Origin of the sequence: Anoxybacillus mongoliensis, from assembly GCF_014201515.1 — a bacterium.
In the GTDB taxonomy this organism is placed as follows: Bacteria; Bacillota; Bacilli; order Bacillales; family Anoxybacillaceae; genus Anoxybacillus; species Anoxybacillus mongoliensis.
The window spans coordinates 57,672-115,342 of the sequence record NZ_JACHEQ010000005.1; the positions used below are offsets into that span (position 1 = coordinate 57,672).

The 57,671-nt window shown below is 41.8% G+C and carries 50 protein-coding genes (2 of these 50 cut by a window edge); 39 read left to right on the plus strand and 11 right to left on the minus strand.

Annotated elements, in window-relative coordinates:
• A protein-coding gene (locus HNR43_RS06215; RefSeq protein ID WP_183242230.1) for a methyl-accepting chemotaxis protein crosses the window boundary here: on the plus strand, positions 1-1,171 show its 3' portion. 191 nt of this gene lie to the left of the window's left edge; only the last 1,171 of its 1,362 coding nucleotides appear in the window; its start codon lies beyond the left edge, outside the window; it ends in the stop codon at positions 1,169-1,171.
• Positions 1,172-1,203: 32 nt separating this feature from the next.
• Here the strand turns inward: HNR43_RS06215 and gltC are convergent, their stop codons facing one another.
• Positions 1,204-2,103 carry a glutamate biosynthesis transcriptional regulator GltC gene (gene gltC / locus HNR43_RS06220; protein WP_183242232.1) on the minus strand — a complete coding sequence of 300 codons (900 nt, stop codon included), beginning with the start codon at positions 2,101-2,103 and terminating at the stop codon, positions 1,204-1,206.
• Positions 2,104-2,222: 119 nt separating this feature from the next.
• Between gltC and gltB the strand changes: the two genes are divergently transcribed.
• From gltB to HNR43_RS06245, 5 genes are all read left to right on the plus strand, one after another.
• Complete coding sequence (gene gltB, locus HNR43_RS06225; RefSeq protein WP_221248208.1) at positions 2,223-6,767, plus strand: glutamate synthase large subunit; 4,545 nt, start codon at positions 2,223-2,225, stop codon at positions 6,765-6,767.
• A 36-nt stretch (positions 6,768-6,803) separates the two neighbouring features.
• Complete coding sequence (locus tag HNR43_RS06230) at positions 6,804-8,264, plus strand: glutamate synthase subunit beta (protein WP_183242234.1); 1,461 nt, start codon at positions 6,804-6,806, stop codon at positions 8,262-8,264.
• 66 nt (positions 8,265-8,330) lie between these two features.
• The gene (locus HNR43_RS06235; protein ID WP_183242236.1) at positions 8,331-8,690 is read left to right on the plus strand and encodes an alpha-helical endospore appendage domain-containing protein; all 360 of its coding nucleotides are present in this window, start codon (positions 8,331-8,333) and stop codon (positions 8,688-8,690) included.
• A 111-nt stretch (positions 8,691-8,801) separates the two neighbouring features.
• Complete coding sequence (ilvD, locus tag HNR43_RS06240; protein WP_183242238.1) at positions 8,802-10,484, plus strand: dihydroxy-acid dehydratase; 1,683 nt, start codon at positions 8,802-8,804, stop codon at positions 10,482-10,484.
• Between the two features lie 84 nt (positions 10,485-10,568).
• Positions 10,569-10,895: a DUF3870 domain-containing protein gene (locus HNR43_RS06245; RefSeq protein WP_032101467.1), complete on the plus strand. Its 327-nt coding sequence runs from the start codon at positions 10,569-10,571 to the stop codon at positions 10,893-10,895.
• 20 nt (positions 10,896-10,915) lie between these two features.
• Here HNR43_RS06245 and HNR43_RS06250 read toward each other — a convergent pair whose 3' ends face one another.
• The gene (locus HNR43_RS06250; protein ID WP_183242240.1) at positions 10,916-12,109 is read right to left on the minus strand and encodes an acyl-CoA dehydrogenase family protein; all 1,194 of its coding nucleotides are present in this window, start codon (positions 12,107-12,109) and stop codon (positions 10,916-10,918) included.
• Positions 12,096-13,253 carry a CaiB/BaiF CoA transferase family protein gene (locus HNR43_RS06255; RefSeq protein WP_183242242.1) on the minus strand — a complete coding sequence of 386 codons (1,158 nt, stop codon included), beginning with the start codon at positions 13,251-13,253 and terminating at the stop codon, positions 12,096-12,098. Before HNR43_RS06255 ends, HNR43_RS06250 begins: the two co-directional genes overlap by 14 nt.
• 409 nt (positions 13,254-13,662) lie before the next feature.
• Here HNR43_RS06255 and gabT point away from each other — a divergent pair, with 409 nt between their 5' ends.
• The 20 genes from gabT to HNR43_RS06355 all read left to right on the plus strand — a co-directional run bounded on the left by gabT (position 13,663) and on the right by HNR43_RS06355 (position 33,528).
• A complete protein-coding gene (gabT, locus tag HNR43_RS06260; RefSeq protein WP_183242244.1) occupies positions 13,663-14,964 on the plus strand; it encodes a 4-aminobutyrate--2-oxoglutarate transaminase in 1,302 nt (433 codons plus the stop codon).
• Positions 14,964-16,406: an aldehyde dehydrogenase family protein gene (locus HNR43_RS06265; protein ID WP_183242246.1), complete on the plus strand. Its 1,443-nt coding sequence runs from the start codon at positions 14,964-14,966 to the stop codon at positions 16,404-16,406. Before gabT ends, HNR43_RS06265 begins: the two co-directional genes overlap by 1 nt.
• A 14-nt stretch (positions 16,407-16,420) precedes the next feature.
• The gene (locus HNR43_RS06270; protein ID WP_183242248.1) at positions 16,421-17,800 is read left to right on the plus strand and encodes an APC family permease; all 1,380 of its coding nucleotides are present in this window, start codon (positions 16,421-16,423) and stop codon (positions 17,798-17,800) included.
• 89 nt (positions 17,801-17,889) lie between these two features.
• A complete protein-coding gene (locus tag HNR43_RS06275; RefSeq protein ID WP_183242250.1) occupies positions 17,890-19,515 on the plus strand; it encodes a thiamine pyrophosphate-dependent enzyme in 1,626 nt (541 codons plus the stop codon).
• Positions 19,512-20,987 (plus strand): aldehyde dehydrogenase family protein, encoded by a 1,476-nt coding sequence (locus HNR43_RS06280; RefSeq protein WP_183242252.1) that lies wholly within the window; start codon positions 19,512-19,514, stop codon positions 20,985-20,987. The genes HNR43_RS06275 and HNR43_RS06280 overlap by 4 nt, the downstream gene beginning before the upstream one ends.
• A 12-nt stretch (positions 20,988-20,999) precedes the next feature.
• Positions 21,000-22,148, plus strand: a complete 1,149-nt coding sequence (locus HNR43_RS06285) for a saccharopine dehydrogenase family protein (protein WP_183242254.1) — start codon at positions 21,000-21,002, stop codon at positions 22,146-22,148.
• Between the two features lie 98 nt (positions 22,149-22,246).
• Positions 22,247-23,059 (plus strand): electron transfer flavoprotein subunit beta/FixA family protein, encoded by an 813-nt coding sequence (locus HNR43_RS06290; RefSeq protein WP_183242256.1) that lies wholly within the window; start codon positions 22,247-22,249, stop codon positions 23,057-23,059.
• 12 nt (positions 23,060-23,071) lie between these two features.
• Positions 23,072-24,121 (plus strand): electron transfer flavoprotein subunit alpha/FixB family protein, encoded by a 1,050-nt coding sequence (locus tag HNR43_RS06295; RefSeq protein ID WP_006319750.1) that lies wholly within the window; start codon positions 23,072-23,074, stop codon positions 24,119-24,121.
• Complete coding sequence (locus HNR43_RS06300) at positions 24,114-25,409, plus strand: FAD-dependent oxidoreductase (RefSeq protein ID WP_183242258.1); 1,296 nt, start codon at positions 24,114-24,116, stop codon at positions 25,407-25,409. The genes HNR43_RS06295 and HNR43_RS06300 overlap by 8 nt, the downstream gene beginning before the upstream one ends.
• Positions 25,391-25,693 (plus strand): ferredoxin family protein, encoded by a 303-nt coding sequence (locus HNR43_RS06305; protein WP_183242260.1) that lies wholly within the window; start codon positions 25,391-25,393, stop codon positions 25,691-25,693. Before HNR43_RS06300 ends, HNR43_RS06305 begins: the two co-directional genes overlap by 19 nt.
• Positions 25,694-25,698: 5 nt before the next feature.
• Positions 25,699-25,899, plus strand: coding sequence for a hypothetical protein (locus HNR43_RS06310; RefSeq protein WP_183242262.1), 201 nt, complete (start codon positions 25,699-25,701; stop codon positions 25,897-25,899).
• A gap of 164 nt (positions 25,900-26,063) precedes the next feature.
• Entirely contained in the window at positions 26,064-27,095 is a 1,032-nt protein-coding gene (locus HNR43_RS06315) for a S8 family peptidase (RefSeq protein WP_246346264.1), read from the plus strand.
• A gap of 15 nt (positions 27,096-27,110) precedes the next feature.
• The gene (locus HNR43_RS06320; RefSeq protein WP_183242264.1) at positions 27,111-27,983 is read left to right on the plus strand and encodes an SAR2788 family putative toxin; all 873 of its coding nucleotides are present in this window, start codon (positions 27,111-27,113) and stop codon (positions 27,981-27,983) included.
• A 15-nt stretch (positions 27,984-27,998) separates the two neighbouring features.
• Positions 27,999-28,541, plus strand: a complete 543-nt coding sequence (locus HNR43_RS06325; protein ID WP_183242266.1) for a hypothetical protein — start codon at positions 27,999-28,001, stop codon at positions 28,539-28,541.
• Positions 28,542-28,813: 272 nt separating this feature from the next.
• Positions 28,814-29,362, plus strand: a complete 549-nt coding sequence (locus HNR43_RS06330; protein WP_183242268.1) for a hypothetical protein — start codon at positions 28,814-28,816, stop codon at positions 29,360-29,362.
• A 268-nt stretch (positions 29,363-29,630) separates the two neighbouring features.
• Positions 29,631-29,936: a hypothetical protein gene (locus HNR43_RS06335; protein WP_246346265.1), complete on the plus strand. Its 306-nt coding sequence runs from the start codon at positions 29,631-29,633 to the stop codon at positions 29,934-29,936.
• Between the two features lie 488 nt (positions 29,937-30,424).
• Positions 30,425-31,690: a hypothetical protein gene (locus HNR43_RS06340; protein ID WP_183242270.1), complete on the plus strand. Its 1,266-nt coding sequence runs from the start codon at positions 30,425-30,427 to the stop codon at positions 31,688-31,690.
• Positions 31,691-31,914: 224 nt separating this feature from the next.
• Complete coding sequence (locus HNR43_RS06345; protein WP_183242272.1) at positions 31,915-32,262, plus strand: hypothetical protein; 348 nt, start codon at positions 31,915-31,917, stop codon at positions 32,260-32,262.
• A gap of 134 nt (positions 32,263-32,396) precedes the next feature.
• Positions 32,397-32,594, plus strand: coding sequence for a hypothetical protein (locus HNR43_RS06350; protein ID WP_183242274.1), 198 nt, complete (start codon positions 32,397-32,399; stop codon positions 32,592-32,594).
• Positions 32,595-32,694: 100 nt separating this feature from the next.
• The gene (locus tag HNR43_RS06355; protein WP_183242276.1) at positions 32,695-33,528 is read left to right on the plus strand and encodes a 5'-3' exonuclease; all 834 of its coding nucleotides are present in this window, start codon (positions 32,695-32,697) and stop codon (positions 33,526-33,528) included.
• Positions 33,529-33,594: 66 nt separating this feature from the next.
• On the opposite strand, the gene HNR43_RS06360 is transcribed toward HNR43_RS06355, so the two are convergent.
• The 3 genes from HNR43_RS06360 to HNR43_RS06370 all read right to left on the minus strand — a co-directional run bounded on the left by HNR43_RS06360 (position 33,595) and on the right by HNR43_RS06370 (position 36,886).
• Positions 33,595-34,836: a glutamate-5-semialdehyde dehydrogenase gene (locus tag HNR43_RS06360; protein WP_183242278.1), complete on the minus strand. Its 1,242-nt coding sequence runs from the start codon at positions 34,834-34,836 to the stop codon at positions 33,595-33,597.
• 21 nt (positions 34,837-34,857) lie between these two features.
• The gene (gene proB, locus HNR43_RS06365) at positions 34,858-35,976 is read right to left on the minus strand and encodes a glutamate 5-kinase (RefSeq protein ID WP_183242280.1); all 1,119 of its coding nucleotides are present in this window, start codon (positions 35,974-35,976) and stop codon (positions 34,858-34,860) included.
• A 310-nt stretch (positions 35,977-36,286) separates the two neighbouring features.
• The gene (locus HNR43_RS06370) at positions 36,287-36,886 is read right to left on the minus strand and encodes an apolipoprotein A1/A4/E family protein (protein WP_183242282.1); all 600 of its coding nucleotides are present in this window, start codon (positions 36,884-36,886) and stop codon (positions 36,287-36,289) included.
• Between the two features lie 156 nt (positions 36,887-37,042).
• Between HNR43_RS06370 and HNR43_RS06375 the strand changes: the two genes are divergently transcribed.
• Positions 37,043-37,945: an ABC transporter ATP-binding protein gene (locus HNR43_RS06375; RefSeq protein ID WP_183242284.1), complete on the plus strand. Its 903-nt coding sequence runs from the start codon at positions 37,043-37,045 to the stop codon at positions 37,943-37,945.
• Positions 37,935-39,164 carry an ABC transporter permease gene (locus HNR43_RS06380; RefSeq protein WP_183242285.1) on the plus strand — a complete coding sequence of 410 codons (1,230 nt, stop codon included), beginning with the start codon at positions 37,935-37,937 and terminating at the stop codon, positions 39,162-39,164. Before HNR43_RS06375 ends, HNR43_RS06380 begins: the two co-directional genes overlap by 11 nt.
• Positions 39,165-39,189: 25 nt before the next feature.
• Here the strand turns inward: HNR43_RS06380 and HNR43_RS06385 are convergent, their stop codons facing one another.
• Complete coding sequence (locus HNR43_RS06385) at positions 39,190-39,660, minus strand: PCYCGC motif-containing (lipo)protein (RefSeq protein ID WP_183242287.1); 471 nt, start codon at positions 39,658-39,660, stop codon at positions 39,190-39,192.
• Positions 39,661-39,778: 118 nt separating this feature from the next.
• Here HNR43_RS06385 and HNR43_RS06390 point away from each other — a divergent pair, with 118 nt between their 5' ends.
• The 5 genes from HNR43_RS06390 to HNR43_RS06410 all read left to right on the plus strand — a co-directional run bounded on the left by HNR43_RS06390 (position 39,779) and on the right by HNR43_RS06410 (position 47,471).
• Positions 39,779-41,701, plus strand: a complete 1,923-nt coding sequence (locus tag HNR43_RS06390; RefSeq protein WP_183242289.1) for a FapA family protein — start codon at positions 39,779-39,781, stop codon at positions 41,699-41,701.
• A gap of 116 nt (positions 41,702-41,817) precedes the next feature.
• The gene (locus HNR43_RS06395; protein WP_183242291.1) at positions 41,818-43,794 is read left to right on the plus strand and encodes an acetoacetate--CoA ligase; all 1,977 of its coding nucleotides are present in this window, start codon (positions 41,818-41,820) and stop codon (positions 43,792-43,794) included.
• A 116-nt stretch (positions 43,795-43,910) separates the two neighbouring features.
• Positions 43,911-44,297 carry a MerR family transcriptional regulator gene (locus HNR43_RS06400; protein WP_183242293.1) on the plus strand — a complete coding sequence of 129 codons (387 nt, stop codon included), beginning with the start codon at positions 43,911-43,913 and terminating at the stop codon, positions 44,295-44,297.
• Complete coding sequence (locus HNR43_RS06405) at positions 44,294-45,823, plus strand: class I adenylate-forming enzyme family protein (protein WP_183242295.1); 1,530 nt, start codon at positions 44,294-44,296, stop codon at positions 45,821-45,823. The genes HNR43_RS06400 and HNR43_RS06405 overlap by 4 nt, the downstream gene beginning before the upstream one ends.
• Positions 45,801-47,471, plus strand: a complete 1,671-nt coding sequence (locus HNR43_RS06410; protein WP_183242297.1) for an acyl-CoA dehydrogenase family protein — start codon at positions 45,801-45,803, stop codon at positions 47,469-47,471. The genes HNR43_RS06405 and HNR43_RS06410 overlap by 23 nt, the downstream gene beginning before the upstream one ends.
• A 31-nt stretch (positions 47,472-47,502) precedes the next feature.
• Here HNR43_RS06410 and trhA read toward each other — a convergent pair whose 3' ends face one another.
• Entirely contained in the window at positions 47,503-48,138 is a 636-nt protein-coding gene (trhA, locus tag HNR43_RS06415; protein ID WP_246346266.1) for a PAQR family membrane homeostasis protein TrhA, read from the minus strand.
• 122 nt (positions 48,139-48,260) lie between these two features.
• Here trhA and HNR43_RS06420 point away from each other — a divergent pair, with 122 nt between their 5' ends.
• Positions 48,261-49,187, plus strand: a complete 927-nt coding sequence (locus HNR43_RS06420) for an alpha/beta hydrolase (protein WP_183242301.1) — start codon at positions 48,261-48,263, stop codon at positions 49,185-49,187.
• A 79-nt stretch (positions 49,188-49,266) separates the two neighbouring features.
• Positions 49,267-50,430 (plus strand): tryptophan synthase subunit beta, encoded by a 1,164-nt coding sequence (gene trpB / locus HNR43_RS06425; RefSeq protein ID WP_183242303.1) that lies wholly within the window; start codon positions 49,267-49,269, stop codon positions 50,428-50,430.
• 155 nt (positions 50,431-50,585) lie between these two features.
• Here trpB and HNR43_RS06430 read toward each other — a convergent pair whose 3' ends face one another.
• Complete coding sequence (locus tag HNR43_RS06430) at positions 50,586-51,182, minus strand: nucleotidyl cyclase domain-containing protein (RefSeq protein WP_183242305.1); 597 nt, start codon at positions 51,180-51,182, stop codon at positions 50,586-50,588.
• A gap of 96 nt (positions 51,183-51,278) precedes the next feature.
• Complete coding sequence (locus HNR43_RS06435) at positions 51,279-52,649, minus strand: YjiH family protein (protein WP_183242307.1); 1,371 nt, start codon at positions 52,647-52,649, stop codon at positions 51,279-51,281.
• A gap of 352 nt (positions 52,650-53,001) precedes the next feature.
• Here HNR43_RS06435 and HNR43_RS06440 point away from each other — a divergent pair, with 352 nt between their 5' ends.
• Positions 53,002-53,970, plus strand: coding sequence for a YbgA family protein (locus HNR43_RS06440; RefSeq protein ID WP_183242309.1), 969 nt, complete (start codon positions 53,002-53,004; stop codon positions 53,968-53,970).
• Between the two features lie 16 nt (positions 53,971-53,986).
• On the opposite strand, the gene HNR43_RS06445 is transcribed toward HNR43_RS06440, so the two are convergent.
• Entirely contained in the window at positions 53,987-55,297 is a 1,311-nt protein-coding gene (locus tag HNR43_RS06445) for an APC family permease (protein ID WP_183242311.1), read from the minus strand.
• 301 nt (positions 55,298-55,598) lie between these two features.
• On the opposite strand from HNR43_RS06445, the gene HNR43_RS06450 reads away from it, so the two are divergent.
• The 3 genes in view from HNR43_RS06450 to HNR43_RS06460 are tightly spaced (at most 7 nt apart) and all read left to right on the plus strand, a layout consistent with a single transcriptional unit that may run on beyond the window.
• On the plus strand, positions 55,599-56,504 hold the full coding sequence (locus HNR43_RS06450; protein ID WP_183242313.1) for a metal ABC transporter solute-binding protein, Zn/Mn family: 906 nt from the start codon (positions 55,599-55,601) through the stop codon (positions 56,502-56,504).
• Positions 56,505-56,506: 2 nt separating this feature from the next.
• Complete coding sequence (locus tag HNR43_RS06455) at positions 56,507-57,247, plus strand: metal ABC transporter ATP-binding protein (protein WP_183242315.1); 741 nt, start codon at positions 56,507-56,509, stop codon at positions 57,245-57,247.
• A gap of 7 nt (positions 57,248-57,254) precedes the next feature.
• On the plus strand, positions 57,255-57,671 hold the 5' portion of the coding sequence (locus HNR43_RS06460) for a metal ABC transporter permease (RefSeq protein WP_183242317.1). The gene runs 483 nt beyond the window's last position; 417 of the gene's 900 nt are visible here — the first part of the coding sequence; it begins with the start codon at positions 57,255-57,257; the stop codon falls past the right edge of the window.

Consider the following 57,671-nt stretch of genomic DNA (forward strand, 5'->3'; position numbering starts at 1 on the left):
GGAAAGAACGGTAGGTTATGCGTTGCAAGTGGAAGAAAAGACGAAAGTGATTGAGGAGTCAGCATTGAAGGTTTCCGATGTTTCTCGTCGCATTCATGAGTACAGTGAAGCTTCCTATAATGAGCTTCTTGACGCTTGGAATTCATTACAAAAACTTCAGTATGACATGAACGATTTGCGAACGAGTCATCACGCCTTGATTCAGCAAATGGAGTTGTTAGTCAAACAGTCGCAAGAAATTCATCACATTTTGTCAACGATTGCCTCGATTTCGCAAAAAACGAGTATTTTAGCTCTAAATGCAAATATTGAATCGGCACGTGCAGGTGAGCATGGTAGAGGATTTTCAGTTGTTGCGAACGAAGTGGGAAAATTAGCAAACCAAACATCAATGGCTGTAGAACAAACAAGAAATATTTTGTCTTCCATTCAATCGGGAATCCATTGTACGATGAGGATGGTAGAAGTGGAGAATGGGCAAATCGAGAGCGGATCGAGTGAAATGAACCGTGTATTATCTCTTATGGTTGGGTTTAAAGAACGGTTGCATGATATGACCGCGTTGGCACACGAATCGTCACAATCTGTTGAGGGGCAGACAGCAAGTGTACAAGAAATTTCAGCGTTACTTGAATATATTTCAGGGGTGGTATCGGAAAATAAAAACCATGCGCATGAAGTAGCGAAACATATGGATATACAGTATGAAAACATCGGGCGAATGCTAAAAGTCAATGAAGCGATTGAAAAAATATCAAATGAGTTACAAACAATGGTGAAACAAAATGAACATGAAAGAACGTTCTCAACGGACTTGCGTGTCATTGAACAGATGAAAGAAAAGCTTACATCGTTTGTTCGCTCTTACCCGTTTAATCGTTTGGACGTGAGTGAGCATGAAGTATATTTAGATGAATTTTTACACGTAAACGAAAATGTCGAAGCTGTTTGGTCCAATCGAATCGACGGGACGTTTATTTACTCGAACCCTCCGGCTGGTCTCGTAAATGCGAAAGCAAGACCGTGGTTCGTTGAGGCAACTAAAGGCAATGTGTACGTTTCTTCCGTATACACGTCAGCATTGACAAAACGTCCATGTTTAACGATTTCAGCACCGATTGTGCAAGAAGGTGACGTCGTTGGAGTTGTCGGGATCGATTTATCTGTGTAAGAGGCAGTAAGCCGGCTAGTATATCAGCTGGCTTACTGGTATTGATCTAACATGGTGAAAAATTGTTTTACAAATTGATAAAATACGTTGACAGACGGTGCAAGTTCATATTTAGGTAAAATAATGCCGACATTGCGGCGGACGAGTGGAAGTTCAACCGGTACTTTGACTGTATAACGGGGTGTTGTTTCGTAAAATGTGCTTTCTGGCAACAAAGTAACGCCAATCCCTGCCGAGACAAGTCCTTTAATTGCATCTAAATCTTCTCCTTCTGACGAAATGATTGGAGAAAAGCCGGCTTGTTTGCAAGCATCTTCAACAATTTTACGCAAAATAAATCCTTCTGGAAACATGACAAAAGGCTCATGTCGTAATTCGCTTAAAGCAATGCTTCGTTTTTGATTAAGTGGATGATCTGTCGGAATGAGTGCGGCGAACGACTCGGTAAATAAAATATCGCCTTGAATGCCTTTTTCTTCTGTTGGTACAGGGCCTAAAAAAGCTAAATCAATTTCTCGTTTTTTTACTGCCTCGATTAAAAACTTATAAGAACCTTGGCGTAAATGGAAAGAAATGTGCGGGTGTTGTTGCTTAAATGTTGAAATGACCATCGGCATCGTGTAACTTGCAAGACTTGTTGGAAAGCCGATTTTAATTGTTCCTCGTTCGGGATCTAAATATTCTTCAATTTGTTGTTTCGCATAGTCAATCGCTTTTAACGCTGATTCAATATGTTGTAAAAAGTGGCGTCCGATCGGTGTTAATTTCACATTCCTTCCTTCTCGTTCAAATAACTTGACCCCAAGTTCATCCTCTAAGTTTGCAATTTGACGACTGACAGCAGATTGCGCAACATGCAATGCTTCAGCGGCTTCTGACACATGTTCCCGTTTGGCAACTTCCGTGAAATAGATCAATTGCCTTAACTCCATTTCTTCCACCTCTTGTTATCGTTCTCAAAATGAGATGAATATTATCTAAATTATATATTGTTTGTATGATTATTGAAATCTACAATTATACATACATGATGACGGAATGGGGGATTCATATGAGAGGTTTACCAAAAGCACAAGGATTGTACTGTCCGCAGTTTGAACATGATGCATGTGGGATCGGTTTGTATGCTCACTTAAAAGGTGAAGCTTCTCATCATATTGTAAAGCAAGGTCTTCATATGCTACGCCAATTGGAACATCGCGGCGGTCAAGGAAGCGACCCGCAAACAGGTGACGGAGCTGGAATCATGGTGCAAATTCCTGATGATTATTTTCGATCCGTTTGTTCATTTTCACTCCCCGCAAAAGGACGTTACGGAGTAGGGATGGTTTTCTTTTTTGAACATGATGAGCAAAAGAGGGGAATGTTGGAACAGCAAATTCATGATATTGTCCATGAAGAAGGGCAGACGTTACTTGGATGGCGAGATGTACCTGTTGATGTCGAAAAACTTGGAACATTAGCAAAACAAAGTCGTCCATTTATTCGACAGCTTTTTGTGGCAGCGGGCGATGATGTAACCGATGAGCAACATTTTGAACGTAAATTATACGTCATTCGTAAACGAGCGGAAAAGCTAGTGAAAAACAATGAATATTATTTTGCTAGTTTATCAAGCCGCACAATTGTTTACAAAGGACTAGTCACCCCTGAGCAACTAGATGCCTTTTATATCGATTTACAAGATGAGCGATTTCGTTCGGCGTTTGCGCTCGTTCACTCGCGCTTTAGCACGAACACGTTCCCGAGTTGGGAGCGGGCACATCCGAACCGCTATTTAATTCATAACGGAGAGATTAACACGTTGCGCGGCAATATTCATTGGATGATGGCGCGCGAAAAACAATTTTCATCACCTGTTTTTGGTGAAGATTTACAAAAAGTACTTCCGATTTTAGATACGAACGGAAGCGATTCTTCCATGCTCGATAATGCGTTTGAGTTTTTTGTGTTAGCTGGAAAATCGCTCGCTGAAACAGCGATGATGCTCATTCCGGAGCCGTGGTATTGGGATGAAGAAATGGATGATCATAAAAAAGCATTTTATGAATATTATAGCTGTCTTATGGAGCCGTGGGACGGTCCGACGGCCATTGTGTTCACAAACGGAAAACAAATTGGTGGCATTTTAGATCGAAACGGTCTTCGTCCAGCTCGTTACTATGTGACAAAAGATGACTATATTATTTTTTCATCGGAAGTTGGAGTAATTGATGTAGCTCCGGAAAACATTTTATACAAAGAACGATTAAGCCCTGGAAAAATGCTTTTTATTGATTTTGAACAAGGGCGAATCATTTCTGATGAAGAAATAAAAAGTCAAATCGCCAATGAACGACCATATCGTCAATGGGTAAATGAACAGATGATTTCTGTTGACGAATGTGCAGAAGATGAGCAGGAACAACCGTTTGACAACCTTTTGACATGGCAAAAAGCGTTTGGATATACGTATGAAGATGTCGAAAAAACAATTATTCCAATTGCGAAGGAAGGAAAAGATCCGACTGGGGCGATGGGGAACGATACGCCGTTAGCGGTTTTATCCGATCGACCGCAAAGTTTATTTAACTATTTTAAGCAACTGTTTGCACAAGTGACAAATCCGCCGATCGATGCGATTCGTGAATATATCGTTACATCCACAGTTACGTTGCTTGGAAAAGAAGGAGATTTGTTAAACCTAGATGCATCTTCGGCTCGTCGCATTCGATTAGAGTCACCAATAATCACGAACAAACAATTAAAAGCAGTTCGAATGAGTCCGTATCGTGAATTTGTTAGTGTGACGTTGTCAACAGTTTTTACACATAGTTTAGAAGAAGCGCTGGATGAATTATGTGAAGCGGCGGATGAAGCGATTGCTTCTGGTGTGACGTTGCTTATTTTATCAGACCGTTGCATAAACGAACAACGTGTAGCCATTCCATCACTCCTTGCGGTCAGTGCTTTACATCAACATCTCGTTCGAACAGGAACACGTACGAAAGTGAGTTTAATCGTGGAAACTGGAGAAGCGCGTGAAGTGCATCATTTTGCGGCGTTAATCGGCTATGGGGCAGATGCCATCAATCCATATTTGGTATTTGCGACTATTCGAGAAGCGATTGAAAAAGGAGTGCTTCATTCCACATACGAAAAAGCAGTCGAAACGTACAAAAAAGCAGCGACAGACGGTGTTGTCAAAGTGATGTCTAAAATGGGCATTTCCACGGTGCAAAGTTATCGCGGAGCGCAAATTTTTGAAGCGATCGGTATCGGGAATGATGTCATCGATCAATACTTTACCGGCACAGCATCACAAATTGGTGGAATTGGTTTGAATGAAATTGCCCAAGAAGCAAAGATGCGTCATATGCAAGCGTTCCACACATCTTATGATCAAACATTAGATTCTGGAAGTGAATTGCAATGGCGTAAAAACGGTGAACATCATGCGTTTAATCCGAAAACGATTCATACGTTACAATGGGCATGTCGAAAAAATGACTATGAGTTATTTAAACAATACTCAAACATGGCGAATGAAGAACAACTAACGTTTTTGCGCAATTTGTTTGAGTTTGACGAAACGCGTACGCCTATTCCGATTGAAGAAGTTGAACCGGTAGAAGCGATCGTCCGTCGCTTTAAAACAGGAGCGATGTCATACGGTTCTTTGAGCGAAGAAGCTCATGAGGCGCTTGCGATTGCGATGAATCGCATCGGTGGAAAGAGCAATAGCGGAGAAGGTGGCGAAGATCCGCGACGCTATGTACAAGATGAAAATGGTGACTTCCGTCGCAGTGCGATTAAGCAAGTCGCATCCGGTCGTTTCGGTGTGAAAAGTCATTATTTAGTTCATGCGGATGAACTGCAAATTAAAATGGCGCAAGGAGCGAAACCGGGAGAAGGGGGACAACTTCCTGCGAATAAAGTATATCCGTGGATCGGAAAAGTGCGCGGCTCCACGCCGGGTGTAGAACTTATTTCACCGCCGCCGCACCATGACATATACTCTATCGAAGATTTAGCGCAACTCATTTACGACTTGAAAAATGCGAATCGTCATGCGCGCATTAGCGTGAAGCTTGTTGCAAAATCTGGTGTTGGTACGATTGCTGCGGGAGTAGCTAAAGGCGGTGCAGACGTCATCGTCATTAGCGGATATGACGGCGGTACAGGTGCTTCACCGAAAACGAGCATTAAACATGCGGGGGTTCCTTGGGAACTCGGTTTAGCTGAGACGCACCAGACGCTCATGTTAAACGGACTGCGCGATCGCGTCGTATTAGAAACAGATGGAAAATTAATGACTGGTCGCGATGTTGTCATGGCTGCGTTATTTGGCGCTGAAGAGTTTGGTTTTGCAACAGCTCCACTTGTCGTTTTAGGATGTGTCATGATGCGCGTTTGTCATTTAGATACGTGCCCAGTCGGTGTAGCGACGCAAAATCCAGAACTGCGGGCAAAATTTACAGGAAAGCCAGAACATATTGTAAACTTCATGTATTTTGTCGCTCAAGAAGTGCGTGAGATGATGGCGCAACTCGGGTTCCGTACGATCGACGAAATGGTTGGACGGGTAGACGTGTTAAAAGTAAGCGAGCGGGCAAAGCGACATTGGAAAGCGAAACATCTTGATTTATCGAGACTGTTGTATCAAGTGGAAGGATCGCGCACGTTTTCTAAATCGTACGACCACCGTGTTGAGCAAACGTTAGATTATGAAACTATTTTGCCAGCTGTACAGAAAGCAATAGAGGAGAAAGAGCCTGTGCAATTGCACGTACGCATTAACAACGTGCAGCGAACTGTCGGTGCGATCGTCGGGAGCGAAATATCGAAACGATACGGGGAAGAAGGTCTCCCAGAAGATACGATTCAACTAAGTTTTCACGGTTCAGCAGGACAAAGTTTTGCGGCGTTCGTGCCAAAAGGAATGACGATGACATTAGTCGGTGATGCGAACGATTATGTCGGTAAAGGTTTATCAGGGGGAAAAGTAATCATTCGACCGCCGCATGAAGCGACGTTTGCATGCAACGATCAAGTCATTATTGGAAACGTTGCGTTTTACGGTGCAACAAGCGGTGAAGCGTACATTCGTGGTCGGGCTGGCGAACGTTTTTGCGTTCGAAATAGCGGCGTTCACGCAGTTGTTGAAGGTGTTGGGGATCACGGCTGTGAGTATATGACGGGTGGACGTGTCGTCATCCTCGGTTCTGTTGGGAAAAATTTCGCCGCTGGAATGTCCGGCGGTATAGCATACGTACTTGCTGATGACGATGTGTGGAAAAAACGCGCGAACTGTGAACTCGTTTTATTTGAGTCATTAGTCGACGAAAACGAAATACGAGATGTGCAACATATGATTATGAAACATTACGAATATACAGAAAGCCCAAAAGCAGCGTATGTGCTTGCAAATTGGGAACGAGTTGTGAAAGACATCATCAAAGTCATTCCGAAAAATTATAAGCTTATGATTGAGACAATTGAAGCGATGAAGCAACGCGGGTTGTCGGATGACGGAGCGGTATTTGAGGCGTTTGAAACGGTCGCAAGAAAAAAAGGTGTCGTCGTTGAAAAAGGAATTGAAGTGGTCGCAAAGTAAGCGATCGCTTCTGTAAAAAAAGAAAGGGGGAGAACGATGGGGAAAGCAACAGGATTTATGGAATATGTTCGTGAAGAAGAAAAAAAGCGTGATCCGCTTTCTCGGTTACATGATTGGGAAGAATATGCGTTTCCATTTTCAAACGATACGTTAGCGCGTCAAGGCGCCCGCTGTATGGATTGCGGTACGCCATTTTGCCATATGGGAATGGAACTAAATGGCTTAACGTCAGGATGCCCGATTCACAATCTCATTCCAGAATGGAACGATCTTGTATACCGTGGACGTTGGAAAGAAGCGTTTGAACGGTTAGTAAAAACGAATAACTTTCCGGAGTTTACAGGGCGCGTTTGTCCAGCACCATGTGAAGGGTCATGTACAGTAGCTATTTCTGATTCAGCGGTAGCCATTAAAGGAATTGAGCGAGCAATCATCGACAAAGCATTCGCAGAAGGCTGGGTTCAACCGCGCGTACCGACAAAGCGCACAGGAAAAAAGGTAGCGGTGATCGGATCAGGACCTGCCGGCTTAGCATGTGCAGACGAATTAAATCAAGCAGGCCATTTTGTGACTGTGTATGAGCGTGCGGATCGCATAGGTGGTTTGTTAACATATGGCATTCCAAATATGAAACTTGGAAAAGATGTCGTTGAACGACGTGTGCGTTTACTTGAAGAAGAAGGAATTGCGTTTCTTACAAACACAGAAGTTGGCAAGCATATTACCGTCGATGAACTACGGAAACGATACGACGCTGTTGTGCTTTGTATCGGAGCGCAAAAACAACGCGATCTTGTTATCGAAGGACGAGAATTAGCGGGCGTTCATTTGGCGATGGACTATTTAACAGTCACAACAAAATGGTTGTTGACCGGTGAAAAGGATGAGACGTTTATTGATGCAAAACATAAACATGTCATCGTTATTGGTGGCGGTGATACAGGAGCAGACTGCGTGGCAACTGCACTTCGTCAACAATGTAAAAGCGTTGTGCAATTCGGTAAACACCCTTCGTTGCCTAAAGAGCGTACGGATGATAATCCGTGGCCTCAATATCCTCTTGTTTTTACGGTTGATTATGCGTATGAAGAAGCGGAAGCGAAGTTTGGTTCCGATCCACGACAATATTGTATTCAAACGAAAAAAATTGTCGGCGATGAAAATGGAAAAGTAAAAGAATTGCATACGATTCATATGGAAAAAAAAGTAGATGAACATGGGCGTATTGTATTTAAAGAAATTCCGGGTACAGAGAAAGTATGGTCGTGTGACATCGTGTTGATTGCCATCGGTTTTGAGGGACCAGAGCCATCACTTTTACAACAATTTGGAGTAGAAACAGTAAACAAAAAGGCGAAGGCGCCAAGATACAAGACGAATATCGAAGGAGTATTTGTAGCAGGCGATGCAAGGCGTGGACAAAGCCTTGTCGTTTGGGCGATTCACGAAGGACGAGAAGCGGCGAGAGCGGTGAACGATTTCCTAAGGAAGCATTAAGAGAATGAATCATCTCCTTTTTTTGTGCATATATTGAGGTATCATGAAAAAAAGGAGATGATCTACTTGTCTTTTCCAAACATCCCAAACATTAAACCGGACATTGACTTAGATGAAGAAGATGTGCTATCGCTATTACTTGCATCGATCGCATTAGAAGAGCTGAGTTTAGCTCATATTATGAATGCAGAAGCAGAAAAGTTGCAAGCAGTATTAGGCACGTTGACGACAAGCGCAAGCGGAACGAAAGCACAATCGCTTCACGATTTGCTGAAAGTGAACCGTTCAGTAGAGCGAACGCTAAGGACGGTACTGAAAAACCAAATGTTATTACAATTTAAACTAGAAGATGTTAGTGATTTAATTCAGCTTCTTCATGAACAAAAGAGAAAAAAACATAAAGATAAAGCAGACTGCGACCAATAAATGAACATGCCCCCCTTTATCTACAATGTTTGTGGATAAAGGGATTTTTATTTTTTTGGAATTGTCATTTTATTTAAAAAAGTGTTACAATGTTTAACAAGTTCAGAAAAGATGGAGGGATTTGTTTTGCGGAGCGATATGATTAAAAAAGGATTTGACCGTGCGCCACATCGTAGTTTATTGCGCGCGGCAGGAGTAAAAGAAGAAGATTTTCATAAACCGTTTATTGCGGTCGTGAATTCGTATATTGATATTATTCCAGGTCATGTTCATTTACAAGAGTTTGGGAAAATCGTGAAAGAAGCGATTCGTGAAGCAGGTGGGGTGCCGTTTGAAATGAATACAATCGGAGTCGATGATGGCATCGCGATGGGGCATATCGGTATGCGCTATTCGTTGCCAAGCCGTGAAATTATTGCTGATTCCGTTGAAACAGTTATCTCTGCTCATTGGTTTGATGGCATGGTTTGCATTCCAAACTGTGATAAAATTACACCTGGTATGATGATGGCAGCGATGCGTTTAAACATTCCAACCATTTTTGTAAGCGGGGGGCCGATGAAGGCCGGAGTCACAAGCGATGGGAAGAAGATTTCGCTCTCTTCTGTATTTGAAGGAGTGGGAGCGTATCAAGCAGGAAAAATTGATGAAAAAGGGTTACAAGAACTTGAACAGTACGGCTGTCCGACTTGTGGTTCTTGTTCAGGAATGTTTACAGCGAATTCGATGAACTGTTTAGCTGAAGCGCTTGGCTTGGCACTCCCAGGCAACGGCACGATTTTAGCGATTGATCCGGCACGAAAAGAATTTGTACGACGTTCAGCTCAGCAGTTAATGTATTTAATCGAGCATGATATTAAACCACGTGATATCGTCACCGAAAAAGCAATTGACAATGCATTCGCACTTGATATGGCGCTCGGTGGTTCGACGAACACAGTACTACATACGTTAGCGATTGCGAATGAAGCAGGCATTAACTATCCGCTTGAGCGCATTAACGAGGTCGCATCTCGCGTGCCGCATCTAGCAAAATTGGCACCAGCATCAGATATGCATATTGAAGATTTGCATGAAGCGGGTGGCGTATCGGCTGTATTGTATGAATTGTCGAAAAAAGAAGGCACACTTCATTTAGATGCATTGACGGTGTCGGGCAAAACACTTGGTGAAAACATTGCAGGGTGCGAAGTAAAAAACTATGAAGTCATTCGTCCAATTGACAATCCGTATTCAGAAACAGGTGGACTAGCTGTATTGTTCGGTAATTTAGCGCCAGATGGTGCCATTATTAAAACAGGTGGCATTCAAGGTGGCATTACACGTCATGAAGGACCAGCGATCGTATTTGATTCTCAAGAAGAAGCACTTGAAGGCATTGCGGCAGGAAAAGTACAACCTGGGCATGTCGTCATCATTCGTTACGAAGGACCAAAAGGTGGACCGGGCATGCCGGAAATGTTAGCCCCGACATCGCAAATTGTTGGGATGGGATTGGGTACGAAAGTAGCGCTCATTACAGACGGTCGTTTCTCTGGCGCTTCTCGCGGCTTATCGATCGGACACGTATCGCCAGAGGCAGCTGAAGGGGGACCGATCGCTTTTGTGGAAAATGGGGATCATATTGTTATTGACGTTGTGAAACGAACGATTGATGTTCACGTTCCAGAAGAAGAATGGGAAAAACGAAAAGCAAACTGGAAAGGATTCGAACCAAAAGTGAAGACAGGTTATTTAGCTCGCTATTCAAAACTTGTCACATCGGCAAGTACCGGCGGAATTATGAAAATTTAAAAAATTTGTCGAAAGGTTGTTCGTAAATCCAAAACAAGCTTCCGTTATAATGAAAGAAGTAAAGCGATAATGGGAGTGAGGGAGATGAATACGCAATTTATTGCCGGTCATGCGCGATTGCCTTCAGGAATGGCGGCAAAAAGCGTATTTGATACGTTGACGATTACGGCAGAAGTAGATAAAAAGTACGGCGTCATCGTTGATGCTTCTTGTACGTTAGCAACAGAGCACGGTCGTGATTATGTGGCACGGTTGTTAAAAGGTCATTCATTAAAAGACGGAATCGACGAACCGCTTGCTCAATTACATGAAGGATATTTAGGAAAAGCAAATCAAGCTTTATGTGCAGCATTAAAAGATTTGTATAAACAATATTGTAAACTCGAAGAAAAAATGCATACAGAAAAATAGAAGGTGGCACGAGCCACCTTCTATTTTTCTTCCCAAGCTGGAAGCATTTTTCGGAGCGGTTTGTCTTGACGATAGCCAAGGACGTACTCTGCTTGCATAATTGTATGAATTTCGCGCGTTCCTTCATAAATGACCGGAGCTTTGGAGTTACGTAAATACCGTTCGACTGGATATTCATTTGAATAACCATATGCGCCGTGAATTTGTACGGCATCGTCAGCCGCTTTGTTGGCAAAGTCGCACGCCATCCATTTCGCTAGCGATGTTTCGCGCGTATTTCTTCTCCCTTTATTTTTCAAAAATCCGGCTTTATATACGAGCAAGCGGCTCATTTGTAAGCCTGCTTCCATATTTGCGATCATTTGTTGTACAAGTTGATGACGACCAATTTCTTTCCCGAACGTTTTTCGTTCGTGACAATATTTCACACTTGCTTCCAAGCAAGCCATAATTAAACCACATGCCCCAGCAGCAACAGTAAATCTTCCATTATCGAGTGCCGACATAGCAATTTTAAATCCTTCTCCTTCTTCTCCAAGTAAATTTTCTTTCGGGACGCGCACGTTATCGAAAAATAGTTCGCCTGTATTGCCTGCACGAATGCCGAGTTTTCCTTTAATGGCACGTGATGAAAAACCAGGCATTGTACGTTCAACGATAAAAGCAGAAATGCCACGATGTTTTTTCGATTTATCTGTGTAAGCAAAAACAATGAAGTAGTCAGCGATGTCACAAAGAGAAATCCACGTTTTTTGTCCGTTTAAAATATAGTCATCTCCATCACGTACAGCTGTTGTCGAAATAGCCGCAACATCTGAACCAGCGTTTGGCTCGGTTAATCCGAATGCGCCAATTTTTTCTCCCTTTGCTTGTGGCACGAGATATTTTTGCTTTTGTTCCTCTGTTCCCCACTGAAGCAGTGTTAAGCTATTTAGGCCGATATGGACAGAAACAGCGGTGCGAAACGCTGTATCCCCACGTTCTAGTTCTTCACAAACAATAGCTAATGAATTATAATCCATCCCCATTCCACCATATTTTTCTGGGATACATACACCCATTAAATTTAATTCCGCTAAGCGCTTCAAAATGTTTGGATCAAAATAGCCTCGTTCATCCCATTCTTTAATATGAGGTAAAATTTCTTTATCAACAAATTTTCTCACGGTTTGTCTTAACATTTCTTGTTCTTGCGTGAAATCAAAGTTCATCATGTTTACTTCCTCCTTTAATAAATAAATGGTTATGTTCTCCTGCGAGTGGTGGCGCCAATCGATATGTGACCGGTGTATGTGAAAACTTTAGCGGTGTTCCGACAAGTTTTAACTCACCGACATCTGGGTGATCCATGCGAATAATCATATTTCGTGCGAGCGTTTGTGGATGTTGAAACACTTGATCGAGCGTATGCACAGGACCACAAGGAATGCCTTTTTGTTCAAATAATCGTTGCCATTCTGCACGCGATTTCTTTTTTAATTCGTCATTTAGTCGTTGATTGAGTTCATGACGATGGGCGACTCGACCGGCATTTGTTTGAAACCGTTCATCCCCACCAATCGTTTGATCTTCTAATAACTCACATAGTGCTTGAAACTGTCGGTCGTTTCCAACAGCGACAACAAGCAAACCATCGCTTGCTTCATACGTTGAATACGGAACGATGTTTGGATGATCATTTCCTAACGGTTTTGGCACTTCGCCAGATATTAAATAATTTGAAGCGACGTTCACAAGGGCGCTAATGGCACAGTCAAATAAACTTAAATCAATTTTTTGACCGCTTCCTGTTTTTTCCCGAGCGATGAGCGCTGCTTGCACGGCAATGGCGGCATATAAACCTGTAAAAATATCTGTGACAGCGACACCGACTTTCAATGGCCCAGATTGTTCTGTACCGTTAATACTCATCCAACCACTCATCGCTTGAATAATATAATCGTAGCCAGCTAAATGGCGATACGGCCCCGTCTCACCAAATCCGGTAATGGAACAGTAAATGAGCTTCGGATTAATGGTGGAAAGATCGTCATATCCAAGTCCGAGTCGTTCCATCGTTCCGGTTTTAAAATTGTGAATGATGACATCGGCTGTTTTTGTAAGCTGACGAATTGTTTCTTTTCCACTTTCTTCTTTTAAGTTGACAGTTATGCTTCGCTTATTTCGATTGACTGCCGCATAGTAAGCGCTCATGCCGTTTTGAAACGGTGGTCCCCAAAATCGTGTATCATCCGATCCACCAGGTGCTTCGATTTTAATAACATCCGCCCCGAGATCACCTAAAATCATCGTGGCATATGGACCGGCAAGAACGCGTGTTAAATCAATCACTTGAATGCCATCTAAAGCTCCCGCCATCTGTTCACCTCCATATTTTTGTAATAAAAAAGCCAGTCCCTCCCTCAAACGTACAGGAAAGGAACTGGCATAAACGATTCGAGCGTGCCTTTCGAAAAGAAAGTCGGTCGAATCGGAACAGTTCTTCAAGAGATAGTTACGTTGCTATCCGAGGCCAAACAGTTCGTTGTTTGGTGGGGTTAGCTATTTTCAGTATAAAGCAATATGTTTATTTTGTAAATATTTTTTATTTTAAAAATAGTTTGACAAAACAAAAAAGATTGTCTTAAAATAAAAGCAAATAAGCAAAAAACTGTGGAGCTTATTTTACTCGTCTCATCGGCGAGAAACACATAAGCACCAGCCAGTTTAGTCATTGTGTCATCACGATGATTAAACTGGCTTTTTATTTGTCGAAGGGGGAGAGATAATGTCGAATTGGATGGAACGAAGAAAAGAGGCAGTTGCGCGGGCTCCGTATAATGTGACAGAAATTTTTATTAAAGAAGCAAAAGGAGCGATCATTCGAGACATAAATGATCGCGAATATATCGACTTTGCCGGAGGAATTGGCGTACAAAACGTCGGACATTGTCATCCGAAAGTCGTCGCTGCCATTCAGCAACAAGCAGCAGCATTTATTCATCCTTGTTTTCATGTGACACCTTATGAATCGTATGTGTTATTAGCAGAAAAATTAAATCAGTTAACACCGGGCGATTTTCCAAAAAAAACGATCTTTTTAAATAGTGGAGCAGAAGCTGTTGAAAATGCGGTGAAAATTGCAAGAAAGTACACGGGGCGTCCTGCGATTGTGTCGTTTACAGGGGGATATCACGGTCGGACGTTATTGACGATGTCGCTGACGAGCAAAGTCATGCCATATAAAAAAGGATTTGGTCCATTTGCTCCAGAGGTGTATAAATTTCCATACCCATACTATTATCGGGCAAACGGACAAACAGCAGATGAGGTGGATGAACAGTTAATAGCAGCACTGCAACAGTTTTTTACTGCGGAAGTGGCGCCTGATCATGTGGCCGCGATCATTATTGAACCTGTACAAGGAGAAGGTGGGTTTGTTGTTCCGTCAGCGAAGTTTATGCAAGCGATTCGCCGCATTTGCGATGAGCATGGCATCGTGATGATTGCTGATGAAATTCAAACGGGTTTTGCTCGAACTGGGCGTATGTTTGCGATGGAGCACTTTGGAGTAGCGCCTGATTTAATGACGTTGTCAAAGTCGATGGGGGCGGGTGTACCGATTAGTGCGGTCGTTGGCCGAAGTGAAATAATGGATGCACCAGAAGTTGGTCAGCTTGGCGGTACGTTTTCTGGAAGTCCGCTTGCATGTGCAGCTGCACTCGCTGTTTTAGATGTGATTGAAGAAGAACAGCTTATTGAGCGTGCCCGTCATTTGGGTGAAAAAATGATGACGCTTTTAACCGAAATGAAGCAACAGTTTGACATCATTGGAGACGTACGTGGGCTTGGAGCGATGTGTGCCATTGAACTTGTGACAGATCGCAATCAAAAAACGCCGGCGAAAGAACAAACGGCACATATTGTTTCTAATGCGTGGAAACGTGGAGTCATCTTTTTAAGCGCAGGACTGTACAGTAATGTTGTACGCTTTTTACCGCCACTTGTGATGACCGATGAACAACTAGAGCGCGGATTTTCAGTTTTGCGTGACTTACTAGCAGAAGTACAACAAAAGGTGGTGAAATGATGCGTGAAGTGAAAAATTATATCGATGGACAATGGATTGAAGGGAAACATGAAATAATTGAACGCTACAATCCAGCAGACAAAAAAGAGCTTGTTGCAATCGTTGCCGGTTCATCTGTTCATGATGTAGATGAGGCGGTGTTGGCTGCGGTGAAAGCAAAGAGAAAATGGGCGCAAACGGCCGCCCCAGAACGTGGCGCGTACTTACAAAAGGTCGCTCAGTTATTTGAGCAACATGCCGATGAATTGGCACAATTGGCTACGAAAGAAATGGGGAAACGTTTTGCCGAAACGAAAGGAGAAGTGTATCGTAGCGCAGCCATTTTACGTTATTATGCCGGGGAAGGATTGCGGAAAATTGGTGACGTTCTACCATCGTTTGATGCTAAAAACTTATTTTTTACAAAGCGTGTTCCTGTCGGTGTTGTCGCAGTCATTGCTCCGTGGAATTTTCCGCTCGCCATTCCGGTCTGGAAAATCGCTCCTGCTCTCGTTTACGGTAATACGGTCGTATTTAAGCCTGCGCTAGAAGCAAGTGCGACTGGCGCTCGCATTGTTGAATTGTTTGCAGAAGCAGGGCTACCTCCAGGTGTTTTAAACTTAGTTGTTGGTCGCGGTAGTTCCATCGGCGATGCGATTGTTGAGCATGATGGGGTTGATGCGATTACGTTTACTGGTTCGAATGCAATTGGTAGTGAAATTGCGAAAAAAGCAGCAGCTCGTGGGGCGAAATATCAACTTGAGCTTGGCGGGAAAAATCCAGCGATCGTTTTAAGTGACGCGGATGTCGATTTTGCTGCTCGACTTGTTGTAGAAGGAGCGATGAAGCAAACGGGACAACGTTGTACAGCAACGAGTCGTGTATTCGTTGAAAAAGAAGTCATGGACGTATTTCGAGAACGTGTCACTGAACATGTGAAGCGCATTCGTGTCGGCAATGGAATGGATGAACAAGTGACGATGGGGCCGGTTGTATCGAAAGGACAATTTGAAACCGTTCAGCGCTATATCCATATTGGAAAACAAGAAGGACGACTGCTTATTGGAGGGGGAGCGAGCGATGATGTAGGCTGGTATATTGAGCCAACTGTATTTGATTCTGTTTCCCATCAATCTATTATTGCAAGAGAAGAAATTTTTGGACCTGTGTTGTCGATTGTAGAAGCAGCATCTATTGATGAAGCAATTGAAATGGCAAACGACAGCATTTATGGCTTAAGTGCGTCATTATTTACAAACAACTTATCGAAAGCGCTTTACTTTATTGAACATATCGAAGCAGGCATGGTGCAAGTGAACGGTGAAACAGGGGGGGCAGAACCACAAGCACCTTTTGGCGGGATGAAGCAATCAAGTTCAGGTACGCGCGAACAAGGGCAAGCGGCCATTGAGTTTTTTACAGCGTATCAAACGATTTCCATTCGACCACATCCAAACATGTGAAAGGGGGACATGTAATGGATCAACAGTTTCATAAAGTATTAACGAAACTCGATGTGTTGTTATTGGCATTTGGTGCGATGATCGGTTGGGGATGGGTTGTGCTCTCAGGTACGTGGATCACGAGTGCGGGTGCGTTTGGTGCGATCATCGCTTTTTTAATCGGGGGAATTCTGGTGATTTTTGTCGGTTTAACGTATGCGGAGTTATCATCAGCCATGCCGAAAGTAGGAGGAGAACATTATTTCGTTTTACGTGCCCTCGGTCCTAAAGCTTCGTTTATCGCTGCTTGGGCAATAGCCCTTGGTTATTTATCGGTTGTAGCATTTGAAGCAGTTGCGCTTCCAACGGTAATTGAGTATTTATTCCCGACATTTAAATTTGGTTATCTTTGGACAATTGCCGGATGGGATGTGAACGCTTCCTGGGTAATGATTGGTATGCTCGGTTCCATCATCATTACGTGGATTAACTATCGTGGTGTAAAAAGTGCCGCTTTTTTACAAGTTGTATTGACGTTTGTCATTTTTCTTGTCGGCATGGCGCTTTTAGGTGGTTCACTTGTAAACGGAGAAGCAGCAAATTTGCAGCCGTTCTTTAAAGACGGTTCAGCTGGGTTACTCGCTGTACTAGTTATGACACCGTTTATGTTCGTTGGTTTTGACGTCATTCCTCAAACGGCAGAGGAAATGAAAATCCCGCAACGTTCTATTGGAAAAATTCTTATTTTATCTGTCGCTTTAGCTGTTTTGTTTTATGTCGCCGTTGTATTTGCGGTATCTTACATTTTACCAGACGATGTGTTAACAAATTCATCGCTTCCAACAGCAGATGCGATGGCTGCTGCGTTAGGCAGTTCGTTTTTTTCGAAAGTGCTTATTATCGGGGGATTAGCAGGTATTTTGACAAGCTGGAACGCATTTATTATCGGAGGTAGTCGCGTACTCTATGCGATGGCAAAAGAAGGATTTCTTCCACAATGGTTTGCCCACATCCACCCTGTATACAAAACACCATCAAACGCGATTTTATTTATTGGAACGCTCGCCACATTCGCTCCTCTACTAGGCAGACCAATGCTCGTTTGGCTTGTCGATGCAGGAGGGTTCTCCATCATTATCGCTTATTTCCTTGTTGCTTGGTCATTTATTGCATTACGTAAAAAAGAACCGAATATGCCACGACCGTTTCAAGTCGGTCAATCATCGATCGTTGGTTGGATTGCCCTTGTGTTGTCGCTTGGATTTATTGTGTTATATATGCCAGGCATGCCATCACAGCTCGTCTGGCCGTATGAGTGGCTCATATTTATTGGATGGTGGGTCATTGGTGCGTTTTTCATCGGACGAATAAAGAAAAAAGCGATGGAACAAACAGAACATGTACATCGGATGTAGAGGGGCGAATATGCTCCTCTTTTTGTTTGTGAGGTCATAAAACGATTTCATTTGTGTATACATGATACAAAAAGAAAGGAGGGCTTGTAGTGAATGCAGCGGAGGCGATCGTTCAATGTTTAAAAAGTGAGGACATTTCTCATGTCTTTTGTGTGCCGGGGGAAAGTTATTTACCGATCCTTGATGCCCTTTTTTCTGAGAAAACGATCCAACTCATTTCTGCTCGTCATGAAGGCGGCGCCGCATTTATGGCAGAAGGATATGCGAAGGCAAGCGGAAAAGTTGGCGTTGTGATGGCAACAAGAGCCGTAGGAGCTACAAACGCTGCTATCGGTATTCATACAGCCAAGCAAGATTCAACACCGATGGTTGTATTGTTAGGACAAGTTGCGCGAACATTTCGGGGACGTGAAGGATTTCAAGAGGTAGATGTTGAGGCGTTTTTTCGTCCGCTCGCGAAATGGGCGATAGAAATTGATGACGCAAAAAGGTTACCAGAATTGCTAACGAGGGCGTTTCGAATTGCACAAACGGGAAGACCTGGTCCAGTTGTCGTTTCGCTTCCGGAAGATGTTCTTCATGAACAGATCGATCACGTAATCTTTTCGAAAACAATTGTTCCAAAACCAGCACCAAGCCAAGAAGACATCCAGCGTATCGAGCAATTGTTACAGTCAGCGAACCGTCCAGTCATTATTGCTGGCGGAGGGGTTATACGTTCAAAAGCTACCGATGTTCTCCGTTTGTTCGCTGAAAAATGGTCGCTTCCTGTCATGGCGTCTTTTCGTCGACATGACGTATTTCCAAACGATCATCCACTCTACGTTGGTCATCTCGGTTTAGGCACACAACGAGCTGTTATTGAAACGGTTGAACAAGCAGATGTGGTGTTAGCGATCGGCACTCGTTTGTCAGAAGTGACGACGCAAGATTATAGGCTATTATCAACGCAACAACTCATCCATATCGATATTGATTACGATGTGATCGGTGTGACTTATTCCCCACATATTGGAATTGTTTCTGATGCGAAAGAAGCTTTAAAGCGATTGCTCACCATTAAGCTTCAGCAAACATGGACGGCGTGGACAAAAAAACGGCGGGAAGTGTATGATCAAGTATCATCTCTTCCGTCCATTAAACGTAACATCAATGAGAGCGTCATCGATACCCTTCAACGCCTTCTCCCTCCAGAATCGATCATTACAAACGATGCTGGGAATTTTGCGAGCTGGCTTCATTCATTTTTTCAATTTCAGCAACATACATATATTGGGCCGACTTCAGGAGCGATGGGGTATGGGCTACCCGCGGCTATTGGGGCAAAATTGGCTCATCCGCATCGTTCGGTCGTTTCATTAAGTGGAGACGGTGGGTTTATGATGACGATGCAAGAACTCGAAACGGCAGTTCGTTACAAAATTCCAATCATTAGTATTGTGTTTAACAATCAAATGTACGGAACGATTCGCATGTACCAAGAGCTTCGCTATCCAAAACGCGTCATCGGAACCGACTTAAGCGATATATCATTCGCACACATGGCGCATAGTCTTGGGGCCGACGGTGTGCGTGTAGAGACAGAAAAACAATTTTTACATGCGTTCACCTCCGCACTTCAAAACAATAAGCCGACTGTCATTGAAGTGATGACGGATCCGCATGTATTATCTCCGTTTTTAACAGTTGAACAAGCGAGAGGAGGAAAACAATGAAAGTATTAAACTATATCGATGGGCGATGGATGCCGTCCGTAAGCGAGCAATTTGTTCCGATTATTAACCCAGCGAACGGTCAAAGTATCGGAGAAGTGACCGTATCGAATGAACAAGATGTAGAACAGGCGGTATCGGCGGCAAAACGAGCGCAAAAAGCATGGGCACTCGTTCCAGCACCAAAACGAGCTGAAGTGCTTTATAAGGTGGGCATGTTACTACAAGAGCGAAAAGAACAAATGGCTCGCCTATTAACGATGGAAATGGGAAAGGTCATTGAAGAAGCACGTGGTGAAGTGCAAGAAGGAATCGATATGGCATTTTACATGGCAGGAGAAGGAAGACGGTTATTTGGCGATACAACTCCGTCCGAGTTACCGAATAAATTTGCGATGAGCGTTCGGGCGCCAATTGGTGTCGTCGGCTTAATTACTCCATGGAACTTTCCGATTGCGATTGCTACGTGGAAATCATTCCCTGCGATCGTTGCTGGCAATGCGGTCGTTTGGAAACCTGCGCTCGAAACACCGATTATGGCACAGCAACTCGCGCAAATATTCGAGCAGGCCGGATTGCCAAACGGTGTATTTAACGTTGTACATGGACGCGGCTCTGTTGTTGGTGAAGCGCTTGTTGAACATCGTGATGTAAAAGTTATTTCGTTCACAGGATCTAATGGGGTCGGAAGACGAATTGCGGAAACGTGCGGTCGTCATTTGAAAAAAGTATCGCTTGAGATGGGGGGGAAAAATGCCGTTATCGTCATGGATGATGCGGATATCGACCTTGCTGTGGAAGCGATCATCTGGAGCGCTTTTGGTACATCTGGACAACGTTGTACGGCATGTAGCCGAATTATCGTTCATGAACGCGTGAAACAACAATTGGAAGAACGTTTACTCGCGGCGATGAACATATTAACGGTAGGAAACGGGCTAGAGGAAGGAGTAAAAGTCGGACCAGTCATTAATCAAGGAGCGTTACAAAAAATCCATCATTACGTTCAAATCGGGAAAAACGAAGGAGCTACGCTACTTGCAGGAGGATATGTGTTGCAAGATGAGCAATACAAAGGCGGATTTTATTATGCCCCAACATTGTTTACAAACGTTACGCCAACGATGACCATTGCACGTGAAGAAATTTTCGGTCCAGTCACATCGATTATATCCGTTCGCAGTTTAGAAGAAGCGATTGAAGTAAATAACAGCGTTGATTATGGACTTTCGAGTGCGATTTTTACACGCGATATTCACCGAGCGTTTACAGCCATGCGTGATTTCGATACAGGAATTGTATACGTGAATGCAGGAACGACTGGGGCAGAAATTCATTTGCCTTTTGGTGGAACGAAAGGAACAGGAAACGGACATCGTGATTCAGGTGTAGCGGCACTTGATGTGTTTACAGAATGGAAAAGTATTTATGTTGACTATAGCGGTAAATTACAACGTGCACAAATTGACGTGTGAGGGGGATGAGAGATGAATGTCATTGTACTTGGCGCGGGTTTAATGGGGAAAGAAGCTGTGCGTGACTTAATTGAACAACAAGCGGTATTATCGGTGACGCTCGCTGATGTCGATGAAGAAAAAGCAAAAGCGGTTCAACGTTCGTTGTCATCAGAAAAAGTGAAAGTGAAGCGAGTGAATGCAGCGAATGATCAAGAACTGCGGGCTGCGATGCATGGGCATGATGTAGCCATTAATGCTCTCTTTTACACGTTTAATGAAAACGTAGCGAAAGCGGCCATTGAAACGGGTGTACACGCCGTAGATTTAGGTGGACATATCGGACATATGACAGATCGTGTCCTTGCTTTACACGAACAAGCAAAACGAGCAGGTGTTACATTAATTCCAGATTTAGGTGTTGCTCCAGGAATGATTAATATTTTAACAGGATATGGAGCAAGTCAACTGGATCGCGTTCATACCATTAAATTATATGTTGGCGGTATTCCGCTTCGTCCAGAGCCACCACTTGAATACAATCACGTCTTTTCTCTTGAAGGCTTACTCGATCATTACACCGATCCTTCTTTTATTATTCGCGATGGGCAAAAACAACAAGTCCCATCTTTATCTGAAATTGAAACGATTTATTTTGAACGTTTCGGGCCGCTTGAAGCGTTTCATACATCCGGAGGAACATCAACATTGCCGCGTTCTTATCCGAATGTAAAATGTTTGGAATATAAAACTATTCGCTATCCGGGGCACGCGGAAAAATTTCAGCTTCTTGTCGATTTACAATTGACGCGTCGAGACTATGAAGTAGAAGTCAACGGGGTAGCCGTACGGCCGCGTGACGTTTTGTTAAAAGTGCTAACTCCTCTTTTAGAGTTAAAAGAAAAGGACGATGTTGTGTTATTACGTGTCATTGTAGGGGGAGAAAAGGATGGAAAAGAAAGAACGTACGAATATGAAATGGTGACACATAAAGATCGCCAAAAAAATGTGACAGCGATGGCACGTTCTACCGCATATACCGTTTCTGTCGTTGCACAAATGATTGGCAACGGAACGATTCAAAAGCGCGGAGCGTATCCACCTGAACAAATTGTTCCGGGCGCTCGCTATATTGAAGAAATGATTCGCCGTGGTGTCGTTATTCGCGCGACGATGCATTAAAATTGTGAACAAAATGGTAAATTTTCTGATTGTTATGACGAGTGATTTGTTCATTATGCTAAAATATGTATACATCGAATAGATTTGGAGGTGAACATATGCTACATATTGTAGCCTGTATTAAGCAAGTGCCAGATACAAAAATTATTAAAATGAATCCGAAAACGAATACGATGGACCGTGCAAGTGCCCCGGCGATTTTAAACCCGTATGATGCGCATGCGGTAGAAGAGGCTGTTCGTTTAAAAAAGGAGTACGGTGGAATCGTATCTGTTTTAACGATGGGTCCCCCACCAGCAGTCAAAGCGATTAAAAAATGTATAGAGCTCGGGGCAGATGAAGGGTATATGATTTCAGACCGAGCATTTGCCGGAGCTGACACGCTTGCGACAAGTTATGCACTTACAAAAGCGCTTGAAAAAATCGCCAAACAGCGTCCGATTGACCTTATCATTTGTGGAAAAATGACGATTGACGGGGATACGGGGCAAGTCGGACCAGGTATTGCACGACGTTTAAACATTCCTCCTCTCACTGGTGTAAACAAAGTTGTTGAAGTAAATAAAGAAAAAGGGTATGCGATCGTTCATCGTAAATTAGAAGATGGATATGAAGTAGTGAAATCGCAATTGCCTTGCTTGTTCACCGTTGAGAAAGACATCAATGACATCTCCTTTGCACCTTTGCCAAACATGATTAAAGCGGCACGATACCAGCCAACCATTTGGACAGCAGACGACTTAGAAAATGTAGACCGCAAACAGCTAGGACTAAAAGGATCTCCAACGATTGTATCAAAAGTATGGGCGCCACCCAAGCCAGAAGGCGGAAAAATACTGACAGGAACAAAAGAAGAGCAAGTGAACGAACTGTTGTCTATTGTACTACAGAAAAAAGAGCTTTTTTCATAGGAGGAGTAGCGCATGAATTTCGATGATTATCGGGGGATATGGATATACATTGAAGTGAAAGACGGGCAAGTCGCCCCTGTGTCGTTAGAATTATTGGGGGCAGGGCGTGCACTTGCGGATAAACGGAAAACTGAACTTGCCGGCGTTTTAATTGGTAGCGGTGTAAAAACAGTTGCACCAACGCTTTTTCAATACGGTGCGGATGTTGTATATGTATACGACGATCCGATTTTTGAACATTATCGAACAGAGCCATATATGCGTGCCTTATTAGATTGCTGTCATAAACATAAACCTGAAGTTATTTTATATGGTGCAACACCATCTGGAAAAGACTTAGCAAGCGCCATCGCCACCGATTTACCGACAGGATTAACAGCCGATACAACGATCCTCGATATTGAAGAAGACACCGGGTTGTTATTGGCGAGCCGTCCTGCATTTGGCGGAAACATTATGGCGACGATTTTATGTAAAAAGTATCGTCCACAAATGGCAACGGTGCGTCCCAAAGTGATGAAAGCGCTATCACCAGATCCGTCGCGCACAGGTCGCGTGGTCGAGGAGCATATTGAATTACACGAAGAAGAAATGCGAACGAAAGTATTAGAGATTGTCAGAGAAACGACAAAAAAAGTGCGTATTGACGAAGCGGATATTGTTGTTGCTGGCGGAAAAGGGATGGGCAGCAAAGAAGGATTTCAACTCATTCATCAACTAGCCGAAGTGCTTGGCGGTGCGGTTGGGGCGAGCCGTGATGTCGTCGAAGCAGGATGGATTGACCATCATCACCAAGTCGGACAAACGGGTGTGACGGTGACGCCAAAAATTTATTTTGCGATCGGCATTTCTGGCGCGATCCAGCACGTCGTCGGCATGCAAAATTCCGACCTCATTATCGCCATCAATAAAGACCCGAACGCACCGATTTTCCAATCATGCCATTACGGCATTGTCGGCGATGCGTTCGAAATCATTCCGCTATTAATCGAACGGTTCAAAGAAGAAATTCCGAAGGTAAAAGCAGCTGCCGATGTGAAGGAGGAGATTCGCCATGCCTGAAAAATTTGACTGTATCGTCGTTGGCGCAGGTCCAGCTGGAACGGCCTGTGCGTATGAACTAGCAAAAGCAGGGGTCAACGTGCTGCTTTTAGAGCGCGGTGAATATCCAGGGGCGAAAAACGTTATGGGCGGCGTATTGTACCGTAAAATGATGGAAGACATCATTCCGGAGTTTTATAAAGAAGCACCGCTAGAACGTCCAATCGTCGAGCAGCGGTTTATGATGATGGATAAAGAATCGGCTGTCACGTTTAGCTATAAAGGGTTAGAGTGGGGACGTGAGCCGTACAACAATTTTACCGTATTGCGTGCGAAATTTGACCAATGGTTTGCGGAAAAAGCAGTGGAACAAGGGGCGCTTCTCGTTTGTGAGACCGTAGCGGTCGAATGTATTGTCGAAAACGGGCGCGTCGTTGGCGTTCGGACGGATCGGCCAGATGGCGATATTTATGCCGATGTCGTCGTATTGGCTGATGGCGTCAACTCCCTTTTAGCAAAACAGCTCGGCTTCCATCGTGAATGGCGGCCAGATGAAGTCGCTTTGGCAACGATGGAAATTTTAAAACTAGATAAAAGCATTATTGAAGACCGCTTTAATCTCGAGCCAAACCAAGGCTGTACGATCGAGATTTTTGGCGATGCGACGAAAGGAATTGTTGGTACGGGCTTTTTATATACGAATAAAGACACGCTTAGCATTGGTGTCGGAACGCTTTTATCTGGATTAATTAAACATAAAATCAAGCCGTATGAGCTACTTGAGTATGTGAAAAATCATCCGATGATTCGTCCATACATTCAAGGGAGTGAACCTGTCGAATATTTAGCGCACTTGATCCCAGAAGGTGGTTATCATTCCATTCCGAAAGTGGCAGGCAACGGGGTGCTCGTCGTCGGCGATGCAGCGCAACTTGTCAATGCGATTCATCGCGAAGGATCGAATATGGCGATGACATCTGGCCGACTAGCAGCAGAAACCATTATCATGGCGAAAGAACAAAACGATTTTTCGGAAAGCATGCTTGACCAGTACCGGATGAAATTGATGGAAAGCTTTATCGGGCAAGATTTGAAAAAATATAAAGACGCGACGCATCATTTTGAGCGATTCCCGCAATATTTTGAGCAATATATCCCAATGATGAACCGTGCAGCAAGCCAAATGTTTACGGTCGACGGTTTATCGAAATGGGAAAAACAGAAAAAAATTTGGCGTGATCTCGGCTCGACGAAACAGAAGTTTAAGCTGGCGCGCGATATGATGAAAGCATGGAAGGTGATGAAATGATGAAGGCGCAAACGATTGAAGAGAAGCAATATTTAGTTCGCTTTAATGCGGATACGAAATCGCATCTTCACGTGCTTGATGACAACATTTGTTTAACGAAATGCCCCGATAAAATTTGTACGATTTTTTGTCCAGCAGCTGTTTATAAATGGGAAGATATTCGCATGCATGTTGGCTATGAAGGCTGTCATGAGTGCGGCAGCTGTCGTATCGGCTGCCCGCACGAAAACATTCGCTGGGAATACCCGCGCGGCGGCTACGGCATTGTCTTCCGTCTAGGGTGATCGCTATGTTTCACATCGGAGATTGCGTCGTCTATACGGATGGAACGAGAGGAATTGTGTTAGAAGTGACTGCCGATCGTTGCCACGTCTTATGGGAAGACTACTTCGTCAGCTGGGAGAAAAAAGAGCTGTTAACCGTTGATGAAGAATTAACAAAAAAGCAAACGATTCGTGTTTCTTCTCATGTGAGCCACCCTTTATCGTAGGGTGGTTTTCTGTGTATTTATATACAATTTATTCTAAAAAAGGGGTTGACATATATTATTATTATTATTATTATTAACCCGTGGTGTTAGTTGAGTGGAAGAGTTCAACTAGTACCACGAGTTTAATTAAATAGTCCTATTTTGCTAAAAAGGGGGTGGTTAGGTTGAAAAAGATTATTTTACTAATACTATCGTTGTCTCTAGTAATTTCCTTTTATGTTTCAAAGAATTTTTTTAAAACTGATAATTTCAAAACACATGCCAGTAGTGCTAATGATGGAGGGGAAAAATCAAACTATCTAAGGCTGATAGATAACTCACGAAGAAAATTAAATGATATGCAGTTACTGATGAGTAGCAAAAGACAAATCATTCCTTGGGGAGTAAATAGTGTAGGTACCAATAAGCTGCTGGTTAAGCAGGAGCCTGTCTCAAAAGTTAAAGTTGCAATTTTAGATAGTGGTATTAACAGAGAGCACGAGGATCTTAAAGGAAAAGTAGTGGAGGAGTTTAATGCAATCAATCCAGGTCAACCTCTGTATGATACATATGGTCACGGAACAGCTATTGCAGGTATTATAGCTGCTAGTGATAACGAGATTGGCATTCGAGGAGTTTCTCCTAACGTAGAAATATATTCAGTAAAAGTTCTAGATGATAAAGGACGTGGAAAGGTTAGAGATTTAGTAAGAGGCATCCAATGGTGTATCGATAACAGAGTACAGGTAATGAACATTAGTTTTGGGATGTCATCGGATAATTCGGAACTGCGGGAAGCAATTGAAACTGCTATTAACTCTGGCATAATCGTTGTAGCTGCTGCAGGAAATAATTATGGGGGAAAGACAGATTATCCTGCTAATTATAAAGATGTTATTTCTGTAACAGCAGTAAATAGTAATTATAAAATGGCCAGTTTTTCAGCACGGGGAAAGATTGATTTTTCTGCTCCAGGTGTAGATATTCTAACCACGTCCAATAATGGCGGCTATGGCATGTATAGCGGAACTTCCTTAGCAGCGGCCTATGTAACAGGAATTGTTGCTATTATTTTAGAGGAACCAGAGCAATTTGGAATATCTAAATATAAAAAGAATAAAAAATTCTCATCGGAGATGATAAATATTTTAAGAAGATATTCTGTAAAAATAGGAAATAAAACATATTATGGGAACGGATTCGTAAAATTATCATAAAAAGGTGGGATATGAATGTTTAAATTTAAACGAATTATATCTATTCTATTGACTTTACTTCTTCTTATTGGAATAATATCAGCAAATAGTAACGTATTAGCAGATGAGATAACAGACACCTCAACACAAACGGGTGTAGTAAATGAAGAAAATATTACAGTTGTACAAAATAACGAGAAAACATTAGAGATTCAGAGTGAAGTTTCAACTGATATTGACAACGTAATAGAAGAGACTAGTGATGGTGCAACAGATGTTACTAATGATGGGCATGCCATTGTCTCTCTGTCTATGGATAAAGATACGAGGGAATTTACAGTGAAATCTGTAGAAACAGATTCTGAAGGAAACCAAGTAGAGAAAGAATACAAGGTAGATGTACAACAGGCTACAGAACATGGAATAGTCGCCACTTTTACAGATATGAATACAGGTGAAAAATACGAAATAAATACAAATGAATTGCATGCATCTTTTGCATTCCTGATTCCAATCGCTGTAGTTGTAGGTGAAGCTCTATTAGAACATTTAATTGCCATGGGGCTTGCATTTGTGATGGCAGGGGTAACTTATACTTTAGCATCTGAGATAGCTCAAACATTACGAAATAAGAATTATGACCATTATGCAGCTTATCTGAAAACAAAGGAAGGAGTATATATTGGTAACCCTATCTCTTTGAGTGAAGCAATAAGCAGGTTGAACGGAAAAGATTTCGAAACTAATAATGTTTGGTCAAAATCAAGTGGATTAGCAAAAAAAGTAGCTAAGGAGGCTGGTGGTGGCAGAGAGCCAGTTTTTGACTCAATACATGGATCTTATCCTAAATTTTTACCTCATTTCCACAAATGGAATCGTTCCGGAGGTCATTCATTCTACTCATACTAAAAACGGGGGGATATAATGATTCTGTCATTTAATGATTTTGATGAACTTGAAGCTCATAAAAAATACAAACAATTGAACTTTCCTAAATTTAATCTAAACCAAATTGATAATATTCTAAAAAATAAATATAATGCTGAAGAAGTGGATGTTCAATTATTTACAGAACTACAAAATGATCCTTATTTTAATCCTTCTCATGTTACAAAATGTTATGCTATACACGATCCAGAAGTTTTAAAAAATTTGTTCAGTGAAGAAGAGAAAAAAGATCATTTAGAATTTATGAGATTGAATGGAGTGCTTAATAAGAAGATAGATCATTCAGTAGTTGAAGATCGATTACATGCTATTGGTCAAGGAAGTTTACTCTATATATTTTTTCAAAGCCCTGACGGAACATACCTAGGCTCGTTTCTCTCGACTCATGGACAATGTGAAAAGATATCTCATGAATTAATTGTGTTCAAAGGAATAGACCCTGAAAACTGTGTCATCGGAAATGTAGATTACAAACTATATCTTTTTTCCCTTGTCAAAGCAGGATATCTTGATATGTAACTGTAGTTGAGCAGTTTTCATAACAATAATTATTATGTGAAAAAGGCAAACAGGGTACCCCTATGCCACATGGAGCTGTTTTTTCACGGATGTCGTTGTGCCCGTCACTTGTCGAAGATTCAGTGAAGGCATTTAAGGTTGCTGCAAAAGCTGGCAATGGCAAACTACCTATACATGACGATCCGCATGAGTGTAAAGACGGATATCTTCCACATTGGCATATATATAATAGAAGTGGAGGACACTCATTCTATTAATAGGGGGAAAACCACTTGAAAAATAACTTATTTCAAAAATACCAACGATTAAATATGCCTCATAAGTTTTTAATAACTGAGGTAGACACGATATTAAAAAAGAAATATAAAGCAGTTGAAGTTCCTGTTACTGAGTTTATAGAGTTTAAAAAAGATCCTTTTGTTGATTATTCAACATTTGTGAAAAGCTACTTTATTCAAGATGAGGAAATTTTGAATAGTTTGTATAGTGAGAAAGAGAAAGCGGATATTGATAGAATGAGAAAGTGTATTCGAGAAATGACGGCGACTGGTGAACTTTTTCTGCCGCAACCGAGTGATGAAGATTATGATTTGCAAGTTAGATATATTAATTTTGCAGAAGGAAGACTAATAGCAGTTATTTTAGAAAGTGTAGATAAGCAATATGTCAGTGGTTTTCAAACGCAAGGTGCAAGATGTGAGAAATTATATCATGAACTAAAGGTGTTTAAAGGAATTAGCCCAACAGATTGTGTGGAGGGTAACCTTGTGTTGAATGAGTATTTGGAATCTCTAGTAAAAGCAGGTTATTTACATGAATAAAAAGTGGCACCTGAATCCGTGATGGGTTGACATCGACGTTGATTTTGTTGCTCGTTTTATGGATGTGTAAAATCCATCCCCCTCTTTTTTATGCTCAAAACAGATGTCATCTTCACCATCAGAAATGAAACAAATATCTTTTTTGGGTATGTAAACCAAAAAAACAAAAAAGGACAGAGAGTTAGGAGGAGTACAGACTTGCGAACAATCGTTTGTTATGCTCCTCCTCTCCATTTTCCTTCTATACAGATTGTAAAGGAAGGGAATTATGAAAGTATTTTTGAAAGAAGTTTTCTTATCGACTGCGTTGTTGTTCTTGTCGCTTTCACTATTAAGCTCATGGTTTTTTGCATTTTCTGTTTTCGTTGTTATTTATTTTGCTTGTTTGTGCGGTGACGGAGGTGTCGTCGCAACGCTTGTATCGATGCCATTTTACCCGTCGGTTGCTTCTGTCTTGATGTTGGAGCAGTTAGATACGATATCGGAAGAAGATTATTTGCGAAAGGTTAGCTTCATCATTTACACCATCCCATATGGGGTGGTTTTTTGTTTCTTTATATACAATTTATTCTAAAAAAGGGGTTGACGGATAATTTTTTTTTTTTTTATGATTATTTTACGAACTATACAAGTTGCCATTTTGCTTTACATCCTGTCGATCACTTGCCGTGTTGTATTTATAGTCGACTTGTATAGAGAGAACAGAGGAAACGAAAATCGGAAATTTTTATTGCAATTTCATTTGCAAAAAAGGGGGGAATTGTTGTTGTGTCTGTCACCTGTCGAAATGGTTTGTTGTCGGGAAAAACGTTCGATTGATACAGGCAGAGAATGTCCGCGGTTCTTCGTCTTTTTGTTGTAAAAGATGAAGTTTGATTAATAATTGAGGTAACAATCCTGTTACTCCAATGTTTGGGTGGTTGTGTGTGTCGTTACCTCAATCATACCGTAAACAACAAGAGTGACAAGCTTTTTTATCCAGAACAGCATAAAATCAACAAAAAATCAGGGGACGTCTTTAAAACTTTTGACAATACCAATATCAGAAGGGAAGTGTCCTTAATGAATATCTCACTAAAAAACACTGTGATCCTATTCATCATTTTACTTCCCATATTGATTTTATCACCACGGTCTATAAACGCGGAAAATGATATAGCTAATGATTCCGAATTAAAAAGAAATATAGAGTATAGAAAGAAAATGGGTTTAAATTATGATCCTGTTTATGTGAGTAATTTAATAACATCAAAGAAAGTAACACAGTCATACGAAAAACACGGAGTTTGGCTAACTGAGGACGAATTAGAGGAAATAGAAAATAGAATAAAATATCAAGAGGAAAAAATACCATTGATTTTAGAATATATTAGAAACAATATTAGTTCAAGTGATTTTGGGGGACTGTACGTCGATCAATCGAAAAAAGGTGTGGTAACAATTAGTTTTTCTAAAAATTTAAAACAAATGAATAAAGAGATAAATGACATTAGGAAAATTTTTAATAATGATTCAAAAATAAAATTTAAACAAGTACAAAGATCAGAAAAGCAGCTTGATGAAATACATTCGACAGTACTCTCGAAGAAGCGTGAATTAAAAGAACAAGGTATAAATGTTACTACTATATATTCTGATATTCAAAGGAATAAGGTTATTATCGGTATTTATCCATTTGACAGCACTGCTAGGGATTCACTTGTAAATATATTCGGTTCAGATATTGAAGTAATTGAATCTGATGGTGGTTACGAAGAGTCTAGAACTGCTTATACACGGCCATTAGAAGGTGGATTAAGGATTAGCAATATTGACACAGGTTGGGGGTGTACGGGCGGATTTTCAGCTTCTTATGGAAATTGGGTTTACTATGTCACAGCTGGTCATTGCGGAAGAAGTAGTGATAGATTTAGTCAAGGCGGTTCATACTTTGGATATGCCTACAGGCTCGTAAATAGTGGTGAACTGGATGCAATGCTGATTTCATTAGGTCAACTTTCCTATGCTAGCAATTATAATTATGGACAGCCTAACTTTACCAGTTGGCAAAGAGAATCATATGAATATGTAGGACAATACGTATGTATGAATGGTTCATATACTGGTAATGCATGTGGGGGTGTAAAAAGTACAAATTATTCAGCAAGAGAACACAATAATATGACTGCTGCTGATTATAATTCTACTAACGGTGACAGTGGTTCGCCTACATATTATGGTAGCCAGATTAGAGGTGTACATGAAGGCGTAGGCTCTAATGGGTGGAAAATGTATACTCATGTACAAAGTATAGTAGATTATTGGGGGTTATCTCCTAGAACGTGGTGAATGTTTTTGTGTATTATCTTTGTTAACATAGGGATAATTTAGAGAAATAACGTATTACCAAATAAAACGTTCATGAGTAATCTTTACTTCCCTTAGGAGCATTTTTAAAAGCCTCCTGCTCATAAAAAGGGAATAGAGAGAAGTTTAGTTTTGCGTTGTGTTGTCTTTTTCGATAAATGTAATCTTATAAAAAATTATTTTTCATACAAAGGAATGCAATTCGAATGATTAGAACTGTTGTTTTCGTCTTGGTTAGTTTACTCTTGACTGGTTGCACAGGAACAAAGTCTTTTGAAGGGACGCTTTATAGTATTGGAGAAAATTATTTTGTCGTGGACTGTTCCCATGAAGTAAAGAAAAGGAAAAATAACGTAGAGGATATAAGCTATCCTTGTACAGTCCGAATCACAAATCAAACAAAATTCAGTGATGAAGATGGCAACAAATTAAGTGTTGACGACTTTACGGCAGAAGTAACTGTGAAAGTCATTCTTGCCACTCCTCAGACTATGAGTCAAAGTAAAGAAAGCAGAGACATTGAGGCTAGGGAGATTATATTGCTTAATCGATAGAATCTGATCCTTCAAGTGAAAAAACTGCCCGTTCGGTCGCAGAAATTGATAGGCTTGTCGTTGTGCCTGTCACCTGTCGAAAGTTAACGATGTTTTATCTACTTATGACTTCAGAGTGTGAAAGAGGAAATAGCATGAAAAAAAGTTACATTGCTTTCTTCGCATTTCTTATGTGTCTTTTGTATATGAGTTGGTCTAAAGAGGGTTGGAAAGGCATTTTACTTCTTTTTTTAAAAGGTATTGTTATTTTTGTCGTTGTTTACGGTGTCGTATTTGTTATTGTATGGTTGATGATGAAGTTAGTTCGTTTTTTAAAAAGACTTCTGCAATAAATTATACGTTGGACGAAATATGTTTGAACGTTTCCGCCATCCTATACGGGGTGTTTTTTTGTTATACTTGTTTCATCGATACATAGAAAGGACAACGAAGATGGAACGAGGACATTTGTTATTAATTGACGGGATGGCGTTATTGTTTCGATCGTTTTATGCGACAGCACCACGTTGGATGATCAATAGCCGTGGCGTGCCGACGAACGCGGTATATGGGGTAGTGAAACAAATCGAAGCAGCAACAAATGCATTTCAGCCGCCGCATGTCATTTGTTGTTGGGACATGGGAAGCACGACGTTTCGCACCGAATGGTTTCCAGATTATAAGGCGAATCGAGGCGAGCCGCCGCATGAATTAATGCCGCAGTTTGATTTGGCGAAAGAAGCGGTTGGGATGCTAGGTATTCCGAATATCGGCGTACTTGGTGCCGAAGCGGACGATTGCATCGGCTCGCTTGTAAAGCAATATCGTGATGAGATGGGCATTTCGATTGTAACCGGAGACCGCGATTTGTTTCAGCTTCTTTCAGAGCGTGTCACTGTCTATTTGTTGGCAAAAGGCATCGGCAACTACGAGGCGTATACGCTTGAACGCTTTATTGAAGAAAAAGGAATTCAACCACAGCAGCTCGTCGATGTGAAAGCGCTCATGGGCGATGCAGGCGACAATTACCCAGGCGTGCGCGGCATCGGCGAAAAACAAGCGTTTAAACTCATTCAACAATACGGCTCGATTGAAGGAATTTTGGCAAACTTAGCGAACTTAACGAAAGCCCAGCAACAAAAAATAACCGAACATCTCGACTTGCTTCATTTATCACGAAAACTGGCGGCCATTCATTGCGATATTCCAATTTCTTTGCGATTGGAAGAAGCAAAATGGGATGGCGAGCGCAAGCGGTTTGCGGAAGTATTAGAAGCGATTATGTAGTAAACAGCTTGTGAGAGGAAGGAGTTATTAAACATATTTTAACCAGCCCCATATAGAGGCTGGTTTTTATGTCCGCACTTGCCCATTTCCATACACGAGCGTTTTTGTTGTCGTGATGGCGCGCAAACCCATTGGACCACGAGCGTGCAGTTTTTGCGTGCTAATGCCGATTTCCGCACCGTATCCAAACTGCTCGCCGTCGGTGAAGCGAGTGGAGGCGTTATGGTACAATACAGCGGCATCGACGCGCGCGAAAAACTGCTCTACATGTTCCTTGCATTCGGAAATAATCGCTTCCGAATGTTTTGTGCCGTAGCGCTCAATATGTTCAATCGCTTCGTCCACCGTTTCGACGAGTTTCACCGCTAAAATTGGGGCTAAAAATTCGGTCGCCCAATCTTCTTCTGTCGCTTCATGAACGAACGGATATGTAGCCGCAAGCTGGTTGTCGCCGCGCAGTTCGACCCCTTTTCCGTGCAACGTTTCAAGCAATTCTTTTGTATATGGCCACTTTTCGTGAATCAATACTGTTTCGACCGCGTTGCATACGGACGGGCGTTGCAGTTTGGCGTTTATGACAATATCGATCGCCATTTCTTTTTCAGCAGAGTCATCAATAAAAATATGGCAATTGCCGACGCCTGTTTCTAATATCGGGATCGTCGCGTTTTCGACGACCGATTGAATAAGACCAGCGCCACCGCGCGGGATAAGAACGTCCAAATATTCTTTTAAACGAAACATATGTTGTGTTGTTTCGCGGCTCGTATCTTCTAGCAGTTGAATCGCATCAACTGGAACAGACGACTGTTTTAACGCTTCTTGCATGACGGAAACGAGCGCCTTATTCGAGTGAATGGCGGAGGAACTGCCGCGCAACAAGACAGCATTTCCTGTTTTTAAGCAAAGAGTAGCTGCATCGACTGTCACATTTGGCCGCGCTTCGTACACCATGCCGACAACACCAAGCGGTACGCGAATTTGTTTTAATAGGAGCCCGTTTGGTCGCGTCCATTGTTCGATCGTTTCGCCGATTGGATCTGGTAGGTGAATAACTTGGCGAACGCCATCGGCGATTTGATGGATGCGTTCTTCGGTAAGTTGCAGCCGATCAAGCAAGGAAGGGGAGAGCCCGTTTTCTTTTCCAATCGCCATATCTTTTTCATTTTCGTGTAAAAGATATGGCATTTGCGCAATCAACGCTTCTGCGATCATAGAAAGCGCCTCGTTTTTTTCTTCCGTCGATAAAATCGCTAAATGTTTTGCAGCATGTTTTAACTTTTTTGCTTTTGTTAGTAATTCGCTCATCCGTTCTCGCTCCTTTCGTTTTTAGCGGACAGACGTCCTTTTTAAGCAAACTAAATGATCGCGATGAATAACTTCTGGGCGGTGGTGGAAAGAATACTGTTTTGCGTGTTCACTTGTCATTCCTTTTACTTTTTGTAAGTCGTCTGCTGCATAATATACTTGCCCTCTAGCGATTACATCGCCTTTTTGATTGACGACGTTGACGACATCGAGCGCTTGAAACGAACCGAATACATTCGTTACCCCAGCAGGTAACAAACTTTTTCCTTTATGCAAAAGCGCGTTTTCTGCTCCTTCATCAATTTCAATCGCGCCTGCGACTTCGGAATGGTACGCAATCCATTGTTTGCGCATTTGCATATGTTCTTGAAAAGGAGAGCCGATATACGTCCCGTCGCCTTTTCCTTCTAAAATATGTTTGAGCTTTTCTTTTCCCGTCCCTGTGCCGATAAAAACGCTGACGCCGAAAGAGAGTGCCTTTTGGGCGGCAAGTAGCTTTGATTTCATGCCTCCTGTTCCAACCGTTGATCCGCTTCCGCCTGCTTGTTCTATCAGTTCGTCAGTAATTTCAGAGAGAAAATGATATTTTTTCGCTTCCGGGTGGCTCGGGTGTTGGTCATATAGCCCGTTAATGTCCGTTAAAATGATCAAGGCATCGGCATGCAAAAATCCGCTCACCAAGGCGGATAACAAATCGTTATCGCCAAACGTCAACTCTTCAACAGAAACGGAGTCGTTTTCATTAATAATCGGGAGCACGCCGCGTTCTAACAATGTAGAAATTGTCGTAAACAAATTGCGAAATCGGTCGCGATCGTAAAAATCTGCGCGTGTTAACAACAATTGCCCGGTAACGATATGAAACGAACGAAAGGCAGAAATGTAGTTTTGCATGAGCATTCCTTGCCCAACAGCTGCGGCTGCTTGCTTTCCCGCGATTGTTTTCGGACGTGAACGATATCCAAGCAATCCAAACCCAGCCGCGACCGCTCCGGAAGAAATGAGAATGACATCGTGCCCAAGCTGTTTCATATACGCAAGTGCTTCGACATGTTCACATAGTTTTTGTTCCGAAAGCGTTCCGTTTTTTTCAGTTAATGAGCTACTGCCAATTTTGACGACGATTCGCTTTTTTTTCACCATTTCACTCCTTTACTGCAAAATAAAAAACGCTTCCCCGCCCTTGTAGAAAAGGACGGAAAAACGTTATTTCCGCGGTACCACCTTTTTTGACGCAATGCGCCCACCTCTTACCCTGTAACGTAGGGAAACGGCTTATGTTTGCATAAGCGGCCGTATAGGGTAGGTTCAACCGACTTTCCGTGAGGAACCTTCCAGCCTATGAGTTCCACTCTCTTGCACGTTCCATCGATTTACTCGTCCCGTACCTCGTTCCATATATACCTTTTTTCAGAATTATGAAACAAAAAAACAAAGATGTCAACGGATTTTACGACTGTTTGGACAAAAGGCGGAGTTTACGCTCATGTTGAAGTGTTTTAGAAGAAAGCAAATCGACAGTTTCTTGCGTGTCGGTTAGTTCATCGCGTAGTTGATCAACTTTTTCGTTTAGCTGCTCAAACTGCTTGTCCATTTCTTGTTTAAGGGCATCCATTTTCGCTTCCAATTTACTTTCTACGTCACAGATTTCTGCTCGAAGCTGTTGTCCCATTTCTTGCATTTCTGCTCGAAGCTGTTGTCCCATTTCTTGCATTTCTGTTCGAAGTTGGTTGCCCATTTCTTGCATTTCTGTTCGAAGTTGGTTGCCCATTTCTTGCATTTCTGTTCGAAGCTGTTGCCCCATTTCTTGCATTTCCGTGCGGAGTTGGTTGCCCATTTCTTGCATTTCCGAGCGGAGTTGGTTGCCCATTTCTTGCATTTCTGCTCGAAGCTGTTGTCCCATTTCTTGCATTTCTGTTCGAAGTTGGTTGCCCATTTCTTGCATTTCCGAACGGAGTTGATTGCTCATTTCCTTTATTTCGTGATGAATATTGTTCGAGAATAGCTCGAGCGCTTTCACAATTTCTTTTACAAGTGTTTCTTTCTCCACTTCGATTCACCTCCCCTCTACTGGTCATTATAAATGAGTGACAGACAAGAAAGAAATATGTTTCTCATCATTTTTTGAACATAAAAAAGTAAATGTATGAAACTTTTACCTGTATTTATACGTTATAATGGAATAAAAGAGAAAGGGGTGGAAAACATGGGATTAGTGTTACAACATGTAACAAAACAGTTTGGTTCGTTTACAGCAGTAGATGATGTGACATTATCTATTTCAGAACAGGGTATGTTTGGATTTCTCGGGGCGAATGGAGCGGGAAAAACGACGACGTTTCGAATGATTTTAGGGTTGCTTGAACCGACGAAAGGTGAGATCACGTGGAAGGGTGAACGCATTACATATAAGCATAGTCATCTCATCGGGTATTTACCAGAAGAAAGAGGATTGTATCCAAAACTTAAAGTAAAAGAACAGCTCATTTATTTAGGGAGATTGCGAGGATTACATAAAGAAGAGATTGTAAAAGAAATGCGCTATTGGCTCGAGCGTTTTAAAATACCACAATATGAAAATCAAAAAGTAGAGCAATTATCAAAGGGAAACCAACAAAAAATTCAATTTATCGCCGCGGTGTTACATCATCCGCAATTGCTTATTTTAGACGAACCGTTTAGCGGATTAGATCCGGTAAATGTCGAAATGTTGAAAGAGGCAGTCATTGATTTGCAACGAAAAGGAACGACGATTGTTTTTTCAAGTCATCGAATGGAACATGTCGAGCAACTATGTGAACATATATGTATTATGCATAAAGGGAAACCAATTGTTCATGGATCGATCAAAGAACTCAAGCGATCTTTTGGCAAGAAAAATGTTATTATTCACGGGGAACTTCCGTTTGAAACGTTAACAGACATTCCCGGCGTATTAAAAGTCGAGAAGATGGTTGAAGGAGTTCGCTTACAAGTAGCAGATGAAAGTGTATCACAACGCATCCTTGCACATATTTATGCAAAAGGGTTTATTCGTACGTTTTCACTAGAAGAACCATCGCTGAATGACATTTTCATTGAGAAAGTAGGTGCAACGTATGAACAATAAGTTTTGGATCGTTTTTCTTCATACGTATGTAACGAAATTAAAATCAAAGTCCTTTTTCATTTCAACGATCATTACCGCTTTTATTGTATTTGGTATTAGTCAGTTAGATCGCATTATAGAAGCATTTAGTGATGGCGGTGAAAAGACAATTGGTGTTATTGATGAAACGAACGGATGGTATGAATCATTGCAAGCGCAATTACAATCGAATAAAGAAATAAAACTTGTTCGTCATAATAAAAGTGAAGAACAGGCGAAAAAACTTGTCCAAACAGAACAGTGGTATGCGTATATCGTGCTTCATATACAACACGGGAAACCGAAAGTGACATATTATGCGAAAAATATTGCAGATAGCGATGTCACCCATGAGATTGAGCAAGCATTGCAACACGTTAAAATCGCAATGATGGCAAAACAAATTGGATTAACGTATGATCAAATTAATGCGTTATATGCGCCAATCGCTATGGAGAAAGTAGCGCTTGAGGAACATGCAAAAACAGAAGAACAATTAAATCAGGCAAGAGCGATCGTATATGTGCTATTGTTTGCGATGTATATGTTCGTTTTAATGTATGGAAGTATGATTATGATGGAAGTGGCAACAGAAAAATCATCACGCATTATGGAAATTTTAATTTCAAGTATCTCACCTATTCAACAATTGTTCGGAAAAATTTTAGGAATTGCTTTGTTAAGTTTAACGCAGTTTGTCATTATTTTTTCAGTTGGTTATGCATCGATGAAAAATAGTGATATGTTACGTCAGTTGCTAGGCATGAACGAACTACCACTTTCTTTGATGATATATGGCATTGTCTTTTTCTTGCTCGGTTATTTGTTGTATGCGATGTTATTTGCAGTGCTCGGTTCGATCGTTAGCCGAGTAGAGGAAGTACAACAAATGGCTGGACCTGTCACGATGCTTGTTGTTGCGGCATTTATTATGGCGATGTTTGGTTTGAATGCACCAGAATCTTCGTTTATTACAGCCATGTCGTTTGTTCCGTTTTTTGCTCCAATGATCATGTTTTTAAGAATTGGAATGTTACACGTTCCGACTTGGGAAATTGCTTTTAGCATCGTTTTACTCGTCGGAACAATTGCCTTTTTATTTGTGTTTGGGTCAAAAATATATCGTGGTGGCGTGCTTATGTATAATCAAGCATCTTCATGGAAAGATCTCAAGCGGGCATGGCAATTAACGAAAAAATAAAAAGCCGAGCGAAATGCTCGGTTTTTTACATCGGTTTTGTCGGTGTCGGTTTGGCATAGCCTTCTTTATATGTTTCATCGATAAGTCGGCGAATATCTTTCACAGACATACCTTTTTCATATTGCTCAATCGAAATAGCTGCAATTTCTAAACAAACTCCACATTTTGTCGCATGATCGTCCCAAACGACTGCCCCATCGTTTTTATTTTCATATACAAAACAATCATAATTGTTTTCGTGACCGACTGACTCTCCACATCCACAATAACAAGGAATGTTTTCTAGCAACTCTTGATGTGACGCAGCCTGTTCGTATAAGTGTGCCATAGATTCGTTATGTTTGGCTAAAAAAGAAGGCAAACGATGAATGGAAGCTGTTTCTTCGCGTATATCGCTTGTTTGATGTTCCTGAGCATGATCATTTTCTTTTTGCGCACATCCACTAAACAATAAACTGGCAGAGAGCATCGTGCTAAATATCCATCGTTTTTTCATCTCAACCATCCTTTTTCCTGAAATGATAGAGGGTTCCGACTTTTTTCACTATTTCTTTTATCCTTTTACTATTATAATAAAAACAATAGTAAATGATAAGGAAAAAGGCGGGAAAAGGATGGAGTACATTGAAGTAAAAGGACAAACGGTAGAAGAGGCTATTGAAGATGGTCTAAAACAGCTTCAAGCGACGCGCGAAGAAGTAGTCATTGAAATCATACAACAAGAGCGTAAAAAGTTGTTCGGTATCGTTTCACAACCGGCCGTTGTCCGACTAACGAAGAAGCAACAAACAAAACAAGTTGTTCAACAGAAAGAAGGAAAAGTATGGATTAAAGATGGTACGTTGCATTATGAATGTTTGGATGTCAGCCCAACGATTGTGGCTGGTGAGGGTGTTATTTGTTTACATAATGGAGAAGTCATCGAAGGGACAATCACGTTACAAGAAGGAGACGACGTTCGCATTTACCCAAAAGAAGAAAGTATTGCGCAATCAGTCTGGAAAATTGACATAGATGCTAGAAAGTTAGAGGCGATATTGACGTTTGCTCCCGGAATACGACGTCGATATATATTGGAGGATCACCTACCAACCAATAAATTGCATATAAAAGCAAAAATAGAAAATGAACTCATTTATGATGTGACATATGAGCAAGTGATGGCGAAACTGCAAGAGTTAGGAATTGTTTATGGAATAAATGAAGAAGCAATTCGTCAAGCATTGCAGTCAGAGAAAAAAATAACGGCTGTGATCGCAAAAGGAATTGAGCCAATGGAAGGAAAAGACGGATGGGTAGAAGTGAAAGTAGGTGAGGGAAAAAGAACACCGAAAGCCCGTGAAGACGGAACCGTTGATTACCGTGAAATGGAAACGATTGCGACGGTCGGTGAGGGAGATTTAATCGCGCTCGTTCATCCTCCGCAGCCAGGAAAGCCGGGGTTAACAGTGACGAATGAAGTCATTCCTGTTCGTGAAGTGCATCCGATCATGATTAAACTCGGTAAAGGGGTAACGATGGATGACAATCGCATTTTAGCAACGACAGGCGGAAGACCACAAATTGCTAAAAAAGGAAAAACAGTTGTTGTTTCTATTATTCCGAAGCTCGTTCATCAAGGGGATGTCGATTTATCGGTAGGAAACATTCGTTTTAAAGGGGATGTTGAAATTATGGGCAATGTTCAAGACGAGATGGTCGTTGAAGCGCTCGGTAGCATTATGATTTTACAAAATGTCAATCGTGCAAAAATTCGTGCGCAACAATCTATTTTTATTCAACAAAACGTCATTAGCGGTACAGTCACATCAGGGGAAAATAAAATGCTCGTTACACAGCTTATTGGTTTATTACAACAAATTCGCCACTCGCTTGAACGAATGATTGTCGCCATTCAACAACTAATGGTCATGTCAAAAATTCGCGAACAAGATATTTATCCGCTGACAAAGAGATTGCTCGAAAGCAAGTTTCAAACGATGATGGAAGCGATGAAACAGTATAAAACGATGTGCGAACAAAAGCGTGAACAAATTGGTGAACAGTGGTTCGACATTGGTTCGCAGTTGAATGACTGTTTGCTTGCAGATCGTCCAAATCAATTTCACTGTTTAGAGGGCATGGCAAATTTGCTTCGTGAACTTAATACATTTATCGGACAATATGATCGCGAAGAAAATGATGCGATTGAACTTTCGTATGCTTTAAATAGCGTCATTCACGGAAGTGGTGATGTGATTATAACAGGGAAGGGATGTTATAATTGCAATATTTACGCAGGAGGGGCGTTGACTGTTCATGGAGTATTACGTGGCGGTGAAGCGTACGCACAAAAAGGAATGAAAGTGAAAGAAGTCGGATCTTCACTCGGTATTAAGACCGTGCTAGCTGTCCCAAAAGGGGAGACGATTTATATTGAACATGCGTGGGAAGGAACAGTTGTTCAATTTGGCAAAAAAGCGTATACGTTTTATGAAGAAAAAAAATATGTTGAGATGAAATGGGACGACGAACGTCAAGAAATTGTATTTGGATAAAAAAGACGCTGGCCAACAAAGCCAATGCGTCTTTTTATATATTTTTTCAGATGATCATATAGTATAATGTAAATGTTCTTAATTTTCTTTCTTTTTAGAAAAAGGGGGGGTAGAAAATGAAAGCGGTTACGGATGGGGATATTTTATGGACACCAACGAAAGAACAAATCGAACAATCAAGTGTGAAAAAGTATATGGATTGGCTACAAGCGAAAAAAGGGCTTGCATTTGATTCGCATGCGGCGCTATGGAAATGGTCGGTTGAGAAACTTGAACAATTTTGGGAAACGGTGTGGGAATATTGTGATGTTCGGTCGTCTGCGCCGTATACGTGTGTGTTAGAAGAGCGGAAAATGCCGCGGGCAAACTGGTTTCCAGGGGCACGGTTAAATTATGCGGAACATATTTTTCGTAACATACAGGAAAAACCAGCGCTTTTATTTCGTTCCGAACGCGTTTCGCTACGTGAAGTAACGTGGGAAGAGCTAAAACAACAAACAGCGTCAGTCGCCTCAGTACTGAAAAAACTTGGCGTCAAACAAGGCGATCGCGTCATCGCTTATATGCCGAATATTCCAGAAACCGTCGTTGCGTTTTTGGCGTGCGCAAGCATTGGCGCGATTTGGTCAAGCTGCTCGCCTGATTTTGGTGCCAATAGCGTCATCGACCGATTTCAACAAATTGAGCCGACGATTTTGTTTGCGGTGGACGGTTGTCAATATAACGGAAAAACGTTTGATAAACTTCCTGTTGTCAAAGAGTTGCAAGAAAAACTTCCGTCGTTAAAAAAGACGATCGTTGTTCCGTATTTGCGTGACGATATAAGCGCGTGGGACGATTCTGTTTTATTATGGACGGACATATTGCAAGAAGAAGGCGAGCTTGTGTATGAGCAGGTACCGTTTGCTCACCCGCTTTGGATTTTATATTCTTCTGGGACGACCGGACTGCCAAAGCCAATCGTGCAAGGGCACGGGGGCATTTTACTAGAACATTTAAAAATTTTATCGATTGAATGCAATATTGCGCGTGATAGCACATTTTTCTGGTTTACAACGACTGGTTGGATGATGTGGAACTTTTTAATTGGTGGGCTGTTAGTTGGAGCAACAGTTGTATTATATGACGGGAGCCCAACGTTTCCAGATGTAAACGTTTTATGGGAGCTTGCTGAAAAGGCAAAAATTACGCATTTTGGCACAAGCGCAGCGTTTATTAACGTTTGCATGAAGCAAGGCATTCAACCGAAAGAGACTTACGATTTTTCGCCATTGCAAGCGGTTTTGTCGACAGGATCGCCGCTGACGACCGAAGGGTTTCTTTGGGTGTATGAACATGTGAAAGATGTTTGGCTTGTCTCATGTAGTGGTGGAACAGATGTATGCACCGCGTTTGTCGGTGGGTCTCCGATACTGCCGGTTCGTGCAGGCATGCTGCAATGCCGTTCGCTTGGGGCGAATGTGCAAGCGTTTGATGAACATGGACGTTCGCTGATCAACGAAGTCGGGGAACTAGTCATCACGGAGCCAATGCCGTCGATGCCACTCTTTTTCTGGAACGACGAAAACGACCGCCGCTATCTCGAAAGCTATTTTGATACGTACCCAGGCGTATGGAAACATGGGGATTGGATTAAAATTGACGACGAAGGAAGCTGCGTCATTTATGGCCGTTCCGATTCGACGATTAACCGTGCGGGTGTGCGAATGGGCACGAGCGAAATTTATCGTGCGGTTGAAACGGTTGATGGCATTCTCGACAGCTTAGTTATCGACTTAGAAGTGATGGGGCGGAAATCGTTTATGCCGTTGTTTGTCGTCCTTCAGCCAGGAGCAGAGCTAGATGATACATTAAAACAACGAGTGAAAGAAGCCATTAAAGCGCATGTATCGCCGCGCTTTATTCCGGATGCGATTTACCAAGTCGATCAAATTCCAAAAACGTTAAACGGAAAGAAAATGGAAATCCCGATTCGCAAAATTTTATTAGGTTTCCCGCTCGAAAAAGCGGTGAACGTTGGCTCAATGGCAAACCCTGAATCACTTTCTTTCTTTATCGAACTCGCCAAACAATGGGAACATTCGAACGTATAAGCAAGGCTGTTGCCGTTTGGTAACAGCCTTAAAGGCGTGCGCCTCTTTTTTGATTGACTTTTACGTAAACGTAAACTAAAATAAAATTCAGAAAATTAAAAATAAAGGTGGAAGCGATGAACTATTATACGATCTCCCAACTGGCTGAGCAGTTTGATATTAGCACACGAACGATTCGCTATTATGAGGAACGTGGGCTCATTTCACCCATTCGCACCGATTCGGGCCAGCGATTGTATACGAAAAAAGACCGAGCGGTGCTAAAGCTCATTTTACGCGGCAAACGGTTCGGTTTTTCGTTAGAAGAAATCCATGAAATGATTAGTTTGTTTGACAATGATCGCACCGGTCGAAAACAACTGGAAAAAACAATTGCATACGGTGAGAAAAAGTTAAAGGAGGTGACGGAGCGGATTGAGGACTTAATGCAGTTAAAACAAGAAATGGAGTCAATTTTGGCGGATTTTCGTGAACGATTACAAAAATTGGAGGAAACCGAATGAACATTTCTGAGTTGTTAGCGCGCAATGCGCGAAAGTTTCCGAACAAAGTAGCACTAATTGATGGTGACGTGTCGCTTTCTTATCAAGAAGTAGACGATACAGTCAATCGGCTTGCTTCTTCGCTTGCTTCACTTGGCATCAAACGAGGCGATAAAGTCGTATTATATATGCCAAATACGAAAGAATTTGTATATGTGTATTTTGCCGTCTTGCGCCTTGGTGCGATCATCGTACCAGTCAATGCGCGGTTAACAGCGCAAGAAGTACAATACATTATCGAACATAGCGAAGCAAAAGCAGTGATCGCACACGATTGGATTTATCAGGAACTTGCCTCGCTTGTTCGTACGGTTGACGTCATTTGGGTGAAAACAGGGGAAGCGGCAGACGGTTGGCGTTCGCTCACGCAACTCATTGCAACCGGCGATGCTTCCCCAATTGTTTGTCCGTTGAATGAAGATGACGAAACGACGATTTTATACACATCCGGAACGACTGGTAAACCAAAAGGAGTGTTGTTTACAGCGCGTAATATTTTCGCTGTCGCAACGATGATGGCGCTAGAGACGAAAATGGATAAGCATAGCCGCCTGTTGCACATGATGCCACTCAGCCATTCCGCACCGCTTCATTTATTTTTTGGCGGCGGTATGTACGTCGGGGCCACCCATGTGTTATCACCAACGTTTTCCCCGGAAGCATTGTTACAACTAATCACGAAACACGAAATTACCCACTTTTTCGGAGCGCCAGTCGCTTATTTACTTACCGCAAAACATCCACGTCTTCACGAATACGATTTATCGTCCGTCCAATATTGGACGTATGGCGGCGCACCGTTGTCGGCAAATGAAGTGCAATTTGTCGCTAAACAGTTTCGTACGAATCGACTGATGTGTTTGTATGGATTAACGGAAGCTGGACCGAACGGAACGTATTTATCACCGGAAGAACATGCGACAAAGGCAGGAAGTGTTGGCAAAGATGCCGCCCTTCATTGCGAAGTAAAAATTGTCGACGAACACGGCAAAGAAGTTCCGCCTGGCGAGGTTGGTGAAATCATCTTAGCTGGAGAAGGAACAATGAAAGGCTATTATAAAGACGAAGAAAAAACAACGGAAACGGTAAAAAACGGCTGGCTATATACAGGCGATTTAGCGCGCCGTGACGAAGACGGGTACATTTGGATCGTTGATCGGAAAAAAGATATGATCATTTCTGGCGGGGTGAACGTTTACCCGAAAGAAGTGGAAGATGCGCTAAAGCTACACCCAGCGATTGTTGATGTGGCAGTAGTTGGTGTGCCTCATCCGGAATGGGGGGAAACGGTCAAAGCGTTTGTTGTCACGACAGAGCCGATCGAGCAGCTTGTTGAAGAATGTAAACGTTTTCTATCTGGTAAACTTGCAGACTATAAAATTCCAAAGCTATACGAAGTCATTCCTGAACTCCCGCGCAATGCGACAGGAAAAATATTAAAACAAGTATTGAGAGGGATGCATAATGAAACAGCTACGAGAAGTTGATCCGAACTTATTTGCCAATTTAAAAAAATATTTAGATAAAAAGTTTTATGCGTACGCGGAAGAAGAGTTAGAGAAGTTTTGGCAACGATGCATGACCGATATCGACCGGCGCGCGGTACATACGGACCGCGAAGGACAGCCGCGGCTGATCAAATATGACCGCTTTGGCAACGACATTTCCGAAATATGGGTGAATGAAGGATACAAACAAACAGTAAAAGAAACGTACGAAACGGGGATTGTCGGCTATGTCCATAAGCCGATTCCTGCGCTTGGCCGTGTTGGCAACTATATTTATTCATATGCTCAAGGCTATTTGCTATCGCAAGTCGAACCAGGATTTTATTGCCCAGTGACGTTAACAATGGCGACTGCATACGTATTAGAGCATTTTGCGGATGAACGAATCAAAGCAAAATATTTGCCGCACGTCATTTCTACTGGCGAAGTCGAGCTGTATGAAGGAGCGACGTTTTTAACGGAGCGGCAAGGCGGTTCGGATGTTGGCGCCAATGAAGTGCGCGCTGTTTTATGCGGTGACCATTACGAAATTTACGGAGAAAAATATTTTGCTAGCAACGCCGGCATGTGCGGGGTTGCGTTAGTGCTTGCCCGCATCGACGGAAGCGAGGCGGGGACGAAAGGGCTTAGTTTATTTTTAGTACCGTGGCGCAACGACGATGGCACATTAAACGGCATTCACATTCGGCGTTTAAAAGATAAACTTGGTGTTCGCGCTGTGCCGTCGGCGGAAGTCGTATTTGAAGGAGCAAAAGCCTATTTAATTGGCGATGCAAAAAAAGGGTTTTATTATATGATGGGAGCGCTTAATTTATCGCGTGTCTGCAACGCTGTCGCTTCGATTGGCATTATGAAGCGGGCGCTAGAAGAGGCGAAGCAATATGCGGTTAATCGTCAAGCGTTTGGGCATACACTTACATCGTATCCGATGGTAAAAGAAACGTTAGCCAACTTAACGGCGCGTCAAGAAGTGCAAACGAGCGCTTGTTTTGAGTTAATTTCCTTTTTTGACCGTGTGATGCGCACGCCAGGGCAAGCATCTGAACAAGAGAAAGCATGGAACCGCTTGTTAATTGCGCTTTTAAAAATGCGAACAGCAGAAGAAGCGATTGCATTTGCCCATGAAGCGATTGAAATGCACGGCGGAAACGGCTACATTGAAGACTTTGTCACCCCGCGCCTGCTTCGCGATGCCCAAGTATTGACCGTCTGGGAAGGAACAGCAAACATTTTAGGGCTTGAAGTGCTGCGCCTCATCCGTAAATATCGCGTCCATGAAACGTTTATTCAAACAATAAGCGAGCAACTTGCTGCACTCCCTGGCGAAATACGCGCATTTGCTACACCGGTCGAAAGCGGGCTGAACGAACTCATACAATCGCTAAAACAATTGCACGGTCAACGAGAAGACGTGCAAACGTATCACGCCAAAAAAATTGCCAATCGCCTTTGCGACTTGTATTTGAGCGTCATCGCGTTAAAAGAAGCGGGAGAAAGCGAACGAAAACAAATCATCGCCCGCCTTTTCTTACAGCATATTTGGGGATGCGATTTATTCGATGACGAGATGATATCGGTTCGCTATTTTGAAGCCATCATGAACGAAACGAAAAAGGTAGAAGTATAAAAAGGGTAAGGGACCACGTCGGTTCCTTGCCTTATATTAAAACAAACACCGCAAAAAAATGAGCAACAGACCCACCTAACACAAACAAATGCCAGACGGCATGGTGAAATTTAAACCCGCGCCAAACGTAAAAAACCGCGCCGATTGTGTATAAAATACCGCCAATGACTAAGTAGACAACTCCTTCTAACGAAAGACTAGAAACGAGCGGTTTCCATGCAAATACAATCAGCCAACCCATGATGATATATATAATCGTCGATGTATATAAAAAGCGATTGACGAAAAAGCATTTAAATACGGTACCCACAAGCGCAAGCCCCCAGACGATGCCAAATAGCGTCCAACCGATTGCGCCCTTCACCGCTAAAAATAAAAACGGCGTATATGTGCCAGCGATAAAAAAGTAAATCGCGGAGTGGTCGAAAATTTCAAACAACCGTTTCCAGCGCCCTTTCGGCAATGCGTGTACGATCGTCGATGACAAATACAAAATAAGCATTGTGCCCCCAAACAAAGTAAAACTAACGACGTGCCATGCATTTCCGTACATCGCAGCCGTGACCGTCAAAATAACAAGCGCTGCGATGCTAAACACCGCACCAACGCCATGCGTAATCGCATGAACGATTTCTTCTTCTTTCGTAAATGTATGTGTAAAAGCCAATGGTTTCATTCCTTTCGTGAAAGACATTTTGTTTATTCTACCACATATACATACATATCGTACATTTTTATTCATTATTGTTTTTGCTCGCGATATAATGGGAAAAAAGAGAGGTGAGGACGATGCAAATACAGGTAGAAAGGCAACGTAAGACAAAAAAGTGGCTTGTACCGTCGTTTATTGGTGTGTTGTTACTTGCGGCGATTGCGTGTGTTGCCATTTCGATTTACGTCGGCTGGAATTTGACGCATAAAGAGCGAAAAGCGGTCGTTGAGACACCAAAAGATTACGGAATGGTTTATCAAAATGTGACATTTACAAGTAAAGATGGGGGACTAAAGCTAAAAGGCTGGATCATAGAACCGACGAAACAAGCGAAAATGACGGTTATTTTTTCGCACGGATATGGCGGCAATCGCTACGAACCGAACGTACCGTTTTTGCCAATTGCTAAAGCACTAATAGACGAAGGATATCGCGTCATTATGTTTGATTTTCGCGCCAGCGGCGAATCGGAAGGAGACATGACAACGATTGGTGCAAAAGAAAAGTATGATTTGCTTGGCGTCATTGATTATGCAAAACAACACTATTCCGAACCGATTGTTCTGTATGGAGTGTCCATGGGAGCAGCAACGTCGATTTTAGCGGCAGGAATGGATAAAGATGTGAAAGCTGTTATTGCCGACAGCTCATTTAGCGATTTAGAAGGGTATTTGCGCACATATATGCCTGTATGGACGCATTTACCGAACGTTCCGTTTACGTACTTAATCATTACCCTTATTCCAATGATTACTGATTTAGATCCAGCACAATCTATCCCAATCAAAGCGGTCGATGCAATTGCCCCACGTCCGATCTTATTTATTCATAGTAAAGCAGACCCGTCCATCCCATACAAAGAAAGTGTAAACATGTACAACAAACATCCAGACGTATTTGAACTTTGGCTCACAGAAAAAGCGAAGCATGTGAAAAGTTTTGCTATGTATAAAGAGGAGTATATTCAGCATATGTTAGCATTTTTAGAAAAGGTACAAAAATAAAATTCAGAATATTCATTGACTTCTGATAAAAATGTAGGTATGCTTGTAGTAAATTTGGAAAATGGAAAGGGGAAAGAAGATGAGTGTAGTTGAGCAGAGAAGAGGGTATTTCGGAGAGTTTGGCGGAAGTTTCGTACCGCCGGCGTTGCAGGAAGCGTTAGACTATTTAGAGGCACAGTTTTTAAGATACAAGGATGATCCTACATTCCATGAGGAATTTGCGTTTTATTTAAAAGAGTACGTCGGACGAGAAAATCCGCTCACCTTTGCCTCAAGGTTAACTGAAAAACTTGGCGGAGCGAAAATTTATTTAAAACGGGAAGATTTAAACCATACCGGTTCTCATAAAATTAACAACGTCATCGGGCAAATTTTATTAGCGAAACGCATGGGAGCGAAACGCATCATTGCTGAAACAGGAGCTGGGCAACACGGTGTGGCGACAGCGACAGCTTGTGCGATGTTTGGGATGGATTGTGTCATTTATATGGGGGAAGAAGATACGAGAAGGCAAGCGCTAAATGTTTTTCGAATGGAGTTATTAGGAGCGAAAGTTGTTCCTGTAGCAAAAGGGCAAGGCAGATTGAAAGATGCAGTCGATGAGGCGTTAAACGACTATGTCCAAAATTATGAACATACATTTTATTTGCTTGGTTCAGCCGTTGGACCACATCCGTACCCGACGATCGTGAAACATTTCCAATCTGTCATTAGTGAAGAAAGTAAGCGACAAATGATCGAGAAAGAAGGACGTTTGCCTGATGTTGTGATTGCTTGTGCGGGCGGTGGCAGCAATGCGATTGGTGCTTTTGCACATTATATCGATGAACCGAGTGTACGTTTGATCGGAGTCGAACCAGAGCAAGCAGCGACGTTGACAAAAGGTGTCCCTGCGATTATTCACGGCTTTAAATGCCTCGTTTTGCTTGATGAAGAAGGAACTCCACAACCAACATATTCAATTGCTGCGGGGCTTGATTATCCAGGAATTGGACCGGAACATAGCTTTTTAAAAACGTCCGGTCGGGCAGAATATTATACAGTCACAAATGATGAAGTGTTAGAAGCATTTCAAACACTTTCAAAAACGGAAGGGATCATTCCTGCGCTAGAAAGTGCTCATGCAGTCGCTTATGCAATAAAACTAGCTCCAATGCTCGATCGCGATCAAATCATTATCGTGAACTTATCAGGTCGCGGAGATAAAGACGTCGAGCAGGTGTTTCATATGTTAAAAGGTTAGTCATAAAAACGTCGTTTCCACAACGTGGAACGACGTTTTTATCGTTCATTTGCCTTCTTTAGCCTATACAGTTCTTCCTCTACGCGCGCAATACGACCGAGCTGATAATCAAGTCGTTCGTGGATATAGGCGATGTCTTGCTTTGTGGCCATTTCTTATTTTGTCGTACGTGTAGCATACATGCGTTCTTTTGCGACTTGTAATAACTGTTGTAATTGTTCTCCTTCGACGGGATATGTGGCATAACCGACGAGAAAAGATATAGAGCTATTTTTTTTAATTCGCTCAATCATTGTGGACGGTTTCGCAGCGTTTTCAACAGCGATAATTAAGTATTGATCGTTTGACCATTTTGTTACGATATCACTTTTTCGTGTTGCCTCGACTAACAGTTGTTCAAAGGCAGTTTGTTGTTGGGGGTGGCTATCTTTCTTTGTTTGAAGCAAATAGATTGTTAAACGGCTATCTGGGTCGCGATCAACGAGCGCTGCGATTTTTTCGAATGTACTCGCAGCAAAGTCTTTACTTTTTAGCTGATATATTAGATCTTTTACACAAGCTTTTCGATCATATCGATTACCAAAATAAATGCCGATAATCGTCTGAAACACGTAAAATCCAATGACAACATATAGTTCCGTTCCGTGGAGTTGTGTTAAATTAACTGTATCACTCATAGCCATTATTTCTGGTAACAATACAAGTTGGCTAATAAATAGGCCGATTGTTTTTCCAATATGTTGTTTAAGCATATACATCACCTCTCTTCATACTATGAATCAAACGCACCATTGGGATGGACAAATAAAAATGAAATAAAAAAAGGGCGAGATGACCGCCCTTTTGCGTTAAAAAATGAGATGCGCAATAAAAACGATAATTGGCAACGTAATAAGTGTGCGAAGAAGGAAAATGACAACGAGATCCTTAAACGTAATTGGTAGTTTTGACGCAAGTAGCAATCCGCCTACTTCGGACATGTAAATCAATTGTGTGACAGAAACACAAGCGATAACAAAACGAGTAAATTCGCTTTCAATGCCGCTACCGATAATGGCAGGTAAAAACATGTCCGCAAAGCCGACAACCATCGTTTGTGCAGCAGCTGATGCTTCTGGCACTTGTAGGAGCGTCAAGATTGGTACAAACGGTTTACCGAGCCATTCAAATACCGACGTTGTTTCGGCAATAATTAATGCGACCGTTCCAATGGCCATAACAACCGGTAATACACCTAACCACATATCGATCACGGTTTGTACACCGTTTTTCAATAGTTTCCCCATGTCGCTATTGCGCTGTGCCACTTCTGTTGCCTGTTTTAATCCCCATTGAAAAGGAGTATAGCCAGCTGGTACTGTTTCATCAACGGGAGCGTGATGTTCATGATAATATGTGTCAGGTTTTTTCGATAATGGTGGAATGCGTGGCATAATAATCGCTGCCACAAGACCAGCAACGACGATCGTAAAATAGTACGCGCCAAACATATGTTCAAGCTTCATATACGTGATGACAACGATGCTAAACGTAATCGATACAACGGAAAAAGTTGTTCCAATTACCGCTGCTTCTCGTTTCGTATAAAAGCCGTCTTCATATTGCTTATTCGTTAACAGTACGCCGATCGTTCCGTCCCCTAACCAAGAAGCGATACAGTCAATGGACGAGCGGCCAGGTAATTTAAATACGGGGCGCATAACTTTTGTTAAAAGTGCACCACATAATTCGAGTAATCCGAAATCTAAAAGCAAAGGCAAAAATAGGCCAGCAAACAAAAAGACAGAAAACAAAATAGGAATTAAGCTATACAATAGCAACGAACCTGTATTTTCTGACCATACCCATTCTGGACCGATTTTCCATAACGTCATCGCTCCTAAAATTGTTCCAACGATGCGCGCAACGACGAACAAACCATTCACATCGAATAAACGCCGAAGAAATGAGCTGTTCATGATGAAAGAAGGATAAGCAATTTTTGCAACGATTGTGCCAACCGTAGCGATAAACATAAATAAAACGGAAATTGTCGGAATGACTGAAGAAAAGTTTCCTTCGACCCATTTAGCTAAAATAGCTACAGGGATCGTCATTTCACCTTTATAAGGAACAGGAACCATAAATAGAAATACACCAATAAGCGATGGGACGAGAAATTTCATTATGTCAGAGAGATGATAGGATTGTGTATGCTTTTCTTTTGGTACGACATTCATTTTTTAAAACCACCTTTCCACGTTGTATTTTGAAAACGGATACATAACATTACTACTATCGTAATATAAAAATAAAAATAGTCAATATAACAAAATGATTCTGAAATATAAGTAAATGAATAAATATAAACACATGTACTTATATACATACAAAAATATGAATGAATAACAATTTATTTATAGCAAAATAGATAACATAAAGCATAATAAAACAAAGCGAAGATATAATCAATCATTTTTTTGTATAAACGTTCGAATTCGAAATTTTTTTGTTTTTCTCAGCGCATTGAAACGTGTATTTTTTGTGCTTGTGCGATATGATAAGCAAAAATGTGTAGAGGAGGAATAAACGATGTGGCGTTATGCGAAACCAACCGTCGTTGTAAGTGAATGTCTCGGTTTTTCCCCTTGTCGATATAACGGCGATCAACTGAATGATGAAGTCGTACAAAAATTAGCACCGTTCGTTCAATTCATCCCCATCTGCCCAGAAGTGCGCATCGGCCTCGGTACACCGCGTGAGACAATTCGGCTCGTTAAAGAAGATGAACGTATTCGCCTGATACAGCCATCAACCGGAACGGATGTAACCGAGCAAATGAATCAATTTTCCGTTTCATTTTTAACGCAAGTATCGAATGTGGATGGATTTATTTTAAAAAGTCGGTCACCGTCATGCGGGATAAAAGACGTCAAGATATACAGTAGCAAGCAAAAAGGACCTGCAGCAGGAAAAGGGAGCGGTATGTTCGCTGAACATGTATTACGAATGTTTGCCCATAAAGCTGTGGAAGAAGAGGGACGATTAACGAATTTCGTTATTCGAGAGCATTTTTTGACGAAGTTATTTACGCTTGCTTTGTTTCGGGAGGTGAAACAGACAAAATCACACCATCGTCTCGTTGAATTTCATGCGGAGCATAAATATTTGTTCATGGCGTATCATCAACAAAAATTGAAACAATTAGGAAATATTGTTGCCAACCAAGCACGTTTACCGATAGAAAAGGTATTTCTGCAGTATGAACAAACGTTATATGAGTTGTTTGCACGGCGCTCACGCCGAAATTCGAACATTAATGTTTGTCAACATATGATCGGTTATTTTAAAAATGAATTAAGCGGTGAGGAAAAGCGGTATGTTCATGAGTTGTTAGAAAAATATCGAGCAGGCAAGCTGCCGTTAAGCAGTGTAACAACAGTTATTCGCTCATGGGCAATTCGTTATCAAAATGAATATTTATTGAAACAACGATATTTTCAACCTTATCCGGAGTCATTGCTTGATGTGACGGACTCAGGAAAAGGAAGAGATTATTGAAAAAAGCGACGAAGGATTATCCTTGTCGCTTTTTTGTAATGATATAATATATCGGGATACCGGATATTGTAACAACAATCGATAAAAACGTATCTAGCGGTGCATGGAGTACCGTACTCATAATAATATATGCTGTGCCGGCAAGAGCAACGATCGGAGTAAATGGATAAAGTGGCACTCGATATAATTGTTCGTTAGATGGTAATGATTTTCGTAATAGAAATAATGCATAGAAAGCAAAACCGTAAAATAAAAAGACACTAAAAATAGCGATATCTGTTAATCGATCGGCATTACCAAGTAACATCATGACAATTGCAATGGTAATTTGCATTAACGTTGCAAATACAGGTGTGCGCCACTTTGGATGAATACGAGAAAAATAACGGGAAAACGGAAATAACCCATCTGTTGCCATAGCCAATGGCATGCGAGGAAATGTAAGAACTTTTCCATTTAAACAGCCGAAAATAGAAATTAAGATACCAATGGCAATTAATTTTCCCCCGAATGCCCCAAATAAGATGGTTGCTGCTTCGCTTGCTGCGTTTGGACCGAACGTAACAATGTCATCGGCACGAAGAACATGAAGCAATGCAACATTCACAGCCACATAGGCAAACATCACCATAAGAATACCAGTAATAATAGCTTTTGGTAACGTTTTGGCTGGATTTTTCATTTCGCCAGCAACAAATCCAACGTTCATCCATCCATCGTACGCCCATAATGTTGCTAAAACGGCCGCTCCAAAGTTTATTGCTTGACTAGAGCCACTATCCATGTCGAAAATCGGTACGTTTCCTTTTGTTACGCCAAAAATAATAATAACAAAAATAGGCAATAATTTTGCCGCAGTTAACACGCTTTGGACGATGCCACCAAATTGTGAGCCGAGCATATTAATGACAGATAAAAATAAAACAGCAATGATCCCGATCCAAAGTTCACTTTCTTTTGGTAGTGCAAACATCCCTGCAAACAACGCACCAAAATACAACCCTAGTGCACCGATGACGGCAGGACCGTAAATGACCGTTTGCACCCATCCACATAAAAAACCCCAAAACCGTCCGTACACTTTTTCGATATATACATACAACCCGCCTGTTTCAGGAATTTTTGCACTTACTTCTGCAATCGTCAATCCGCTTGCTAATGTAATAATCCCTCCAATGACCCAAGCGAGAAGAGCAAGTGTTGAGTTGCCCGTTGCTCCGATGACAATCGCAGGTTTCATAAAAATCCCAGAACCGATGACAGTGCCAATGACGATCGCTGTTGCTGTAATGAATCCAATGCTTCGTTTCAATTGTGTGTTTGTCATTCTGTTCACTCCTAAAGGACAAATGTTTTTTTATATCGAACAATCGCTATTATAGCATGAGATGAAGAAAAACTTCTTTTTTTGAAAATTAAAATATTGACATCGTGAAAAGAAAAGAATAAGATAAAACTAAATTTGGTTTAAAGAAACTTTTTTAACTCAAATCATCATTGTTTACTTATCCCACACATCACGTCGTTTTATGCTAATGCATATGATGGGCGAGTAAACAAATTTTTTTCGCTAAGTTTTGCGTTAAGGAAACTTTTATATCCTGATGCAAATTTGGAGGAGGAAGCATATGAAAAAGTGGATGGTCATATGGACCGCTTTGTTATTGTTATTTGGATGCGAAACAAAAGAGAATAAAAAAGATGTCATCTATGTCGTTGCAACGACAGGGCAAATAGCTGATCTCGTTAAACATGTCGGGGGAGAATATGTTCACGTGGCAGCGTTAATGGGGCCAGGGGTAGATCCTCATTTGTATAAAGCAACGCAAGGAGATATTCAAAAATTAAGTCAAGCAGACATCATTTTTTACAATGGACTCCATTTAGAAGGAAAACTGGGAGAAATATTTACGAAAATGTCGAAAACAAAAAAAGTTGTTGCGGTAAGTGAAGCGATTCCAAAAGAAAAATTAATTGACGTGAATGGGGTAGATGATCCGCACATATGGTTTGATCTCGATTTATGGAGTTACGCTGTACGAACAGTAAAAGATGAATTAAGTGCGATTGATCCGCAACATAAACAAACATACGAAAAACAAGCAGAAGCTTATATATCTCAGCTCATACAGTTAAAAGAAGAAGCGAAGAAACAAATTCATGCCATTCCGAAACAGCAACGTGTTTTAATTACAGCGCATGATGCGTTCCATTATTTCGGTCGTGCGTATGATATCGAAGTAGTTGGTTTACAAGGGTTAAGCACAGATGCGGAATATGGACTAAAAGATGTGCAGTCGCTTGTTGACTTGATCGTTAATCGAAATATTCAAGCGGTATTTGTGGAAAGTAGTGTATCGAAAAAGGCAATTGAAGCGGTTGTCGAGGGAGCGAAACAGCGTGGTCATCACGTTTCGATCGGCGGGGAACTATTTTCAGATGCCCTTGGACGAGAAGGAACAGAAGAAGGAACGTTTATTGGCATGTATCGTTATAACGTCAAAACGATTGCACAAGCATTGAAGGGGGAATGACGATGAATCCGCTAGTTGTTGAACAGGTAACCGTTGCATATGATCGAAAACTTGTATTAGAAGACGTATCATTTTCTGTTCCAGAAGGGAAGTTAGTCGGAATTATCGGTCCAAATGGCGCAGGGAAATCAACGTTAATGAAAGCGATGTTAAATTTTATTCCGCGTATGCATGGAAATGTTTTCGTATATGGTAAGCCGTATGAAAAGCAGCGTCATCTTGTCGGATATGTTCCACAACGAAATTCTGTCGATTGGGACTTTCCAACGAATGCCCTTGATGTTGTATTAATGGGGCGATACGGTCATATTGGATTGTGGAAACGACCAAGAAAAGAAGATGTGGATATCGCTATGCAATGTTTAGACAAAGTCAGCATGTTACCGTATGCGAAAAGACAAATTAGTCAACTATCTGGCGGACAGCAACAGCGTGTATTTTTGGCGCGTGCGCTTGCGCAAGATGCGTCCGTTTATTTTATGGATGAACCGTTTGTTGGAGTCGATGCCGCAACAGAAAAAGCGATTGTTCAACTGTTAAATGAATTAAAAATGCGTGGAAAAACAGTATTAGTCGTTCATCATGATTTGCAAACGGTGCGAGATTACTTTGATTACGTTTTATTGTTAAATAAACGCGTCATTGCATTTGGTGAGACGGAAAGTGTATTTACGTACGATCATATTCAAAAAACGTATGGCGGAAAGGTCACTTTCCTCTCTGCGGCACATATCGTGGGGTGAATCGCGTATGGACATTAATGTTCAATGGGTATTTACAAGCATGGCTTTGCTCGGATTGGCGAGCGGAATGATTGGTACGTTTGCATTGCTGAAGAAACAAAGTTTAATAGGAGATGCGATGGCACATGCTGCGCTTCCAGGTATTTGTATCGCTTTTCTTCTCTACGGACAAAAATCGCTTCTCGTCTTTCTAATAGGTGCTGCTTGCTCAGGGTATATCGCTACAGTATGTATTCAATTTATTGTAAAACATACGCGCATTAAAGAAGATGCCGCCATCGGCATTGTATTATCTGTATTTTTTGGTTTAGGTATTGTGTTATTAACGTGGATTAATCAACATGAAGGTGGAAATCAAAGTGGAATTAACGACTTTTTGTTTGGAAAAGCGGCGTCGTTGACTGGAAGCGATGTGAATGTGTTA

What these genes read in the sequence shown, in the direction of transcription:
- gltC (WP_183242232.1), bottom strand. Translation starts at nt 2,103, where the DNA reads ATGGAGTTAAGGCAATTGATCTATTTCACGGAAGTTGCCAAACGGGAA.
- gltB (WP_221248208.1), top strand. Translation starts at nt 2,223, where the DNA reads ATGAGAGGTTTACCAAAAGCACAAGGATTGTACTGTCCGCAGTTTGAA.
- HNR43_RS06230 (WP_183242234.1), top strand. Translation starts at nt 6,804, where the DNA reads ATGGGGAAAGCAACAGGATTTATGGAATATGTTCGTGAAGAAGAAAAA.
- ilvD (WP_183242238.1), top strand. Translation starts at nt 8,802, where the DNA reads ATGGAGGGATTTGTTTTGCGGAGCGATATGATTAAAAAAGGATTTGAC.
- HNR43_RS06245 (WP_032101467.1), top strand. Translation starts at nt 10,569, where the DNA reads ATGAATACGCAATTTATTGCCGGTCATGCGCGATTGCCTTCAGGAATG.
- HNR43_RS06250 (WP_183242240.1), bottom strand. Translation starts at nt 12,109, where the DNA reads ATGATGAACTTTGATTTCACGCAAGAACAAGAAATGTTAAGACAAACC.
- HNR43_RS06255 (WP_183242242.1), bottom strand. Translation starts at nt 13,253, where the DNA reads ATGGCGGGAGCTTTAGATGGCATTCAAGTGATTGATTTAACACGCGTT.
- gabT (WP_183242244.1), top strand. Translation starts at nt 13,663, where the DNA reads ATGTCGAATTGGATGGAACGAAGAAAAGAGGCAGTTGCGCGGGCTCCG.
- HNR43_RS06265 (WP_183242246.1), top strand. Translation starts at nt 14,964, where the DNA reads ATGCGTGAAGTGAAAAATTATATCGATGGACAATGGATTGAAGGGAAA.
- HNR43_RS06270 (WP_183242248.1), top strand. Translation starts at nt 16,421, where the DNA reads ATGGATCAACAGTTTCATAAAGTATTAACGAAACTCGATGTGTTGTTA.
- HNR43_RS06280 (WP_183242252.1), top strand. Translation starts at nt 19,512, where the DNA reads ATGAAAGTATTAAACTATATCGATGGGCGATGGATGCCGTCCGTAAGC.
- HNR43_RS06285 (WP_183242254.1), top strand. Translation starts at nt 21,000, where the DNA reads ATGAATGTCATTGTACTTGGCGCGGGTTTAATGGGGAAAGAAGCTGTG.
- HNR43_RS06290 (WP_183242256.1), top strand. Translation starts at nt 22,247, where the DNA reads ATGCTACATATTGTAGCCTGTATTAAGCAAGTGCCAGATACAAAAATT.
- HNR43_RS06295 (WP_006319750.1), top strand. Translation starts at nt 23,072, where the DNA reads ATGAATTTCGATGATTATCGGGGGATATGGATATACATTGAAGTGAAA.
- HNR43_RS06300 (WP_183242258.1), top strand. Translation starts at nt 24,114, where the DNA reads ATGCCTGAAAAATTTGACTGTATCGTCGTTGGCGCAGGTCCAGCTGGA.
- HNR43_RS06305 (WP_183242260.1), top strand. Translation starts at nt 25,391, where the DNA reads ATGGAAGGTGATGAAATGATGAAGGCGCAAACGATTGAAGAGAAGCAA.
- HNR43_RS06310 (WP_183242262.1), top strand. Translation starts at nt 25,699, where the DNA reads ATGTTTCACATCGGAGATTGCGTCGTCTATACGGATGGAACGAGAGGA.
- HNR43_RS06320 (WP_183242264.1), top strand. Translation starts at nt 27,111, where the DNA reads ATGTTTAAATTTAAACGAATTATATCTATTCTATTGACTTTACTTCTT.
- HNR43_RS06325 (WP_183242266.1), top strand. Translation starts at nt 27,999, where the DNA reads ATGATTCTGTCATTTAATGATTTTGATGAACTTGAAGCTCATAAAAAA.
- HNR43_RS06335 (WP_246346265.1), top strand. Translation starts at nt 29,631, where the DNA reads ATGAAAGTATTTTTGAAAGAAGTTTTCTTATCGACTGCGTTGTTGTTC.
- HNR43_RS06340 (WP_183242270.1), top strand. Translation starts at nt 30,425, where the DNA reads ATGAATATCTCACTAAAAAACACTGTGATCCTATTCATCATTTTACTT.
- HNR43_RS06345 (WP_183242272.1), top strand. Translation starts at nt 31,915, where the DNA reads ATGATTAGAACTGTTGTTTTCGTCTTGGTTAGTTTACTCTTGACTGGT.
- HNR43_RS06350 (WP_183242274.1), top strand. Translation starts at nt 32,397, where the DNA reads ATGAAAAAAAGTTACATTGCTTTCTTCGCATTTCTTATGTGTCTTTTG.
- HNR43_RS06355 (WP_183242276.1), top strand. Translation starts at nt 32,695, where the DNA reads ATGGAACGAGGACATTTGTTATTAATTGACGGGATGGCGTTATTGTTT.
- HNR43_RS06360 (WP_183242278.1), bottom strand. Translation starts at nt 34,836, where the DNA reads ATGAGCGAATTACTAACAAAAGCAAAAAAGTTAAAACATGCTGCAAAA.
- HNR43_RS06375 (WP_183242284.1), top strand. Translation starts at nt 37,043, where the DNA reads ATGGGATTAGTGTTACAACATGTAACAAAACAGTTTGGTTCGTTTACA.
- HNR43_RS06380 (WP_183242285.1), top strand. Translation starts at nt 37,935, where the DNA reads ATGAACAATAAGTTTTGGATCGTTTTTCTTCATACGTATGTAACGAAA.
- HNR43_RS06385 (WP_183242287.1), bottom strand. Translation starts at nt 39,660, where the DNA reads ATGAAAAAACGATGGATATTTAGCACGATGCTCTCTGCCAGTTTATTG.
- HNR43_RS06390 (WP_183242289.1), top strand. Translation starts at nt 39,779, where the DNA reads ATGGAGTACATTGAAGTAAAAGGACAAACGGTAGAAGAGGCTATTGAA.
- HNR43_RS06395 (WP_183242291.1), top strand. Translation starts at nt 41,818, where the DNA reads ATGAAAGCGGTTACGGATGGGGATATTTTATGGACACCAACGAAAGAA.
- HNR43_RS06400 (WP_183242293.1), top strand. Translation starts at nt 43,911, where the DNA reads ATGAACTATTATACGATCTCCCAACTGGCTGAGCAGTTTGATATTAGC.
- HNR43_RS06405 (WP_183242295.1), top strand. Translation starts at nt 44,294, where the DNA reads ATGAACATTTCTGAGTTGTTAGCGCGCAATGCGCGAAAGTTTCCGAAC.
- HNR43_RS06410 (WP_183242297.1), top strand. Translation starts at nt 45,801, where the DNA reads ATGAAACAGCTACGAGAAGTTGATCCGAACTTATTTGCCAATTTAAAA.
- HNR43_RS06420 (WP_183242301.1), top strand. Translation starts at nt 48,261, where the DNA reads ATGCAAATACAGGTAGAAAGGCAACGTAAGACAAAAAAGTGGCTTGTA.
- trpB (WP_183242303.1), top strand. Translation starts at nt 49,267, where the DNA reads ATGAGTGTAGTTGAGCAGAGAAGAGGGTATTTCGGAGAGTTTGGCGGA.
- HNR43_RS06430 (WP_183242305.1), bottom strand. Translation starts at nt 51,182, where the DNA reads ATGCTTAAACAACATATTGGAAAAACAATCGGCCTATTTATTAGCCAA.
- HNR43_RS06435 (WP_183242307.1), bottom strand. Translation starts at nt 52,649, where the DNA reads ATGAATGTCGTACCAAAAGAAAAGCATACACAATCCTATCATCTCTCT.
- HNR43_RS06440 (WP_183242309.1), top strand. Translation starts at nt 53,002, where the DNA reads ATGTGGCGTTATGCGAAACCAACCGTCGTTGTAAGTGAATGTCTCGGT.
- HNR43_RS06445 (WP_183242311.1), bottom strand. Translation starts at nt 55,297, where the DNA reads ATGACAAACACACAATTGAAACGAAGCATTGGATTCATTACAGCAACA.
- HNR43_RS06450 (WP_183242313.1), top strand. Translation starts at nt 55,599, where the DNA reads ATGAAAAAGTGGATGGTCATATGGACCGCTTTGTTATTGTTATTTGGA.
- HNR43_RS06455 (WP_183242315.1), top strand. Translation starts at nt 56,507, where the DNA reads ATGAATCCGCTAGTTGTTGAACAGGTAACCGTTGCATATGATCGAAAA.